Here is a 56,541-nt window from a genome sequence, read left to right on the forward strand (position 1 = left end):
TCTGCGCGGACAGCTCAACGATCCGTTGTTTATTCGTTCAGGGAAAGGGATTACGCCCACCACCGTCGGCGTCAATCTGCATCATCATCTGGAGCAAAACCTGAATCAGCTTGAGCAGACCATCAACATCATGCACAGCAGCGGATTAAAGAAGAACTTTGTCATTTATTCCCCGCAGTTTATGAGCACGAAAACAATGCTTGAACCGATGAAATTACTCATCAGCAAGTACAACTACTCCGTTGAGTTACATGATGTTTTTCTTGCACCTGATTCAGCGGAGGATCTCTTAGCCTACCGAAAAGCTGACCTGATATTTTCTTTTGCCTCCTCTAACAGTCGTTCAGTTGCCTGCAGTCTGTACTACCAACTTCCTTTTGTTCTTGTCTGTCGGGAAGGGCATCCGCGCATCGGCGCAAACCCGACGCGTGAAGAGATCCTTAATGAAAACTTTACCGCCTACCTGAGCGATGAGAACAGCGTCAGAGATTACCAGGAGAAGGCCGAAAGCATTTTAACCGAAAGAAATATTGTCTATCGCAGCGACTCTTTTATTTCGCTTTTGTCGATGATCAGTTCCTCCGATCTGATCGGATTAGCGCCCACACCGGCCTTTGAACAATATGGCCCAGCTCTTAATCTGCGCAAAATAGAAACAGATATTCAGTTCCCCAGCATTGATATTTACATGATGTATAATCGTTCCGCATTGAATAGCTCCGCCTTCGCGAGTTTCATCGAGGAAATAACCTTACCGTAAGATTCGAACGTGGTTCTCGCCAAAAATGCAGAGCCACGTAATTTCTGAAACATACACCATCGTTATAGAAACAACCGGAATAAACTTTATACATTTATTTATTGACTGATATAATCCTCACACTACTATTGACACCAACGTCTGGTATTTATTACTCAGGATGAGAATAAGCATGTCAATTTATAAGTACCCTCTTAATCAGGATGTTCTTACTGCGGCTCGGGAACGAATAAAATGGACTCTCGAGAATTTACCCAGGACCTGCGTCTCCTTTTCAGGCGGTAAAGATTCCACCGTCATGCTGCATCTTGTTGCCCTTCAGGCGCGGCAGATGAAAACCAAAATAGATGTGCTGTTTATCGACTGGGAAGCACAATTCACCTATACGATTTCCCACGTCGAACACATGCGTGAATTGTACAGCGATGTTATCAGTCATTTCTGGTGGGTCGCCCTTCCCCTCACAACGCAAAATTCACTGTCGCAATTTCAGCCGGAATGGCAATGCTGGGAGCCCGACGCCAGGTGGGTTCGCCAGCCACCTGAAGACGCGATAACCGATCCCTCCTTTTTTCCCTTCTACCAGCCAGGCATGACCTTTGAAGTTTTTGTTCGCAGTTTCTCCGACTGGTATTCAGGCCATCGCCCGGCGGCTATGCTGATTGGTATCCGCGCCGATGAATCCTACAACCGCTTTCTGGCTATCGCGTCGGCACGAAAGCAGCGGTTTGCGGATGATAAGCCCTGGACCACCGTCGCACCCGGGGGACATGCCTGGTATATCTACCCTGTCTACGACTGGAAAACCGCCGATATCTGGACCTGGTTCGCCAAATCGGGATGTTGCTATAACCGCCTTTATGACCTGATGTTTCAGGCTGGCGTACCGCCCCGCTATATGCGCATCTGCGAACCCTTCGGACCGGAGCAACGTCAGGGGTTATGGCTCTACCACGTTGTAGAGCCTGAGCGATGGGCGAATATGTGCGAACGCGTAAACGGTGTGCGCAGCGGTGGGATCTATGCCGGTCACGATAATCATTTTTATGGTCACCGTAAAATACTCAAACCCGAGCACCTTTGCTGGCGCGAATACGCCATGCTGCTGCTCGACAGCATGCCGCAAAATACGGCTGAACATTACCGCAATAAAATCGCCGTTTATCTGCACTGGTATCAGAAGAGAGGCATGGAGGATATTCCCGATACTCAGGAAGGCGATATCGGTGCCAAAGACGTTCCTTCATGGCGCCGTATTTGTAAGGTTTTACTGAATAACGACTACTGGTGCAGAGCACTGTCATTCAGCCCAAACAAACCTAAACATTATCAGCGCTACAGCGACAGAGTGAAGGCTAAGCGCAAGGAGTGGGGCATTTTATGCGACAAAGAATAATCAAAGACATCGAAACGTACCTTGAGTCACTTCCCGAAGAGGACAGAATTAGCGCCATTAACGCCTTTCGCCAGGCACTACATAAAAATAGCCCGTTTGCCGATCAGCCCATCGACTGCGTACTGTGGATCAAACAGGACGCGATCACCGCCAACGATTACAACCCCAACAATGTGGCCCCGCCGGAAAAACGGTTGCTCTGCAAGTCACTGGAACTTGATGGATTCACCCAACCTATTGTTGTGACAGAAAGCGAACCGCAGCATTATGAAATTGTGGATGGTTTTCACCGCCATGAAATTGGCACCAGTCGGGCGGCGCTGAAGCGAACGCTCAGAGGTTACCTGCCCGTCACCTGCCTGCGTCAGGACCGGCAGGATAAACATGACCGCATGGCCGCCACCATCCGACACAACCGGGCACGCGGGAGGCATCAAATCAATGCCATGTCAGATATCATTCGTGAACTTGCCCAGCTTGGCTGGAGCGATGAGAGAATCAGTAAAGAGCTTGGTATGGACAGCGATGAGGTGCTGCGCCTCAAGCAAATCAACGGCCTGCTGGAATTGTTCGCAGACCGTCGCTACTCGGAAGCCTGGACAGTGAAATAATCAGAGCGCGTTCAGACGCTCGGCCGCCGCCAGGAGCGTCTGCTCCTGCTTCGCAAAGCAAAGACGAATCAGCTTATGCGGGAAGGGATCGGCGCAGAATACCGACAGCGGAATAGCGGCCACGCCCGCCTCTTTCGTCAGCCACTGGCAGAAACGCACGTCGTCCAGATCGGAAATCGCGCTGTAGTCAGCGAGCAGGAAATAGGTTCCTTCAGAGGGCAAAATTTCCAGGCGGCTTTTACTCAGCGCATTCACAAACAGATCCCGACGCGCGCGATAAAATTCCGGCAGGTCGCGATAGTGCTGCGGCTCGGCGCGCAGCATGTCCGCCAGCGCCAGCTGGGCAGGCGTGTTCACGGCAAAGGTCAGGTACTGATGAACCTTGCGCAGCTCCGCGCTGATGGCAGCGGGCGCCACGCAGTACCCTACTTTCCAGCCGGTCATATGATAAGTCTTACCGAATGACGACACGGCAACCGCGCGCTCGCGCAGATGCGGATGGGCCAGCACGCTGGCGTGCCCTTCTTTTGCGAAACAGATGTGCTCATAGACTTCGTCGCTCAGTACGTAAATTTCACGTTCGGCAATCCCCTGCCACAGCGCGGCGAAATCGGCTTTTTGCCACACCGTTGCCGACGGGTTGTGCGGCGTATTCAGGATCACCAGGCGGGTTTTATCGCTCAGCAGCGCCGCGAACGCCTGCCAGTCCGGGCGGAAATAGGGAGGCTGGAGCGCCACGCGCTTCACCACGCCGCCGGACAGCTCAATCGCAGGCGCGTAGCTGTCGTAGCTTGGGTCAAAGCAGATCACCTCATCACCGGTACGCACCAGCGCGGTAATGGCCGCATACAGCGCTTCGGTCGCCCCTGCCGTCACCGTGATGTCGCTGTTCGCATCGGGCTTATAGCCGTACAGCTCCGCCGTTTTATCCGCTATCGCTTCCCGCAGGGCCTGCACGCCCGTCATCGGCGCGTACTGGTTTGCCCCCTGCGCCACGTGGTACGCCAGGCGCTCCTGCAAATAGCCCGGTCCGTCAAAATCCGGAAAACCCTGCGAGAGGTTAATGGCGTTGTGCTGCTGCGCCAGGGCGCTCATCTGCGTAAAGATGGTGGTACCGAGACTGGGGAGTTTACTCTGCGGAATCAATGCGTTATTGCTCATTGTCGTGTGCCTGCTTGTAATACTTATGTTGCTGCCACTATAACACGATGTTAGTCTTTGGCAATCAAGACGCTTAGACGTCTATACCCTAAATAATTCGAGTTGCAGGAAGGCGGCAAGGGAACGAATCCCCGGGAGCGTACATAAGTACGTGACTGGGGTGAGTGAGTGCAGCCAACGCACCTGCAACTTGAAGTATGACGGGTATAAACCATATGAATATTCCTGGCCGAGAGGGTAAAAGGAAATGACAGACAACCTGCAACTCACGCAACTGGTCGACGCCTGCCGCTGGATAGGAGCCAAAGGCTGGGCTCCGGCCACCGGCGGCAACATGTCGGTGCGTCAGGACGACCACCTGTGCTGGCTCAGCGAATCCGGCAAAGACAAAGGCAGCCTGACGACGGAAGATTTTCTGCAGGTTGAGATTGCCACCAACCGCGCGCCGTCCGGTCGTAAACCGTCGGCGGAAACCGGGCTGCACACGCTGATTTATCGACTGTTCCCGGAAGCCAACGCCGTTCTGCACGTTCACACGGTTAACGCCACGGTGCTGTCGCGTCTGGTCAAAGACGCCGAGCTCAACATCAGCGGCTTCGAGATGCAAAAATCCCTCACCGGGCAGACCTCGCATCGGGATACGGTCGCTATCCCGGTCTTTGATAACGACCAGGATATCGACGCCCTCGCCTCACGAATCGCCCATTACGCGCAGGATCGCCCGCTTAATTATGGTTTTCTTCTGCGCGGCCATGGCTTAACCTGCTGGGGACGCGACGTGGCCGAAGCCCGCCGTCATCTGGAAGGACTGGAATTCCTGTTTGAATGTGAAATGCGTTTACGCCAACTGGAGAGAGTATGATTCGCGCGATTGTGACGGATATTGAAGGGACCACCAGCGATATTCGTTTTGTCCATGATGTTTTGTTCCCGTACGCACGCGAGCGGCTGGCGGCCTTCGTGACCGCGCAGCAGTACGCCGAGCCGGTGAAATCCATTCTGGACAATCTGCGTGATGAAATCGGTAGCCCTCACGCCAGCGTCAGCGAGCTCACTGACGCCCTGTTTGCCTTTATGGATGAAGACCGCAAATCCACGGCGCTCAAAGCCCTGCAGGGGATCATCTGGCACGACGGCTACGTCAACGGCGACTTTACCGGCCACCTTTACCCTGACGTGCTGCCTGCGCTGGAAAAATGGAAAGCGCAAGGGATTGATCTCTATGTTTATTCCTCTGGCTCTGTCGCCGCGCAGAAACTGTTATTTGGCTACAGCGACGAAGGTGATATTACTCATCTGTTCAGCGGCTATTTTGATACCCACATCGGCGCCAAGCGCGAAGTGCAGTCTTATCAAAATATTGCGGTGCAAACGGGCATCGCGCCGTCGCAGATCCTGTTCCTGTCCGATATTCATCAGGAACTGGACGCGGCTGAACAGGCAGGTTTTCGCACCCTGCAGCTGATTCGCGGTGAAGATGACGGCGCAAGCCATCACCATCAGGTCCACCAGTTTGACGAGATAAATCCGGAGCAGATCCCTTCATGAGCGCATTGACCATTTATTCCGACAAAGACGCCAGCCAGCACCAGTGGCACAGCACCGACGCCGCCGAGATCGCCCAGCAGCTCAACGCTAAAGGCGTGCGCTTCGAACGCTGGGCTGCGGATCGCGATTTAGGGCAGGATCCCGCGCCCGAAGCCGTGATCGAAGCGTATCAGCATGCGATCGACAAGCTGGTCGCAGAGAAGGGTTACCAGAGCTGGGACGTCATTAGCCTGCGCGCCGACAACCCGCAGAAAGAGGCGCTGCGCGCGAAATTTCTGAACGAACACACCCACGGCGAAGACGAAGTGCGCTTTTTCGTGGAGGGCGCGGGATTGTTCTGCCTGCACGTTGGCGATGAGGTGTATCAGGTGCTGTGTGAGAAAAACGACCTGATCTCCGTGCCCGCAGGCACGCCCCACTGGTTTGATATGGGCTCAGAGCCGAACTTTACGGCGATTCGTATTTTCGATAACCCGGAGGGTTGGGTGGCGCAGTTTACGGGTGATGCGATTGCGGATGCGTATCCTCGCCTCGCATAATCTTTTCTCCCTCTCCCTGTGGGAGAGGGCCGGGGTGAGGACATCAGGCCGCTCGGGCTTCAACGTTTCAATCCCTTCACATACCCCACCAGCTGATCCAGCACAACGCCCCACCCTTCGTGGAAGCCCATCTGTTCATGCTGTTCGCGGATTTCCTTCGTCGGGTGGCGCGCAATTGCCGTGTAGCGGGTTTTGCCCTCCCCGACATCCTCCAGCAGCAGGAGCGCCGTCATAAACGGCTTCTCGGCAGGTTTCCAGCCTTCGGTATACCCATCGGTAAAGACCAGCTTTTTACTGGGATCGATTTCAAGAAACACGCCGCGGTTATCCATCCGCTGCCCGTCCACCTCAAACACGGTGTTGAACCGCCCGCCCACGCGCAGGTCAAGGTCGCATTCAGTCACCTTGTGGGGAGCAGGAATGAAGAAGTTTTTGATGTGCTCCGGCGTGGTCCAGCAGAGCCACAGCAGGTCGCGCGGTGCGTCCACCACGCGCTCCAGTTTTAAGTCTGTTTCAGGATCGAGCGTCACGATGTTGTCCTCTTAAGGGAACCCCTTAAAGGATAGTCGGACTCAGGCAAATTTCCCTTCCGCAACCTCCTGGGGCGTGACCACGCCCGAATCCAGCACCCAGCCGCTGATCAGCGAGGCAGGCGTGACGTCAAACGCCGGGTTATAGACCTGCGCGTCTTCCGGTGCCCACTGCACCGCGCCAAAACTTCCGGCGACGCCCGTCACCTCGCTGGCGGCGCGCTGCTCGATCGGGATCGCATCCCCGTTCGGGCAGTCCGGGTCAAGAGTCGTTTGCGGGGCGGCCACGTAGAACGGAATGCCGTGGAACTTCGCCAGCACCGCCAGGGAGTAGGTGCCGATTTTATTCGCCACGTCGCCGTTGGCGGCAATACGGTCTGCCCCCACCCACACGGCGTCCACCTGCCCTTTCGCCATCAGGCTGGCGGCCATAGAGTCGGTAATCAGCTGATACGGCACGCCCAACTCGCCCAGCTCCCACGCGGTCAGCCTGCCGCCCTGTAAGAGCGGACGGGTTTCATCCACCCAGACGCTGCTGACGTTACCGTCCTGATGCGCGCGGGCAATCACGCCCAGCGCGGTACCGACGCCCGCCGTTGCCAGCCCGCCGGTGTTGCAGTGGGTCAGCAGTCGGCTGCCGGGCTTCACCAGCGCGCTGCCCGCTTTCGCAATCGCGTCGCACAGCCGTTTGTCTTCATCAATCAGGCGCAGCGCTTCAGCCACCAGCGCCGGAACGAAATCTTCCTGCCAAAGCGCAATCTTCATGCGGTCGAGATTGTTCATCAGGTTCACCGCTGTCGGGCGGGAGGCGCGCAGGGTTTCCAGCGCTGCCGCCAGTTCGTCGCGGCTTTTGCCGTTTTCCGCCAGCAGCGCCAGGAGCAGGCTTGCAGAAAGACCAATCAGCGGCGCGCCGCGCACCCGCAGGGCGTGGATGTGCCCAACCAGCGCCTCCACCGTCGAGGCATCCAGCCAGCGTTTCTCCTGCGGAAGCGCCTGCTGGTCGAGAATAAAAAGCTGATTATCCGCCACCCGCAGGCTGGTCGTCTGTAATGTCTGCATGTCGTTAATTCCCTGTTGCGTTGTTGTAGCACATTGTGTCAGGATGAAATCCAGATGTATAGACGTCTACATGTCTTAATTAGCAAAACTGAGGAGCAGGCCATGTCGCAATACCGTACCTTTACCGCTCAGGACGCCGTGGAGTATGCCAGGCAGTTTGGCGGACTTGACGATCCTTCAACGCTGGTAGAGGCGCAGGAAATTGGCGACGGCAACCTCAATCTGGTCTTTAAAATTTTCGACCGCGCGGGCGTGAGCCGCATCATCGTTAAGCAGGCGCTGCCCTACGTACGCTGCGTTGGCGAGTCCTGGCCGCTGACGCTGGACCGCGCCCGTCTTGAAGCACAAACCCTGGTCGAGCATTACCAGCACAGCCCGCAGCACACCGTGAAAATCCACCACTACGACCCGGAACTGGCGGTGATGGTGATGGAAGATCTCTCCAGCCATCGCATCTGGCGCGGCGAGCTGATCAACAACATTTACTACCCACAGGCGACGCAGCAGCTGGGCGAATACCTCGCGCACGCGCTCTTCCACACCAGCGACTTCTACCTGCACCCGCACGCGAAAAAAGCGCAGGTGGCGAAATTCATCAACCCGGAGATGTGCGAGATCACCGAAGATCTGTTCTTCAACGATCCGTACCAGATCCACGAGCGCAACAGCTACCCGGCCGAGCTGGAAAATGACGTAGCGGCTCTGCGCGACGACGCCCAGCTAAAAATTGCCGTGGCCTCCCTGAAGCACCGCTTTTTCTCGCATGCCGAAGCGCTGCTGCACGGCGATATCCACAGCGGGTCGATTTTTGTGGCCGACGGCAGCCTGAAGGCCATCGACGCCGAGTTCGGCTATTTCGGGCCGATTGGCTTTGACGTCGGCACCGCCATCGGCAACCTGCTGCTGAACTTCTGCGGCCTGCCGGGGCATCTGGGCATTCGCGATGCCGCCGCCGCGCGCGAGCAGCGCCTGACCGATATTCAGGAGTTGTGGAACACCTTCGCGGAACGCTTCCAGGCGCTGGCAAACGAGAAAGCCCGCGACGCCGCCCTTAGCGCGCCGGGCTATGCCTCCGCGTTCCTGAAAAAGGTCTGGCATGACGCCATCGGCTTCTGCGGCACCGAGCTTATTCGCCGCAGCGTCGGGCTTTCCCACGTCGCGGATATCGACAGCATCCAGGACGAAGCCATGCGCCACGAATGCCTGCGCCACGCAATCGCGCTCGGCAAAGCGCTGATTGTCATTGCCGACCGCATCGACAGCGCGGAAGCGCTGGTAGCAAGGGTGCGGCAGTACAGTTGAGTGCCGTTTGTTTGCCCGGTGGCGCTGCGCTTACCGGGCCTACGGGTGCAAAATGTAGGCCGGGTAAGGCGCAGCCGCCACCCGGCAAAATCTCACCCCAGATACTCAATCACCGACAGCCCGCCGTTATAATCTGTGCTGTAAATAACCCCCTGCGCATCCACAAACACGTCGCATGACTGGATCACCTGCGGACGATTTGGCCGCGTGTCCATCATTCTTTCCGGCGCGGCGGGCACCAGCGCCCCCGTCTCCACCGGTCGATACGGATTGGAAATGTCATATGCGCGCACGCCCGCGTTCTGATACGTGGCAAAAATCAGCGTCGAGCTGACAAAACTCCCTGGCCGGTTCTCGTGCAGGTTATGCGGGCCGAAATGCGCCCCTTTCGCCACGTAGTCAGTTTCGTCCGGCTGCGGGAAGGTAGAAATACTTACCGGGTTCGACGGCTCGCGAATATCAAACAGCCAGATCAGCTTCTCGCCGTCCTCCTGGTTGTCCAGCACCGCTTCGTCCAGCACCACCAGCAGGGAGCGGTCCGGCAGCGGCAGCGCGGTGTGCGTCCCGCCGCCAAACGGTGGGCTCCAGTTGCGGTGGCTAATGAGCTTAGGCTGGGTACGATCCTTCACGTCCAGCAGCGTCAGGCCGCCGTCGCGCCAGCTGCCGTACGCGGTATCCCCCGCGATAATCGCGTGGTGCAGCGCGTAACGTTTCCCTTCCGGCCAGTTCGGCTTCTCCCCTTCTGCCTGGTTCATCCCCGGCAGCCACCAGCGCCCCGCCACCTCGGGCTTACGCGGGTCCGCCAGGTCGATGGTCAGGAATATGTAATCGGTAAAGCCGTCGATCAGCGCTGACACGTACGCCCAGCGCCCGCCGACGTACCAGATGCGATGAATGCCGATGCCGCTCAGCGACAGAAAGCCGATTTCGCGCGGCCTGTCCGGTGTGGAGATATCAAAAACGCGAAGCCCGGCGCTCCAGCCTTTGTTCTGCACGTCGCTGACGGTCTCCCCCACCTGGCGGGTGTAGTAGACCTTCTCGTCAGCAAAGCGCGCATCGGCAAACAGATCCCGGGCGTTAATCACCAGCAGCAGGTCGTCATGCGCCTGTAAATGGACGTTCCAGGTGCCGGGCGGCGCGGGCACGTAGCCTGCCGCTTTCGGGTTCTTCGGGTCGCGCACGTCCACAATCGAAAAGCCCTGCGACACCATATGTCCAATATACGCAAAGCCGCGGTGCACCATCAGCTGAACACCGTCCGGACGCCCGCCCTGGTCGCTATGGCCAATCAGCCGCATATTGCGGCTGTATTCTGGCGTAGGAAGCCTGCTCATTTATTTTTCGCTTCCAGCGTCGCAAACCACGGCGCGATGAAATCTTCCGTCTGACCCCAGCCCGGAATGATTTTCCCCAGAGACGCCACGTTCACCGGGCCCGGCTGGGCGGTCAGCAGCGCCTGCGGAATAGCCGCCGCTTTGAAATCGTAGGTTGCCGGCGTCGCTTCTCCGGCAATCTTATTGGCGATCAGACGCACGTTGGTCGCGCCAATCAGCTTCGGATCTACCGCCACGCTCACCTTCCACGGGCTACCCGGCTCGCGCATCAGCTGCAGATCCTGATTGGAAATGTCGATGCTGTAGAGCTTGATCTCGGTGCGGCCGTTCTCTTTCAGCGCCTTATACGCGCCCTGGCTGAAGGCGTCCCAGGTGCCCCAGATAGCGTCGATTTTGCCTTTCGGGTATTTCGCCAGGATCGCGCCTACCTTGTTGGCGGTATCGCCCTGCACGTCAGAGGAGACCGCGCCGATAGATTCCAGCTCTTTGATATCCGGGTACTGCTTTTGCAGCTCTTTATAGGCTGCCTGACGGCGCTCCATCGGCGGGAAGCCCGCCACCCACAGCTTGACGATATTGGCCTTGCCGTTAAAATCTTTCGCCAGCTGGCCGAAGGAGAGGTTCGTCAGGGAGGCATCGTCCTGCTGGGTCACGGTCACGCCCGGGATCTCGCCGTTCACGGCGGTATCAAACACGGCGACCTTGATCCCGGCATCCACCGCCTTCTTCACCAGCGCGGTGGAGTACGGGTCGCGTCCCTGAGAGAGAATAATCCCGTCGTATTTCTGGCTAATGGCCTGGTTAACAAAGTCCTGGAATTTGGCATCATCGCCGTTGCTCAAAAAGGTGCTGACCTTAAAGCCAAGCTTCTTCCCTTCCTGAATCGCCCCGGCAACAAACTGCGTGGTGTTGTCGTCCGAGCCCAGGTTACGGATCACCGCGATACGGATCGGACCGTCGTGGTTGGCAATGGCAGCAGGAACCGGCGCGGGCGTAGCCGCGAAGCCCGGCAGTGCCGTGAGTAACCCAAGAGCCACCAAAGAGAGCGCAATCTTTTTCATTTTTTATCCCGTTGTGTTGTCAGCGTTTTTGTATGTAGGTAATCGCCAGCGCCACCGCGAGCACCAGCCCTTTTATAATGTCCATGGCGTAATACGGCACGGAGAGCATCACCAGCCCGTTGGAGAGTACGCCGAGGATCACCGCCCCCACCAGCGTCCCCAGCGCGTTCGGCTTGCCGGAACCTGCCAGCGAGAAGCCAATCCACGCCGCCGCCACCGCATCCATCAGATACCCGCCGCCCGCGTTCACCTGCGACGACCCGATGCGCGAGGCCAGCAGGATCCCGCCCAGCCCCGCCAGCAGCGAGGCGATCACGTAAGCCGCCACCTTGTAGCGCGTGGTGCGAATGCCGGAGAGGCGCGCGGCTTCGGGGTTGCCGCCGATGGCGTACATCCGGCGTCCGTGCGTGGTCAGCGACAGCCCAAGCTGCGCCAGCAGGGTCACCGCCAGCATGATGATGACGATGGTCGGCACCTGCCCCAGCAGGCTGAACGCCGCCGGAATGGTGCCTTCCGCCATGTCGCCGCTCGGCAGCACCATGTTCTCGGTAATCGACCCGCCGTAGCTGTAGGTCATCGCCACGCCCTGAATTACAAACAGGCTGGCAAGCGTCGCGAGCATGTCCGGAATACGCAGGATGACGATCAGGAAAGCGTTGAACAGCCCCACCAGCGTGCAGAGCGCGAGGGTGATCAGAATCGACTCGGTGGTACCGAAGCCGTGCCAGACGAAAAGGGAAATCACCAGCGCGTTCGCCAGCGAGGCGGTAGATCCCACGGAGAGGTCGAACCCGCCGACGGTCAACGAAATCGACACGCCAACGGCAATCACCGTCACGATGGCAATTGAGCGCAGAATGTTGATGATGTTATTCGGGTCGAGGAAGCTGTCTGACGCCAGGCCAAAGACGGCCACCAGCGCGACGACGGTCAGCAGCATGCCCCACTTATAAAGAAAATCAAAAAGTTGCTGACGGCCAGACGCCGCCGCGGTCACTGAAAGGGCCTTGCTCACGACGCCGTTCCTCCGGTTGAATAATAAAGTAGTGTCTCTTCGCGGGCCTCGGCCCCGGCGATCTCCGCCACGATGCGCCCGTCCCACAGCACGCAGATGCGGTCACACAATCCCACCAGCTCGGCAAACTCGCCCGAGGCGTAAATCACCCCTTTGCCCTCGCGCGCCAGGCCGTCGATCAGCTGGAACAGGTCGGTTTTGGCCTTCACGTCCACGCCTTTGGTCGGCTCGTCGAATATCAGCACACTGGCGTCATTACGCAGCCATTTACCGATGGCGACCTTCTGCTGGTTGCCGCCAGATAAGCGGCGCAGCACCTGCCCCGGCCCACGCGCACGCACGCCGACGCGGGCAATCACCTCTTCCGCCCAGCGCCACGCCTGACGATGGCCGAACAGGCTCCAGCGCGAAAAGCTGTTATCGGCGGACACGGCCAGGTTCATGCTCACCGGCTCATCGATAAAGATGCCCTCTTTGCGCCGCTCTTCCGGCACCAGCGCCAGCCCGCGCAGCACGGAATCTGCCGGGTCACGCGGTTTCCAGTCCTGATGGTTCAGCTCGCCGCGCGCCACGCGGCTTTTGGTGGCGCCAAACAGCGCCTTGCAGAGTTCGGTTTTCCCCGCCCCCGCCAGCCCGGCAATGCCGAGGATTTCACCTTTGCGCAGGTGCAGGGAGATATCTTTCAGCAGCGCGTCGTCGTGCAGCCCCTCAACGCGCAGCAGCGTCTCGTCGCCGTGCGGCGGCCGCGCGGGCGGATAAATATCGCTCAGCACGTGGCCAAGCATCTTCTCAACGATCTCTTCGCCGCTCAGATCCGCCATCGGACCGGACTCAATCAGCTTGCCGTCGCGCAGCACCGTCAGGGTGTCGCAGATGGCCTTCAGCTCGTGAATGCGGTGGGAGATAAACACCACGCCGATCCCCTGCTGCTTTAAACGTCTCACTACCGCAAACAGGCGCTCGCTTTCGTGCGCGTCCAGCGGCGCGGTGGGCTCATCGAGAATTAAAAAACGGCAGTGGTGTGACAAGGCGCGTGCCAGCAAAATCTGCTGCTTTTCGGCCAGGGAACAGCTGTCGATGGCGCGGCGAACGTCAAGTGACACGTCGAGCTGCGCCAGCGCCTGCCTCGCCTGCTGGCGAACGGTGCGCCAGCGGTAGCGATGCCCCGGCTGCGCCAGCTGGTCGAGCATGATATTTTCGGCAATGCTTAGCCCCGGGATCAGCGCCACGTCCACTTCCTGCTGCACGAGGTGAATACCCAGCCGCTTAGCGTCCAGCGGCTCGCGGATGGTTACCGGATGGTTGTTGATGCTGATCTCGCCCTCATAGTGGTCGTGCGTCCCGCACAGCACCGCCATCAGCGTTGATTTCCCCGCGCCGTTGGCACCGGTCAGCGCGTGTACCGACCCGCCGTTCAGGGTGAAATCCACGCGCGACAGCGCCTGAAAGCCGGAAAAGGCCAGGCTGATACCGCGCATTTCAAGGCGACTGGAAACCATCCGCGTAAATCCTTCATTACTCTTCTGATTTATCGAATTTTTCACAGCTCCGGTTGACTGACAACGACGGAAAAGGCATAAGATAAAGCGAAATATTATTAGCCATCCGGATGTCCAGACATAACATCGGGTTAGCGCTTGCGAAAAAAGGACAACATCATGAGCAACACCGACATCCGCGTCGTGCCCGGCCCGGCGAACTACTTCTCTCATTCCGGCAGCCTTGCGCAGCTGGATAACTTCTTTACCCCGGAACAGCTTTCCCGCGCGGTGTGGATTTACGGCGAGCGCGCAATAGAGGGCGCGCGCCCGTTCCTGCCGGAGAGTTTTAACGCACCTGGAGCGAAGCACCTGCTGTTTAAAGGCCACTGCAGCGAGCGTGACGTCACCCATCTGGTGAATGAATCCGGCAGCGATGCCAGCGTGGTGATTGGCGTCGGCGGCGGCGCGGTGATGGATACCGTCAAGGCCGTGGCGCGCCGCCTGGGGGTGCCGTTCGTGGGCATCCCCACCATCGCAGCCACCTGTGCGGCGTGGACCCCGCTCTCCGTCTGGTACAACGATGCCGGCCAGGCGCTGCAGTTTGAGATCTTCGACGACGCCAACTTCCTGGTACTGGTGGAGCCGCAGATCGTCCTCAATGCTCCGGCGGAATACCTGCTGGCGGGCATCGGCGATACGCTGGCGAAGTGGTACGAGGCGGTGGTATTGGCACCTGAGCCGGAAAACCTGCCGCTGACCGTGCGGCTGGGCATCAACGGCGCGCTGGCGATCCGCGACGTGCTGCTGGAGCACAGCGAGGAAGCGCTGACTGACCAGCAGCGCGGCAAACAAACCCAGGCGTTCAGGGATGTGGTGGATGCCATTATTGCCGGCGGCGGGATGGTCGGCGGCCTGGGCGAACGCTATACCCGCGTGGCGGCGGCGCATGCGGTCCACAACGGCTTAACCGTACTGCCACAGACGGAAAAATACCTGCACGGCACCAAGGTGGCCTACGGCATTCTGGTGCAGAGCGCCCTGCTCGGCCAGGACGACGTGCTGGCGCAGCTGGTGACGGCGTACCGGCGCTTCAACCTGCCGACCACGCTTCGCGAGCTGGACGTTGATATCAATAACCGCGACGAGCTGGATAAGGTTATCGCCCACACCCTGCGCCCGGTGGAGTCGATTCACTATCTGCCGGTTGCGTTAAGCCCCGACGTTCTGAGCGCCGCGTTTGAGAAAGTGGAATCCTTCAGCCGTTAATCTCGCCGACAGGCTATACCTAATGATGATTCTCACCACTCTCCTAACGAGGTCATCATGCAGATCGATTTAACAGGTAAAAAGGCGCTGGTTACCGGCGCCAGCCGCGGGCTGGGTCGGGCTATCGCGCTGTCGCTGGCGCGCGCCGGTGCCGACGTGGTTATTACGTATGAAAAATCTGCCGACAAAGCCCAGGCGGTTGCCGATGAAATTAAAGCGCTTGGGCGGCACGGCGAGGCGATTCAAGCTGACAGCGCCAGCGCGCAGGCGATTCAGGACGCCGTCACCCATGCGGCGCGTTCTCTTGGCGGGCTGGACATTCTGGTCAACAACGCCGGGATTGCGCGCGGCGGCCCGCTGGAATCGATGACGCTGGCGGACATCGACGCCCTTATCAACGTCAACATTCGCGGCGTGGTGATCGCCATTCAGGAAGCGCTTGTGCACATGTCTGACGGCGGACGCATCATTAATATCGGCAGCTGTCTGGCAAACCGCGTGGCGCAGCCGGGCATCGCCGTTTACTCGATGACCAAATCTGCACTGAACTCCCTTACCCGCGGGCTGGCGCGCGACCTGGGACCACGCGGTATTACCGTTAACCTGGTGCACCCCGGACCGACCAACAGCGATATGAACCCGGAGGACGGGGAACAGGCTGACTCTCAGCGTCAGCTTATTGCCCTGGGCCATTACGGCCAGCCGGAAGACGTCGCGGCAGCGGTTACCTTTCTTGCCAGCCCGGCTGCCGGTCAGATCTCCGGTACCGGTCTGGACGTGGACGGCGGTTTGAACGCCTGATCGCAAATTTCTACAAGCCTCTGTCGCCCGGCAGAGGCCTTTCCGAGCAGCCTCGACGGTTTGCGTTTTGCCTCTTACCTGCGTTTTTTCTCCGCTCTACAGTACCCCATAAGAAATTCGGAATTTATCTAATAGTCTTATTATTTCCTTATATTTTGTGTGGGCGTACAGTGGAGGTACGGATGAAGATCGTCTGGTCAAAAACAGCAGAGAAGCAATTTTCTAAAATCGATACGCGATATCAGAACCGCATTAAATTCAGGCTGGAGAAGATGGATGATAAAACATCACCTGTCGCGGATATCAAGAAATTATCTTCTCCCGAAAACCACTACAGGCTGCGATTAGGTGATTACAGGGTCATTTACACCTTCGGAGACCCGCCGGGTGACACCTGCTACGTAGTGGCGGTAAAACGCCGGACAACCACCACCTACCTTCATGAGGAGCATACGGAATATGACTATTCAGTTCATCAAGGATGAAGAAGGCAAAAAACAGTATGTTGTCATTCCCTACGATGAATATTTTCGCATGCGTTTAGCCATGCTTGAGTACGATGACGATGATGAAAACGACTGGGAAGACATCCCTTACGAATCAGACATCTACGATAACGTAGGTTTACCGGGTGAAGTATGCGACATCATGCATAACGAGAATGTCAGCCTGCAGGCCGCGTGGCGTATCCTGCGCGGGCTATCCCAGCAGGAGGTGGCGGAGAAACTTGGCATCAGCCAGTCCGCCGTGTCACAGCTGGAAGCGCTGGACTCCCGACCGCAAAAGCGCACCCGCGAAAAGCTCGCGGCGATCTACGGCTGTAAGCAGGAGCAGATCAGCCTCTATTTACCAAAAGAGGGTTAACAGCACTTCGCCCCGCCCTTGCCGCCGTAGCGGGCGTCCTGGCGGTCGCGGAAAAATTCTTCGTAGGTCATGGGCGTCTGGTCCGGATGGTTGACGCGCATATGCTCGACGTAGTTATCGTAATCCGGCACGCCGATCATCATTTTAGCGGCCTGGCCCAGGTATTTACCTGCTTTGGAAAGGGTGTCGAACATAGTTCTGATCTCACAGGAAATGTAGGCCGGGTAAGGCGAAGCCGCCACCCGGCACACGGGTTAATGCGCCCCTTTCGCCTGGGTCACAATCTCTTCCAGGTTTTCAGGCATCGGCTCATACGGTGTCTCTTTCGCCGTTGGCTTGTCGACTTTCAGCGCAGCCAGCGCGGTCTTGAGAGAATACAACGCCAGCACCACAACCACCACCATAAAGAAGATGGTCAGCCCGGCGTCCAGACGGTTGTTAAACACCAGCTGCGACAGCTGCGACTCGGTGTACTGAGCCGGGATCTTGCCGCTGTCGATCATCGCCTGGAACTTGTTGGCGATCGCCAGGAAGCCCACCTTGTTGTCCGGGCTGAAGGCTTTCTGCCAGCCCGCCGTCAGGGTACAGATTAGCAGCCACGCGGTTGGCACCAGCGCCACCCACGCGTAACGCTGGCGCTTCATCTTGAACAGCACCACCGCACAGAGCATCAGCGCCATGCCCGCCAGCATCTGGTTGGCGATACCGAACAGCGGCCACAGGGTGTTAATCCCGCCAAGCGGATCGACCACGCCCTGATGCAGGAAATAGCCCCACGCCAGCACGCACAGCGCCGTCGCCAGCAGGTTAGCCGGGAGCGAGTCGGTACGCTTCAGGTTCGGGGAGATTACCCCCAGCAGATCCTGCAGCATAAAGCGCGCCGCACGGGTTCCCGCATCCACCGCCGTCAGGATAAACAGCGCCTCGAACAGGATCGCGAAGTGATACCAGAACGACACGTCCATCAGCCCGCCCAGCGCGCCGTGAAGGATGTAGGCCATGCCCACCGCAAGCGTAGGCGCCCCGCCCGCGCGGGAGATGATCGACTGCTCGCCCACCTCATTAGCGATATGCGTCAGCGTTTCCGGAGTAATGGCAAAGCCCCAGCCGCTCACCACCTGCGCGGCGGATGCCACCACGTCAGCGGTGCCCGCCGGGGCCAGTACCGCCATCGGGCTGTTCATCGCGAAGTAGACGCCCGGGTCGATAATACAGGCCGAGACCAGCGCCATGATGGCGACGAAAGACTCCATCAGCATGCCGCCGTAGCCGATCAGGCAGGCCTGATTTTCATTCGCCAGCATCTTCGGCGTGGTGCCGGAGGCAATCAGCGCGTGGAAGCCGGACACTGCCCCGCAGGCGATGGTGATAAACAGGAACGGGAACAGGTTGCCAGTCCAGACCGGGCCGGTGCCGTCAATAAACTTGGTCAGCGCAGGCATGGTCAGGGTTGGACGCATAATCAGAATGCCGATGGCCAGCCCGACGATGGTACCGATTTTCAGGAAGGTAGAGAGGTAGTCACGCGGGGCCAGCAGCAGCCACACCGGCAGCACCGCCGCCACGAAGCCGTAGCCCACCAGCATCCAGGTCAGCTGTACGCCGGTAAAGTCGAAGAACGGCGCCCACGTTGGGCTTTCCGCCACCCAGCCGCCGGAGATAATCGCGAACACCAGGAACACCAGGCCAATCACGGACACTTCACCAATGCGGCCCGGGCGCAGGTAGCGTATGTAGATCCCCATAAACAGCGCCAACGGAATGGTGAAGGCGACGGTATATGTCCCCCACGGGCTGTGGGTCAACGCTTTCACCACGATCATCGCCAGCACCGCGAGGATAATCACCATGATCATAAAGGTCGCCACCAGCGCAATCACCCCGGCGGTTGCCCCCATCTCCTCTTTCACCAGCTCGCCCAGAGAACGGCCGTCACGGCGGGTGGAGACAAACAGCACCATAAAGTCCTGCACCGCACCCGCCAGCACCACGCCCGCGAGGATCCAGATCATCCCCGGCAGGTAGCCCATCTGCGCCGCCAGCACCGGCCCCACCAGCGGGCCCGCCCCGGCAATCGCCGCAAAATGGTGACCGAACAGCACTTTTTTGTCGGTCGGCACGTAGTCCAGGCCATCGTTGTGGCGAACGGCAGGCGTCATGCGCGTTGCGTCAACGCCCAGTACGTTCTTCGCGATATAGCGGCCATAAAAACGGTACGCGATCAGATAAATGCAGACGGAGGCGACCACGATCCAGAGCGCATTGATCTGTTCCCCCCGGTTGAGGGCGATATAGCCCAGGGCAAAGGCTCCCACAACGGAGAGCCCTGCCCACATAAGGTATTTCCCTGAGTTGTTCATAGTTGTTGTCCGTTGTTGTGAAACAGTGAGATGTTACATTTTGTTTCTAGAACAACGGATAAAATTTAACAACTTTGAAACGCAATAATGCGTGGTCAAACCAGAGATTTACACCACAGTGTTAAGCCGATCACTTTCAGCTGAATGGCTTAGCCCAACACCATCGTACTCAACCGACACGTACAGCACCGCCGCCCCTGCTCGTCGAATACCACGATCTCCCAGCTCTGGCTCGAACGCCCCAGATGCAGCGGCTGACACACGCCGCGCACCTTACCGTGAGAGACCGCGCGATGGTGCGTGGCGTTCAGCTCCGTCCCCACCACGCTCTGCCCGTCGCGGGTCATCAGAAAACCGGCCATCGACCCCAGCGTCTCCGCCAGCGCCGCCGAGGCGCCGCCATGCAGCAGGCCAAACGGCTGATGGGTACGGGCATCCACCGGCATTTCGGCTTCCAGCGTGTCGTCCCCAAGGCGGGTATAAGCAATGCTCAGGTGCGCCACCAGAGTGTTCACGCTGGTGGCGTTCAGTTCTTCAAGCGATAAATGACGTTTCCAGATCATCACGCCCCCAGCGTGGAGCCGCCGTCCACCACGATATCCTGCAGGGTAATATGGCTGGCAGAATCGGATGCAAGAAACAGAACCGTGCTGGCAATCTCCTGCGGACGGGCAATTTTGCCGAGCGGAATACCGAGCTTAAACTGCTCGCCAAAGCCGCGAATGCGCTGCTGTTCTGCGTCGTCACTTTTCCACAGGGTGCGCTGCATGTCGGTGTCCGTTGAACCGGGCGAAACCAGGTTACAGCGCACGCCGCTGCCCGCAAGCTCCAGCCCGACGGTCAGCGCCAGGCTTTTCAGCGCCGCCTTCGATGCGCCATAGGCGCTCATGCCGATGCGCGGCGTGTGCGCCGCGTCGGACGCCACGGTGACGATCGCCCCGCCCTGCTGACGGCGGAACTGGCCCATCGTCTGCTGGAAGAGGTTAAACGCGCCGCCGACGTTAACCGCGAAGGTCTGCTGCCAGTCCTCCAGCGAGAGCTCGTCCGTCGCCCCCATGCGCAGAATGCCCGCCGCGTTAACCAGCACGTCAAGGCGTTCAAGCGACGCCAGCGCGCGCCCGCAGACCTCGCCCACCTGCGCGGCATCCGCCACGTCCAGCGTCTCGGTGGTAAACGGGTAATCATTCTGAGGAAAGGCCAGATCGAACCCGGTCACCTGCGCGCCCGCTTCTACAAACGCCAGCGCGCTCGCATAGCCAATCCCCTTCCCCGCACCCGTTACCCAGACGGTTTTGCCAGTAAAATCAAACCCCATCACTTCACCTCGCGGGAGAGCAGCGTCCACCAGGCGTCGATTGTTGGATTTTTTGCCAGCATCACGAAGTCGATATCGCCGTGCACTTTGCGCCAGCGGGCGGCCAGCGCCATCATGCGCACCGAGTCCAGGCCGTAGTCGATCAGGTTTTCGTCATCCATCGGCTCGTCGGACTCGTCCAGCAGCGGCAAAACAAGCTCGCGCAGCGCGGCTTTGGTCGCCGGAACGGACGGCAGCAATTCGTCGGTCATCACCACGCGACCCGAGCGTCCGGCCACGTAGTTGAGCGACATCAGGTGCTCGTCGCGGGTGAAATCCGCCAGCGCGTCGGCAATAAAGAACGGTTTAATGTCGCGCATAAAGGCATCGGTGGCGGTGGTCATGCAGCCGATGTGCGCGTACACGCCGGTAATCAGCAGCTGGTTGCGGCCGGTCTCTTTCAGCATCTGCTCCAGCGGCGAGCGGTGGAACGCGCTGTAGCGCCACTTCACCAGCACGGTGTCCGCTTCGTCCGGCGTCAGTTCAGCCACGATGCGCTGCTGCTCCGGCGAACGGGTCAGGCCCGGCCCCCACATATCGTTAAGCAGGGCGCGGTCTTCATCGCTCTGCTCTTTCGGCTGCGCGGTGTAGTACACGGGGATATTGTGCGCTTTGCAGTAATCACGCAGTCTGGCGATGTTCGCCACCACCTGCTGCATCATGTCGCTATTTTCGCCCCAGAAGTTCAGGAAATACTCCTGCATATCGTGGATCAACAGCGCGGCGCGCTCCGGCTCAAACGCCCAGTTCACCTTGTTGGTCGGCAATTCTGCGGCGGTCGGCAGCGCGTAAGCGGTTAATTTTGGAATGGCCATACTCTGTTCCTCAGCCCCGGGCGCGTTCAGCAAGCCACAGGCGCAACTGTTTCTTATCGACTTTGCCGACCGGCGTTAACGGGAGCGCATCCACGCTCTCCACGCGGTCCGGCAGCTTGAATTCGGCAACGCCCTGCTCGCGCAGGAAGCGGCGCACCTCGACCGCGCGCAGGGGCTGTTTCACCACCAGATACGCGCAGCTTTTTTCGCCCAGCAGGCTGTCCTCCATGCTCACCAGCGCGGCGTGGATCACCGCCTCGTGGCGCAGCAGCAGGTTTTCGATCTCTTCGGCGGCGATCTTCTCCCCGCCGCGGTTGATCTGATCCTTCTCGCGCCCCTGCACGGTGATGTAGCCCTGCTCGTCGATGGCGATCAGATCGCCGGAGCAGTAAAAACCGTTGGCATCGAAGGCGCTGGCGTTGTGTTCCGGGCTGTTGAAATAGCCGCGGAAGGTATACGGCCCGCGCGTCATCAGACGCCCGACTTCCCCGCGCGGCAGCGGGTTGCCGTGCTCGTCCGCCACCCACACCTCGTCATCAGGACACATCGGGCGGCCCTGAGTGTTGATGATGCGCTCCGGCGCGTCGTCGAGCGCGGTGTAGTTCACCAGCCCTTCCGCCATGCCGAAGACCTGCTGAAGCTGACAGCCGATTTCCGCCGGAATACGCGCCGCGAGCGTGGCGGAGAGGCGCGCGCCGCCCACCTGGAGCAGCCTGAGAGAATTAAGCTGCGCGTTGCCCGCGCCGTCCGCAATCGCCTGTAGCCAGAGGCTCACCGCCGGAGGGACCAGCGAGGTGACGTTGATCTGATGCTGCTCAATCAGCGGGAAGCAGAGCGTGGCGCTCGGATCGTTCGCCAGCACCACGCAGCCGCCCGCCGTGAAAACGCCCAACGATCCTGGCGAACTCATGGCGTAGTTGTGCGCCGCGGGAAGCGCGTTCAGGTAGCGGGTGTGCGCAGTGATGCCGCAGATTTCGTTGCTGCGGCGAATGCTGTAGTCGTAGTCGTTGTGCGTGCGCGGGATCAGCTTCGGCGTGCCGGTACTGCCGCCGGAGAGCTGGAAGAAGGCCACCTCGTCGGCGGGCGTCGGGTTCGGGATGAAATTGTCCGCCGGGCGGGCAAGCGCCGTTTCCAGGGCGTGTTCACCCTTATCGCCGCGCAGCAGCACGACGCGTACCGAGCGGTGCGCATCCACGAAGGTATTAAGAAAATCATCGCTCGCAAACAGCGCGTGGTCGCGATCGGCAATCAGCACGGCGGGTTTGATCTGCTCCGCGTAGGCGTTCAGCTCGCTGCGCTGATGGCTAAAGAGCGCATTCACCGGCGCGACGCCGATTTGCAGCAGCGCGAAGAAGGTGATGTAAAACTCGGCCACGTTGCCGAGCTGCACCAGCGCGGTCTCGCCGCGGTGCAGCCCCTGCGCCTGGAGGGCGGACGCGAGGTTATTCACCGCCTGATGAAACGCGCGGTAGGTGATGTGCCGCTCGCCGTCGATAATCGCCACCGTATCGCTGTCCGCACGATCCGTCAGAATGTGGGCCAGGGGCCGATCCTGCCAGTAGCCTTTCTCACGGTAGCGGCGGGCAAATTCCTCGGGCCAGCGGGTAAAGGGAATAGTCATGAGCGTTCCTTAATGCAGGCCAAACACGTTGAGCATGGTGGAGAGCTTCACGCCTGTTTCGCGCCACTCGCCCACCGGCGAGGAGGCAGGCACAATGCCCGCACCGGCAAACAGGCGAACGGTATTTTCGCGAAGACGCGCGCAGCGGATGGTCACCACCCACTCGCCGTTGCCTTCGCTGTCGCACCAGCCGACGATGCCGCCGAACAGCTCGCGGTCGAACGGCTCCAGCTCGGCAATCAGCTCTTTCGCCGCCTGATGCGGGAAGCCGCTCAGGGCTGGCGTCGGGTGCAGCAGGCAGGCCAGCGTCAGAGCGTTTTCGTTTTCGCGCGCGTCACCTTCAACCGGCGTCGCCAGGTGCCACAGCGTCGGCGTGGTGATGAGCTGCGGCGAAGACGGCATGCTCAGGTGATGGCTGCGCGGCGCCAGAATGGCCTTCATCGCCTGGGTTACCAGGTCGTGCTCGTGGCGGTCCTTTTCGGAGGCCAGCAGCTTGTTGCCCGCTTCGCGATCTAATACGTCGTCCGGCTGACGGCGCGCGGAGCCTGCCAGCGGCAGCGAGCTAAAGTGCCTGCCCTCTTTGCGCAGCAGCAGTTCCGGGCTGGCGCCGAGCAGCACGCCGCCGTCCTCCAGCGGCACGTGGAAGTTAAAGCTCGCCGGGTTCTGGGCGATCAGACGCTCCATCAGCGCGCCGCTGTCCATGTTTTTGTCGGTCGCGATATCAATCAGGCGCGACAGCACCACCTTGTTCACCTGCGGCGTGGCGGTGAGCGATGCGGCGCGAGCGACCATCTCTTCGAACACGGGCTGCGGCGGGATCTCGGTGCGTTGTTCAACCTTCAGCGCCTGCGAGCCGGAAAAATAGCGTGCGGACTGCTGACGCGCGGGACGGGAAAACGTCTCACAGCGTTGCGGAATAAACAGCGACGACGGCTTGCGGGTATCGAACGGGATGGCCCCGACCATGACGGGATGGGCGATGCCGCTGGCTTTCGCATCCCGGAAAGCCTGGGCTAATTTCTGCTGGAACTGCCCCGCCGGATCGTCGCCGCCAACGGCAGGTTCAGCGAAGCGGGCAAAACAGCCTGAGGTGGTAAAACTGCGGTAAGGCGACATAAAGAAAAAGCTGTCTGATTGCAGCGTGGTCGCGGTGTGCTGAACTTCCTCAGCCAGGGACGTGTCCATATCATCCTCCTCAAAATGATAAAAGAAGCAATAATGATTATCATTTATATTTTCGTCGGCTAACCTAATCCTACAGCGCCCCGCTGTCAACCGTCCGGCAATAACTTGTGTGACAAACGCTTGCATCCCTTCCCTGCAACCATGAAAATGAGAAGCATTATCTTCAACAAAAACAGGATGCTGCTTAGTGAAACTCCCTGCCGTTTGCCGCAATGCCCTTCTTTTAACAGGACTTTTTGTTTTAGGACTAACCTCAGCCGTCGCCGCCGACTGGCCGCGTGAGGTCACCGACAGCCGCGGCGTGCATACGCTTGAGAGCAAACCGACGCGCATTGTCTCCACCAGCGTGACCTTAACCGGCTCCCTGCTGGCGATTGACGCGCCGGTCATTGCCAGCGGCGCAACCACGCCCAACAACCGCGTGGCGGATGCGCAGGGTTTTCTGCGACAGTGGGGTGATATTGCAAAACAGCGCAAGGTTGCGCGGCTGTACATCGGCGAGCCGAGCGCCGAAGCGGTCGCCGCGCAAATGCCGGACCTGATTTTGATCAGCGCCACCGGTGGGGATTCCGCGCTGGCGCTGTACGACCAGCTCTCCGCCATCGCTCCGACGCTTATCATTAACTACGACGACAAGAGCTGGCAGGAACTGCTGACGCAGCTCGGTACTCTCACCGGGCACGAAAAACAGGCCGCTGAACGCATCGCAGCCTTCGATAAACAGCTCGCGCAGGTGAAACAGCAGATGAAGCTGCCGCCGCAGCCGGTGAACGCCATCGTCTACACCGCTGCCGCGCACAGCGCCAATCTGTGGACTGCGGAATCCGCGCAGGGCAAGCTGTTGCACCAGCTGGGCTTTACGCTGGCGGACCTGCCCGCCGGGCTGCACACCTCGCAAAGCCAGGGCAAGCGCCACGACATTATTCAGCTGGGCGGGGAAAACCTGGCGACGGGGCTGAACGGTGAAGGACTGTTTGTGTTTGCGGGCGACCAGAAAGACGTGGATGCGATTTACGCCAACCCGCTGCTGGCACATCTGCCGTCGGTGAAGAACAAACGCGTCTGGGCGCTGGGAACGGAGACGTTCCGCCTGGATTATTACAGCGCGATGTTGGTGTTGCAGCGTTTGAATTCAATTTTTAAATAAGAGGCACGTTTACCGTAGGCCCGGTAAGCGCAGCGCCACCGGGCGTTTTGTCGGGTGGCGGCTACGCCTTACCCGACCTACAGGTTCTGCCTGAACCGACGCAACTCCACCAAAACCGCCAATAAAATTACGCCAACAACGGCTAACACAAACCCGCTGCTGCTCGCCGACGCCACCGGGGTCATTATCGCCCCCAGCCCGCCGAGGATCGCCGCGCCGATCGCATCGCCCGTCACGTTCTGCGCGGTCCACAGACCATTAATGCGACCAAGCATCCCTTCCGGCGTCTGGGTCTGGATCAGCGTGTACTGCAAAAGCGAGCTGATGGCGCTCAGCCAGCCGAAAATCACCAGGCACAACACGCCCAGCGCCCACACCGGCATCAGGCTGAAGAAGCCGATGGCGATAAACGAGGCCAGCGTGGCTAGCAGCATAATCAGCCCCGGGCGCGCGCTCTGCGCCAGGTTGCCGCTGGTCAGCGCCCCGCACGCCGCGCCGAGCGGAATGGCCGCGTACAGCACGCCAATCTCCGAGGCGCTCATCTGCCACTCGCCCGCCAGCGCCGGGTAGAGCACGCGCACGGCGCTCGCCATGGTCAGCAGGCCGCCGAGCAGCGCAATGCCGCCAATCAGCGGGTTGCTGAACAGGAAACGAATCGCGGCCATCAGCGATTTCAGCGGATGCTCGCGCGGCTGCGGCGGAGGCGGCAGGAGCGGCAGGCGCAGCAGCGTCAGGGTGGTGATAAACGTCCCCGCCGCCGCCAGCCCGTAGTTCCACGCCACGTTGCCGGTCGCCAGAAGCAGCCCGCCCACCATCGGCGAAATCACCGACCCGAGGCGCACGGTGAGCATGGTGATCGCCCCCGCCTGCATCAGGTTCTCGCGCCCGACCAGCGCAGGCGTCGCCGCCAGCAGCGCCGTCACGCCCAGCGAGGCGAAGAAACCGTCCCACAGGCCAAGCGCGTAAATGGCAATCAGCGACGGCTCCGGCAGCAAGGCGTTCAGACACAGCCCGATAAAGCCCACGCCGCAGGTGCCGCGCGCCAGCAGGATCAGCGTCTTACGTTCGTAGCGGTCCGCCAGCACGCCGCCGACCATCAGGCCGATAAACATCGCCCCGCCGGTTAAGGTGACGGATAACCCGACCAGCCAGCTGGAGTGCGTCATGGTCTGGATCTGTACCGGCACGGCCACGCCGAGCAGGCCGAGGGACAAAATGGAGATAAAGCGAGCGATAAACACGGCGCGATACGCCGGGTGCGTTTTCAACAGGCTGAGGTTGAGCAGCCAGGATTTTTGATTCATGACAAAGCCTTGAGTCTATTTCTACCCATTCCATGGGCGCACATGCTAACATAGCCAAATAAGATAGATAACGATAATCACTATCATTATCAAATCATGGATGTTGCTATGTCGTTTTCCTCTTCTGCGGTGCGCGCCGTTGCCGTGCCCGCTTTATTGCTGCTTTTGAGCCTTGCGATTGCACTCAGCCTGCTGGTCGGCGCAAAGCCGCTGCCCGCGTCCGTTATTGTTGATGCGCTCTCCGGTACCTGTCAGAGCGCGGACTGCGTCATCGTGCTCGACGCCCGCCTGCCCCGCACCCTTGCCGGACTGCTGGCCGGTGGCGCACTTGGCCTTGCCGGAGCCCTGATGCAAACCCTCACCCGCAATCCGCTGGCGGACCCCGGCATTCTCGGCGTTAACTCCGGCGCCAGCTTTGCCATTGTGCTCGGCGCAGCGCTGTTCGGGTTGACGTCGCCCTCCGAACAGCTGGCGATGGCGTTCTGCGGCGCGCTGGCCGCCTCGCTGGTGGTGGCGTTTACCGGCAGCCAGGGCGGCGGCCAGCTAAGTCCGGTCCGCCTGACGCTGGCGGGCGTCGCGCTCGCGGCGGTGCTGGAGGGCTTGTCCAACGGCATCGCCCTGCTGAACCCGGACGTTTACGACCAGCTGCGCTTCTGGCAGGCCGGTTCGCTGGATATCCGCACCCTTGAAACCCTAAAAGTGGTGGCGATCCCGGTGATTCTCGCTGCCGCCGTGGCGCTGTTTTTAAGCCGGGCGCTCAACAGCCTGAGCCTCGGCAGCGACACCGCGACCGCCCTCGGCAACCGCGTGGCGCGCACGCAGTTGATTGGTCTGCTCGCTATCACCGTACTCTGCGGCAGCGCGACCGCCGTGGTTGGCCCGATCGCCTTTATTGGCCTGATGATGCCGCACATGGCGCGCTGGCTGGTGGGGGCGGATCACCGCTGGTCGCTGCCGGTGACGCTGCTGGCCACCCCTGCCCTGCTGCTGTTTGCCGACGTGCTGAGCCGCCTGCTGGTGCCCGGCGAGCTGCGCGTCTCGGTGGTCAGCGCCTTTATCGGCGCACCGGTGCTAATCTTCCTGGTACGACGCAGACGAGGAGGTGGCGCATGATGGCTCCGTCCCGTCGTTTACTCACCAGCGTCTCGCTGCTGCTTTTCGCCATTCTGCTGCTGGCAGTCTGGAGCCTGCGCAGCGGCGCGGTGACGCTCGATTTCACTCAGGTCTTTAACGCCCTGCTCGGCAGCGCGCCACGCAACATCACTATGGTGGTGACGGAGTGGCGACTGCCGCGCGTGGCGATGGCGATTCTGGTGGGCGCGGCGCTCGGCGTGAGCGGCGCGATATTTCAGTCGCTGATGCGCAACCCGCTCGGCAGCCCGGATGTGATGGGCCTCAACACCGGGGCCTGGAGCGGCGTGCTGGTGGCGATGGTCTTGTTCGGCCAGCACCTGACGGCTATCACCTTTACGGCGATGGCGGGCGGCATTCTCACCTCCCTGCTTATCTGGGCCCTGGCCTGGCGCAACGGCATCGACACCTTCCGCCTGATCATCATCGGGATTGGCATCCGCGCCATGCTGATGGCCTTTAACACCTGGCTTTTGCTGCAGGCCTCGCTGGAAACCGCGCTCTCCGCCGGACTGTGGTATGCAGGCTCTCTCAACGGCCTGACGTGGGGCAAAACCTGGCCCGCCGCGCCGCTGATTGTGCTGATGTTTATTGGCGCGCTGCTGCTGGTGCGGCGTATGCGCCTGCTGGAGATGGGCGATGACAGCGCCTGCGCGCTGGGCGTGGGCGTCGAGCGCTCGCGCCTGATGCTGATGCTGGTCGCGGTACTGCTGACCGCCGCCTCTACCGCCATCGCCGGGCCGATCTCGTTTATCGCCCTCGTGGCCCCGCACATCGCGCGGCGTCTTAGCGGGACGGAGCGCTGGGGATTAACTCAGGCGGCACTGTGCGGCGCGCTGCTGCTGCTGGCCGCCGATCTCTGCGCCCAGCAACTGTTTATGCCTTATCAACTGCCGGTGGGCGTGGTAACCGTCAGCCTTGGCGGGATTTACCTCATCGTCTTGCTCGTTCAGGAGTCACGCAAGAAATGACAGATTCAACCACCCGCTTGCACGGCGAAAACTTGACCCTCAGCTACGGCAAAAAAATCATTGCCCGTGACCTATCCGTTGCCATTCCGGACGGCCACTTCACGGCGATTATCGGGCCGAACGGCTGCGGTAAATCGACACTGCTGCGCACGCTGAGCCGCCTGATGACGCCAACTGAGGGCAGCGTATTCCTCGACGGGGAGCAGATCCAGCGCTTCGCCAGCAAAGAGGTGGCCAGGCGCATCGGTCTGCTCGCGCAGAATGCCACCACGCCGGGAGATATCACGGTGCAGGAGCTGGTCTCGCGCGGACGCTACCCGCACCAGCCGCTGTTTACCCGCTGGCGCAAAGAGGACGACGAAGCGGTGAACCGCGCGATGCAGGCGACCGGGATTACGGATCTCGCGCAGCAAAGCGTGGATACTCTCTCCGGCGGACAGCGCCAGCGGGCGTGGATCGCGATGGTGCTGGCGCAGGAAACCTCGATTATGCTGCTGGACGAGCCGACGACCTGGCTCGATATCAGCCATCAGATCGATCTGCTGGAGCTGCTGGGCGAGCTGAACCGCACGCAGGGTTACACCCTGGCGGCGGTGCTGCACGATTTAAACCAGGCGTGCCGCTACGCCACGCATCTGATTGCCTTGCGAGACGGCGAGATTGTGGCGCAGGGCGCGCCGAAGGAGATTGTGACGCCGGAGCTGATCGCGCGGATCTACGGCATGCGCAGCATGATTATTGACGATCCGGTGGCGGGCACGCCGCTGGTGGTGCCGTTGGGTCGGCAGTAATTGCCGGGTGGCGGCTACGCCTTACCCGGCCTACATTTCGCTCCCGTAGGCCCGGTAAGCGCAGCGCCACCGGGCATTTGCACTATCCAAAAATTTCCTTCAGTACCGGCCCAATCTTTTCAAACACCTGCGGTGAAATAATATCCACGTGGGCGCAGTCCTGGCTGTACACCTCCAGCTCATCCACCCACGGCGCCCACGCGGCCTGCGGATCCAGGGTTCGCGTTCGCTCGGCGACAAACAGCGTCGCTTTACCGTCAAACCGCGCGCTGTGTGCCGTGGTGAGCAGCCGCACCGCGTCGGCGTAGTTGCCTTCGATAGCGTTAAACAGCTCGCTGGAGCCCTGCCCCTGCTGGGCGGCGATAAACGCCTCGCGCTCGCGCGCGATCTCCGCCAGCACCTCCGGGTCGAGGCCGTTGGCCTCTTTCTCCGACCAGTTCTGGGTTTCCGGCGGCCAGGTATCCAGCAGGCCGAGGAACGCCACCGCTTCACCCTGCTCGCGCAGACGCGCCGCAATACCCTGCGCCAGCGTGCCGCCGAGGGAATAACCGAACAGATAATACGGCCCCTGCGGCTGCTGCGCGCGCAGCGTTGCAAGGTGATGCTCGATCACCCCATCCAGATCCGCGCACTGCTGCATCGGGCCGTCCGGACGCGGCGACTGAATGCCGGTAATCGACCAGCGCGGGCTGAGGTAGCGCGCCAGCACGCTGAACTGCCAGGCAAAGCCGGACGCCGGATGGAAGCAGAACAGCGTCGGCCCGCTGCTTTCGCGCAGCGGCAGGAGGGTTTCATACCCCAGACGCTGCGCCTGCTCGTCGCTCAGTTGCGAGTCCAGCAGCGCGCTGAGCTTGCTCACCGTCGAGGCAACCATAATCTGCCCCGGCGTGACCCTGCGGGCGAAGGCCCGGCTGAGCTGTGCCGCCAGACGCATTGCCAGCAGCGAGTGTCCGCCGAGGGCAAAGAAGTCGGCTTCGATATTGTTCACCTCGCAGCCCAGAAGCGCGGCAAACGCCTGCGCCACGGCGACTTCGGTTTCCGTCCCCGGTGCGCGGCCGGAGGTTTTACTGGTCAGCTCCGGCAGCGGCAGCGCCTTGCGGTCGAGCTTGCCGTTGGCGCTGAGCGGCAGCGCGCTGATTTGCAGCAGCACCACCGGCACCATATGCGGCGGCAGCTGCGCTTTGAGCGATTCCAGCAGCGCGTCGCGGTTCAGCGGTAAGCCGGATTCAGAGACCACGTATCCCACCAGCTGGCGGGCATCGCCGCCCGTTGCCGCCGCCTGGTTGAACACGCAGGCATGCGCCACGGCCTGGGCCACGTCCGGCAGCGACAGCATCGCCCTGTCGATTTCGCCCAGCTCAATGCGCTGGCCGCGAATTTTCAGTTGGTCATCGCTGCGTCCCAGATACTCCACCGCGCCGTTGTCCAGCCACCGGGCTACGTCGCCGGTGCGATACATGCGTTCGCCGGGGGCAAACGGGTCGGCGATAAAGCGGCTGGCGGTGAGATCCGGACGGCCCAGATATCCCTGCGCCAGCTGGATGCCGGTGAGGTACAGATCCCCCGCCACGCCAAACGGCACCGGGCGCATCATCGCGTCAAGGATGCGCAGCCCCGTGTTCCACACCGGGAAGCCAATCGGCACGCTGTTGCCTTCCACCGCCGTCAGCTCCGGGCCAAACGCCGGATACCAGCTGACGTCCACCGCCGCTTCCGTTGGGCCATAGAGATTGTGCAGCGGCGCACGGGTAAGCTGTTCCCACTCGCGGCACAGTTCAGCCGGCAGCGCTTCGCCGCTGCAGAACACTTGCTTAAGCGTTTTGCAGCACGCCACGTTTTCCGGCGTCAGCGAGGCGACAAAGGCCGCCAGCATCGACGGCACGAAGTGGGTGGTGGTCACGCCGTAGCGTGCGAAGAAGCTCTGCATCGCCTGCGGATCGCGGTGCGCGTCCGGCTCGGCCATCACCAGCTTCGCCCCGGCGATAAACGGCCACCAGAACTCCCACACCGACACGTCAAAGCTGCACGGCGTTTTCTGCGCCACTACGTCATGCGCCGCCAGTGGATAATGATCCTGCATCCACTTCAGGCGGTTAACGATGGCAGTATGCCCGACCATGACCCCTTTCGGACGTCCCGTCGAACCGGAGGTGAAGATGATGTACGCGGTCTGCTCCGGCTTCGCCAGCCGCAGTGGTTCCGCATTCGCAGCCGGTAACAGTGTGTTGTAACTAAACGCGGTTATGGGCAGATCGCTAAAGCGCGAACGCTGTTCGTCGGTGGTAATGAGCAACGAAGGTTTAGCATCTTCCAGCATCATCCGCAGACGGTCGTCAGGGTAGCCGGTGTCGAGCGGCAGCCACGCGGCACCGGCCTCGACGATGCCGTGCAGCGCTAAAGTCAGGAACACCGAGCGCGGGAGTGCCACCGCCACACTGTCGCCCGGCTTCACGCCGCGTTCGCGCAGCAGGTTTGCCAGCGCGACGACCTGCTCACGCATCTGGCGATAGTTCAGTTCAATATGCGCGTCCGCCAGCGCGGGGGCATCCGGCGTTTTGCATGCCTGCTCCGCCACCAGATCCGCCAGCGTGGTGGACGGCAGCGCCAGCCCGGTATCGTTGATGCGCGCCAGCTGCTGATATTCCTGCTCTGAAACGGTTTCCACGTCGCCACAGCGCAGGTCCGGATTAGCGGCAAACTGCGTCAGCATCGCGTTCAGGCGCGCCGCGTGGCGCTTGAGCGTCGCTTCATCGTAACGCTGCGTGTTGGCGAGGATCTCAATGCTCAACCCGCCCTGTTCGTCCGGGAACAGCGCCAGCTCCAGATCGTTCACCGGGCCGGTTGCCAGCGTATGGGTGATGGCCTCCACGCCGTCGATATCCAGCTGATAATCAAACACCTTAACGTTCAGCACCGGGCCAAATAGCGCTTCATCGCCTGCGGCACGCCCGCTGTCGCGCACGATCTGCTCGGCGTCATAGCGCTGATGGCGGCGCATTTTTTTCAGCTGGTTCGCCAGGCGCAGCGCCAGCATCGGCAGGCTTTCATGGGGGTCAATATTGACCGCCAGCGGCAGAACGTTGAGCACCGGCCCGGTCGCGGTCAGCGCGGCGGAGCCCATGCGGCGCATAAAGATAAACCCGGCGGCGTAGTCCAGCCGCCCCGTCAGGCGGCCCAGCCACAGCGCCACCAGCGCAAGGGCCAGATCGGTGCGCTGCGCCTGCCCTGCCGCCTGCGCAAGCTGGCTAAAGGCGCGACCGTCCATTGCAATTTTCAGGCGCAGGATGTCGGTAGTGGCAGCGCGTCCCGGCAGCGGTGCGGAAGAGAGCGAGACAGGAGAAGGCAATTGTTTGCGCTGTTCGGCCCAGAAAGCACCGTCGCGCTGATACGCCTCGCTGTCGCGATAGCGCTGATACTCTTCCACCACCCCGGCAAACGGCGTAAACGGGGATTCAGGCGTGGGTTCGCCCTTTTTCCAGGCGGCGTAAATCGCGGTGATCTGGCGGGTAATGGCCGGAAAACTGAAGCCATCCACCACCAGATGGTGATAGCGCTGATACCAGTACCAGTGGTTTTCACCGACCTGAATCAGCCGGTGAAACGCCAGCGGCTGACCGCCGTCAACGCGCAGGTTTTGATTGAGATCGGATTCCATCAGCGCCACGGCGGCGTCGTGAGAATCAACGCGAACGATGGACGGCTCCGGCAGAATGACGGTGTCATCCACCCACTGCCACACCTCGCCGTTATCTTCGGCAAAACGCATCCGCAGGGTATCGGCCTGCATCATGCCTTCCGTAATCGCTTTTGCCAGCAATGGCGCATCGATAGCGCCTTTCAGCTCGGTGTAGTGCGCGACGGTCCAGGCGTTTGGCAGGGAGGAAAGTTGCTCCGCCATCCAGATCCCCGGCTGGGCGGCGACAAGAGGGAGACGGTTCATGCGCGCTCCCCCGCAAAACATGACGGCTCAAGCGTCTGCCAGTGTTCCGCCAGCCACTGCTGGCACGCCTCCTGAGATTGCGGTTCGCAGACCACGCGCCAGCCCGCGGGCAACTCGCACTGCAGCGGCCACAGGCTGTACTGCCCCCGGTCATTTTGCAAAATGGCGAACTGTCCCTGCGGATTATCGAAAGGATTGCTGAATTCCATACAGACTCCGTTAGTGAATAAGCGGCTGCCAGAGGGTCATCAGCCCCTGCGTCAGACCACCGCGCCAGCAAAGCGCATCGTGTCCGCCGTCAACCTGACGCCAGAAAACCGGTTGCTGAGTGTGTAGTTCGGCGAGGATCGCCTGGTTTGCGCGGAAGATAAGCGGCTCGTTGCGCCCGGCCTCAAGGACGATGCGCAGCCCGCGAGCGGTTTTCTCGCCTGCTTTAAGCTGCCCGATCAGCAGCCCGTCCTGCTGCCCGCCGCGGTGTGGCCACCAGAACGAGCCGGACTGGCTCAGCACGCAGCCAAAGCGCTGCGGCCAGTTGAGGCCAGCGTATAACGAAGAGAGTCCGCCGAAGCTCTGGCCCGCCACCACGGTTCGGTCGGCGCGGTCGCTGAACGGGGCAATGCTTTTCACCTGCGGGAGGAGTTCTTCCTGCACCGCCAGCCAGAAATCAGGGTTGCACGGCAGCTCGCGGCTGCGGTGTTCGGTATCAATCACGTCGATCAGCACGTAAACCGCAGGTGGCAGTTTACCGTCGCGGGTGAGCGACGCCAGCGCAGGCCAGACGGGCATGCTTTCGGCCCAGAACTGGCCGTCGAGCAATACCGCCAGCGGGCGCTCGGGGCTGTCGTCCCCGGTGGTAAAAATCCAGACGCGGCGACGACTGCGCAGCCGCGCGCTGTTCCATTCGATGCAGACAGGCTTTTTATATGGCGTATCGGAAGGGTTCCAGCCAGGCTGCTCCGGGGCGTCCGGCATCTCCAGCGCCGAGACGGCATGACCGCGCCCGCCTCGCCAGCTCTGCGGATTCAGCGGGTCGGACACCGCGTGCGGCAGCAGCTTACGCCAGCCTTCGCGCAGCGCCATCCGGTCCGGCTGCTGGCCTTCAAACACTGCGCTGGCAAAATCGTTTTCATTCTCAGAAGGGATAAAACAGTAGCTGCCGCGCCACTCGGGGCTGAACTCGCCCTGCCACTGCCAGACGTCGGTATCCGGGATGCGTTCAAGAGACTGGGGGCGGGCATTCTGATGGTGATCGGTCACGCCGGTAATGTAGAGCCAGACGCGTTTAACTGCTGACGTTTTCTGCGTGCCTGCCGGATCCCGCCACCAGAAGGTGACGCGATAGCTCGCCTTCTGACGTTGCCGTTCCGGCCCATTTTTCGACTGCCACCACGCTTCACTTCCGGTTGTTAACGCCGTCACCCTTATAACCCCATGTTTCACAGTCTTTTTTGTTTCAGAGCAAATTTTATTGATAATATTATTGATAACTATTTGCATTTGCAATAGCGTAATGCCCGCGCTGTGGGAAGCGCGCTCATTAAATAACCATAAAAGCGGGACGTACAATGAATAAGAAGATTCACTCTCTGGCCTTGCTGGTCAATTTAGGGATTTATGGTGTCGCGCTGCCCGTCATGGCAGACGACAACACCGCCTCCGCGCAGCATGAAGACACCATGGTGATCACCGCCGCCGAGCAGAATTTGCAGGCGCCGGGCGTGTCGACCATCACCGCCGACGAGATCCGCAAAAACCCGCCCGCGCGCGACGTGGCGGAAATCATCCGCACCATGCCGGGCGTTAACCTGACCGGCAACTCCACCAGCGGCCAGCGCGGGAATAACCGTCAGATTGACATTCGCGGCATGGGTCCGGAAAACACCCTGATCCTGATCGACGGCAAGCCGGTCACCAGCCGCAACTCCATCCGTCTGGGCTGGCGCGGCGAGCGCGATACGCGTGGTGATACCGGCTGGGTGCCGCCAGAGATGATCGAACGTATTGAAGTGATCCGCGGTCCGGCAGCCGCGCGCTACGGCAACGGTGCGGCAGGCGGCGTGGTGAACATTATCACCAAAAAATTCGACGACCAGTGGCATGGCTCCTGGAACACCTACCTGAACGCGCCTGAACATAAAGATGAAGGTTCCACCAAGCGCACCAACTTCAGCCTGAGCGGCCCGCTGGGCGGCGACTTCAGCTTCCGCATGTTCGGTAACCTGGATAAGACCCAGCCCGACGCGTGGGACATTAACCAGGGCCACCAGTCTGAGCGTACGGGAGCCTACGCCAACACCCTGCCCGCGGGCCGTGAGGGCGTGGAAAACAAAGACATCAACGGCGTGGTGCGCTGGGACTTCGCGCCCATGCAGTCCCTGGAGTTTGAGGCGGGCTACAGCCGCCAGAACAACCTCTATGCGGGCGACACGCAGAACACCAACAACGACAATGCGCTGGTGAAGAAGAACTACGGCAAAGAGACGAACCGTATTTATCGTCAGAACTTCGCGGTGACCTGGAACGGCGGCTGGGATAACGGCATCACCACCAGCAACTGGGCGCAGTACGAACACACCCGCAACTCCCGCCTGGGCGAAGGGCTGGCGGGCGGTCTGGAAGGCCTGTTCAACAGCAATAAATTCACCGATACCGATCTGGCCGACGTGATGCTGCACAGTGAAATCAACCTGCCGATTGATTTCCTCGTCAACCAGAACCTGACGCTCGGCACCGAGTGGAACCAGCAGCGCATGAAGGACTCCACTTCCTTTACCCAGACTCAACAGGGCGGCACCATTCCGGGCATGAGCGACGACCGCAGCCCGTATACGTCAGCGGAGATCTTCTCCCTGTTCGCCGAGAACAACATGGAGCTGACCGACAGCACCATGCTGACCCCTGCCCTGCGCTTCGATCATCACACTATCGTGGGCAATAACTGGAGCCCGTCGCTCAACCTGTCGCAGGGTCTGGGGGACGACTTCACCCTGAAGATGGGGATCGCGCGTGCCTACAAAGCGCCGAGCCTGTATCAGACTAACCCGAACTATCTGCTGTACAGCAAAGGCCAGGGCTGCTACGCCAGTTCCGACGGCGTGGGCTGCTACATGATGGGTAACGACGACCTGAAAGCCGAAACCAGCATCAACAAAGAGATCGGTCTGGAGTGGAAACGCGACGGCTGGCTGGCGGGCGTGACCTGGTTCCGCAACGACTACCGCAACAAGATTGAAGCAGGCTACGCGCCGATCGGTCACACCTCGTCCGGTAAAGTGCAGACGGACATCTACCAGTGGGAAAACGTGCCGAAGGCGGTGGTGGAAGGGCTGGAAGGCTCCCTGAACGTGCCGGTCAGCGACACCATCAACTGGACCAACAACATCACCTGGATGCTGCAGAGCAAGAACAAGGAGACCGGCGACCGTCTGTCGATCATCCCGGAGTACACGCTGAACTCAACCCTGAGCTGGCAGGTGCATCAGGACGTATCGCTCCAGTCGACCTTCACCTGGTACGGCAAGCAGCAGCCGAAGAAGTACAACTACAAAGGTCAGCCGGTCACCGGGTCTGAGAAAGACGAAGTCAGCCCGTACAGCATCGTTGGCCTGAGCGCGACCTGGGACATGACCAAAAACGTCAGCCTGACCGGCGGCGTGGATAACGTCTTCGACAAGCGCCAGTGGCGCGCGGGTAATGCCCAGACCACAGGTAATACCACGACGGGCGCGTATATGTACGGTGCGGGTGCCTACACGTATAATGAACCGGGTCGCACCTGGTATATGAGCGTGAATACGCGTTTTTAAGGCACTGAAGTCAATCCTTCCCTCTCCCTTACGTGGAGAGGGTCAGGGTGAGGGGAAACCATGCACACAACCCACAGCACATTTTCTCTCGCCGGCCACACCCTTCATCGCGTCACCTTCGACCCCACCACCTTCACCGACGCCGATCTCCTCTGGCTCCCCCACCACGCACAGCTCGCTGACGCCGGACGCAAACGCAAGGCCGACCACCTGGCAGGCCGCATCGCCGCCATGCATGCGCTAAACGAGCGCACCATTCCCGCCATCGGCCCCAGCGGGGAACCGCTCTGGCCGGAGGGTGTTTCCGGCAGCATCACCCACAGCGGCACGCAGGCGATGGCCGTCGTCACGCAACACCCAGCGCTTATCGGCATCGACTGCGAAGCGATCCTGCCTGAAAATGAAGCCAGAGAAATCAAAGATGGCATTCTTGATGAGCAGGAAGAGCGCGTGCTTTGCCGCGCGGGATACCCGTTCGCCCTCGCCCTGACGCTGGCGTTCAGCGCCAAAGAGAGCCTGTTCAAGGCCCTCTTTCCGCAGGTGCAGGCATATATGGGTTTTGACTGCGCCCGCGTCACCCTGCTCGACGATAAGACGCTTACGCTGACGTTGGCCCGTCAACTGGCAGGCTTTCAGGAAGGCACCGCCTTCACCCTGCACTGGCAGCAGCACGGCGAGCAGGCGATCACCCTGCTGTCACACGCTCCTGCCGACGGGCCTTCACGCTGGTGATCGCAAACGTCACGATAAACACCGCCGCGAACAGCACCACAATGGTTGGCGCGGGCGCGCTGTCGAGATAAAACGAGACATAGACGCCGCTAACCGACACGAGGGCTGAAACGGCGACCGCCACCAGCAGGGCCGTATGGAAGCGTCGGGTGATCAGCACCGCCACCGCGCCGGGGGCAATCAGCAGCGAAATCGACAGAATAATCCCCACCGCCTTCAGCGTCGCCACGATGGTCAGCGAAACCATGCACAGCAGGCCGTAGTGCAGCCAGCGGGTACGCAGCCCGCTCGCCTGCGCCTGCTGATAGTCAAAGCAGAACAGCAGAAAGTCCCGCCACTTCAGGCCAATCACCAGCGCGATCAGCCCCGCCACGATGCCGCTTTGCAGAATGTCCATGCCGTTTATGCCCAGCATATCGCCGAACAGAATGTGGTCGAGATGCACCTCGGGCTTGACGGCGATATAAAGGATCAGGCCCGCGCCAAACATGCCGGAAAAGACGATCCCCATGACCGTATCCTGCTTGATGCGGCTGTTATCCTTCAGGTATCCGGTGGCGACCGCGCAGAACAGACCGGCCACGAACGCGCCCAGCGCCAGCGGCAGACCCATCATCCACGCCAGCACGACGCCGGGAAATACCGCATGACTCATGGCGTCGCCCATCAGCGCCCAGCCTTTGAGCACCAGAAAAACCGACAGCAGCGCGCAGGGTACCGCCACCAGGAATGAAATCAGCAGCGCGTTGTTCATAAACGCAAACTGGAAGGGTTCAAGGAGCAGCGCCATCATGGGTGTGCCTCCCGCGCGCGACGGCGGCTGGCGAGCAGACCGTGCTTCGGCGCAAAGACGAACGCCAGCAGGAACAGCAGCGTCTGGGCGACTACGATAATGCCGCCGGTCGCGCCGTCCAGATAATAGCTGGCCCACGCGCCGAGGAAGCTGGTGATGCTGCCAATGGCGACGGCAATCATCAACAGGCGTGTGAAGCGGTCCGTCAGCAGCCACGCGGTTGCGCCGGGCGTGACCACAAGGCAGATCACCAGAAACGCGCCAACGGTTTGCAGCGCCGCCACGGTGGAGACCGCCAGCAGGGTAAAGAAGAGAATCTTCAGGCGTTCAGGACGCAGGCCGATGGCGCGGGCGTGGTTTTCATCAAAAAAGGTCACCATCAGATCTTTCCATTTGAGCAGCAGGATAACCGTCGACACCGCGCCGATAATCGCCAGCTGGACGATATCCTCCGGGGCGATAGCCAGAATATTGCCGAGGACGATGGTCTGAATGTTCACCGAGGTCGGGTTGAGCGAGACCATAAACAGCCCCAGCCCGAAAAAGGAGGAGAAGATCAGCCCGATGATGGCATCCTCCTTCAGGCGGCTGCGCTGGTTGAGAAACAGCATGCTGCCCGCCGCCAGCCCGCCCGACAGAAACGCCCCCAGAGAAAACGGCAGTCCGAGCATGTAGGCCCCCGCCACGCCGGGCACGATGGAGTGCGACAGCGCATCGCCGATCAGCGACCAGCCTTTAAGCATCAAGTAGCACGAGAGAAATGCGCACAGCCCGCCCACCATCGCCGAGACCCACATCGCGTTGAGCATATACTCGTAGCCGAAGGGTTCGAGAAGCGCGTTCATTTGGCCTCCTGACGGTGCGTGACGAAGGGGCGCTCGTCGTCGGTAATAATGCGGTCTTCCGAGCCGCTGAGCACCACGTGGCGCAGCACGCCGCTGAAGGCGCGCTCAAGATTTTCGGCGGTGAAGGTGGTGTCCGTCGGGCCGCTCGCCAGCACGGTGCCTTTGACCATCACCGTGTAATCGCAAAACTCCGAGACCGAGCCTAAATTGTGCGTCGAAACCAGCATGGTTTTACCTTCGTCGCGCAGCTCCCGCAGCAGGCTGATGATCCTGGCTTCAGTTTTGACGTCCACGCCGGTAAACGGCTCGTCGAGCAGGATCACCTCGCCCTGCTGGGCAATCGCCCGCGCCAGAAACACGCGCTTCTTCTGCCCGCCGGAGAGCTCGCCGATCTGCCGGTGGCGCAGCCCGAGCATATCCACGCGCTGCAGGGCGTCGGTCACGATCTGCTTATCGCGATCTTTGGGCCGACGCAGAAACCCCATATGCCCGTAGCGACCCATCATCACCACGTCTTCCACCAGCACCGGAAACGACCAGTCAACCTCTTCCGACTGCGGCACGTAGGCGACCAGGTTCTGACGCAGCGCCCGGCCAGGCGGCAGCCCCTGAATGGTGATGGTGCCGCTCGCCGCTCTAACAAAACCCATCACCGCCTTAAACAGCGTGGACTTGCCGGAACCGTTCACCCCCACCAGGGCGGCAATCGATCCGCCCGGCACGCTGAACGACGCGTCGCGCAGCGCCGTATGGCCGTTGCGGTAGGTCACGGTTACGTCAGTGACGACAATCCCCTTCTGCATGGTCACTCCTTCATGCCGTCACGGATGCCCTGCACCAGCGTGCGGGTGGTGACGTTCAGCAGATCGATATAGGTCGGCACCGGGCCGTTTTCCGCGCTCAGGGAGTCAACGTACAGCACGCCGCCGTAGTGGGTATCGGTTTCTCGCGCCACCTGACGGGCGGGCTTATCCGAGACGGTGCTTTCGCTGAACACCGCCGGGATGCGATGTTTTTTCACCAGATCGATAACCTTGCGCACCTGCTGGGGCGTGCCCTGCCGATCGGCGTTGATCGGCCACAGGTAAAGCTCTTTCATCCCCAGATCCCGCGCCAGATAGGAGAAGGCGCCCTCGCTGGTCACCATCCAGCGTTTGTCTTCCGGGATGGCCGCTACCTGCTTGCGCAGCGGTTCGAGGGTCGCGACGATCTTCTGCTTGTAGGCTTCCGCGTTGCGCTGATAGGTCTGTGCATTCGCCGGATCGTACTTCACCAGCGCGTCACGGATATTGTCGACGTAGATCAGGGCATTATCCGGCGACATCCACGCGTGCGGGTTGGGCTTGCCGTCGTACGGCCCCTCGCTGATGCCCATCGGCGTAATGCCTTTGGTGACAATCACTTCCGGTACGCCATTCAGGTGCTGATAAAAACGCTGGAACCACAGTTCCAGATTCATGCCGTTCGCCAGGATCAGCTGCGCCTTCTGCGCGCGTTTGATATCCCCCGGCGTGGGCTGGTATTCGTGGATTTCCGCACCCGGCTTAGTGATAGAGGTCACGTCTGCGGCGTCACCCGCCACGTTTTTCGCCATATCGGCGATGACGGTAAAGGTGGTGATAACCTGAAACTTTTCAGCCGCCAGCGCGCCGGTCGTGGTGGCGGTGAGTAACAGCACGCTAAGTAACAGACGCTTCAATCCTTGCCATGGATGCATCGCTGAAGTCTCCTGAGGTGATTAAATTCAAAGCGAAATTAGCCCGTGCTATAAGGTATAGCACAGGCTATATTTAAATGAAAATGGTTATCATTAAAGTTGTGTCAATGAGCGCTGCCAGCCGGGAGTTTTAGGAAAAGTGCGTTCTTTTTTCTCTGCCGCTCAGGCGTATGATTTATGGTCAATATCCATATTAAATAAAGGGAATTGACATGCCCGTTAACGAAAGGATTAATCCCACATCGGGTACCCCGATTAATCCGGGAGGGGTCCGACAGCTCACGATTGGTGAAATCGCCCTCGCGAAGACGCTTTACGGTTACAGCATCCGTTATCATCTGGTGTGGGTACACAGAGAAAGCTATCTTCCTTTTAATCTGCAACCAGTTGATTTGGCGATGAGTCCCAATGGGGAGATGTGGTACAGAGAGGAAACGTATTCGCCGGATTTTTCGCTAGAAGATGACATTGTTAAAAAACATCGATTCATGCATGAGATGATGCATGTCTGGCAAACTCAAAAAGGAATGTTTGTCAGAACTAGAGGATTATTTTCCGGTATTGCTGACTATACTTATAGCTTAGATAAAGTAGATTTATTGCATTATGGGTTAGAGCAGCAAGCATCAATTGTAAGCGATTACTGGTTATTGAAATACTTTGGTTTGGAGAGGAATGAAGAATTATTACAATACAGAGACTTAAAACTTAGGGAAAGCTTGTATTTCCTTCTGCAGAAATACAAAAATGTCTTAAAGGGATTTCCAGGATGAAAAACATATTTATCATCTTTATCCTCTGCATTTTAATAACTGGATGTCCAGGAGGTAATCGCGCCCCCAAAAACAGATTTACGTTTATTAATGGCAACCACTTATGTTTTAGCATCGATAAAAATGATGTCCTGAACTTTTACACCATTTATTCAAGCAAAGATCATAAAATTACTATCGTAACAGGGTCGGAATATAAAAATTTAAACATCTCCTACCCGGACACATGTTTAAATATAAAATGGGAGAATGGACGTACTTACGTTATTCATTACGGATTAAACAATAAAAAATATGTACACCAATTTGATGTCGATAATAACGGAAAACAAATCAACTTAGGAGAATTATAATGTCATTACCCGCTTACTTATTTCTCTTCGATGAGAACGGAATGCAGGTTCAGGGCGACTGTATGATGCCAGGCCGGGAAGGTGCTATTGAAATCATGAACAGCAGTTATGGCATTAAGCAGGCAGTGGACAGCCATACCGGGAATATGACCGGAACACGGCAGCATAGTCCGGTTACCGTACATAAGCAATTAGATAAAGTGAGCCCTTATCTTGCCGTTGCCGCCTGCGAGGGCAGACGGCTGCAAAAAGCCATTATCAAATATTATGAAATTGTTGAAGCGGGAGCAGAAAGAGAGATCTACACCATTACGCTTGATAGCGTGGTGATCTCATCTCTGGATTTCACGCATGTTTATTACCCGGGCAGCTCAGCCCCGAATATGCATGAAGTTGTGGGACTTCGATTCCGGGGCATTCAGTGGAATTATGTGAAAGGCAATATTCTTTATGCCGATGCATGGATGAAACCAGCTCAGAAAGAGAAGAGCAACGCATAATTTACCTGGCTCATAAAGATCAATGCATGCTGCTGCTCAGAAACGGCGATCCTGGCATTCCCTGGATCGCCTGGTTAATCTTAAGCGCTACCCTTTTCCACTTTCGTTCACGGGCAAATCCCCCGTATCAATTAACGCTCCCGGAAACGTCTCCAGCCACTTCATCATCTTCAGTTTGTTGGTATACGTTGCACTGACGCCTTCCAGACAGCCCCACAGCTCACGGGAATTTTGCGGCGTAATCACAATACAATCCGGCATCACGCGGATCTTCACGGCTATTCCTGCTTTAAACCCTGCGCGGGTTAACCACGCGCCGGTTAACGGCAGATAGTTGCGCTCCATTCGAGTATAAAGTTCCACACAGGCGGAATCCGCCTCTCCTCTTTCATGAATATACGCAGAGTGAACCGGCTCGTCATGCAACGCCCGGGTGCGTTTTTTGCGTAGCTTCTCGCGATTTTCTTGCTGAATCTCTAGATCTGCATTTTCTGTTTGGGCAATAGCCCGCTCTGGCATAGAATTCTTCGCAGCCATAATCAACTCCGTCCTGTTTAGTTGTTTGTGGTTAGCGGTATGAAGGTGGTCGCACACCTTTGTACCGCGATTCCTTTCCTTACCTTTTTACATATTCTTCATAACTCGATTGCTGGGTTAACTACCGCTATTATACTATCATGGGTAAATGTACAGGTGTGTTATGTAGTGAAATGTTTGAAAAATGCGAGGCAACTCGAGGAACATATAAAATAATGAATAAAACCTTAAAATACAAACTTTGATAAAAACATTATAACGGATATTGGGTTACAATCTCATTGATACTTACGCTGCCGATAGAAGAAAATCTTCAAATTACATTGTAAAAGAATAAAAAATCACTTCCAAAAAAAAATTTTTCTTTTATACTTAGAATGTTTTATATAATTGAGACTATGTGTAATTCACAGAGGTATTAGAAAAATGAGCATTAAGAATCTAAAAGATATGATAACTCAACAAAAGCAAGAGGAAGAAAAAGATCAGGGAGATGTATTCATCCCTGAGCAACAAATTAAAGAATATATTGAGCTAGTTGAACGTCTTTACAAACTCACTACAGACTCTATCGCTGAATTAATTAATGAAGGTTTGATTCAAGTCCAAAGAGAAAAAACTAGAATTTATGAAGAGTCTGTCGGGGAATATGAAATTGATTCATTATTTCTTTCTATTAACTCTAAAAAAATAAAATTTATTCCTGCAGGAACTATGTTGATCGGTTCAAAAGGGCGTGTTGATGTATTTGGTCCATTTGGATCAGAAAAATTTATGCTTATAAGAAAAGGTGTTAAAAATCCAAGAGATCTCATCAATGTAACTGTAAGCATCGGAAGTAGTAAGGAAAATAAAGAGGAAAAAGAACGTCCTCAAAGATTAACCGTTGATGATTGGGAATGGAAAACATTACCTAGTGATAACCGTTGGGTTAAATTTGATGATGTTACTTCTGATACAATAACAGATCTTATCATGAGAATGATAAATGGCTAGAGTGCATTCAATTAAAAAATCTGGAAAGCATTTAGATATTGATTATGTTTGTTATAAAAAGGCAAACTTAGACCATTCTATAAATCTTTTTTATTCAGCTAAGAACCCAAACTATAATGCAGATTTTGTGGGGATGAATCCAGATGAAATCAATAACACTAAAGAAGATATGCTAAGGGAAAATGATATAACACATTCCTTGCTTATTTTAACAACAATTGAAGCTCTTATCAGGCTCGATGCAGATAAAAAATACTGTGATAAAAAGAAAAATGGTTTTTCAAGACAAATAAAAGAAATTTACGATAAAACTAAAGGGGAAAGGATACGGCTTGAAGAAGATTTAATTAATACTCGCATGAATGAGGATAGCGTAAGTCTTCGACGTTCATATAATGAATTAAAAAAGTGTTTTAAATATAGACACTGGCTTGCTCATGGCAGATATTGGGATCCAAAAAGAATTACTGAAGTCGATTTTGATTCAATAAAAATATTAATCAGTTCAATATTAACCGCAACGGCAATTGCATTTGAAATTGATTGAAGTTATGGGAGATATCAGCTTACTGATATCTCCCATAATATAAAAATAGCACTACCACATCATAAAATACCTAAACATCATTCATATCTGTTAATTATTAGCAACTACCAGAATCTTCAAACTAATTAAATTTTTATATAACCCCGTCACCATCGCCATAGTATGACGACGGTCCTTCACTTATTCCCACGACTCAAACATCCGGGAACATCACGCTATTCCCCGGCGCTTCCCTGTGCAGATGGATAAAGTTCAGGTGCCGCTCATACTGGTCCAGAATGTCCGTAATTACCTGCTCCTTGCTGTAATCCATCAAATCATTTCCCTGGCTGCCTTCAAGCAGGAAGGTTTCCAGCCGGTAGTAGGTCGACTTCCCGCTGCGCGCCCGGTAGGTAAAACCGGGAACCGAGTACTGCTGCGGCCAGATCTGATAGACAAAGTTCTGCTCGTCGCCCATATGCACCAACAGATCCAGGTGCCCCAGCGTTTCGCCCTCTTCCGGCGGCAGTTTTTTCAGCTCCACGTACGCGCCGCGCAGCTTCAGCTCCTGCGCCACTTCTTCCATTGCCGGGAAGCAGACGGTTTCCATCATCTGTTTGGTGTAACGCGTGCCCGGGTAGTTCATCAGGCGCGAGAGGCGTTTCTTCCAGCTCAGCCTGTCCTGCGCGCCCAGCGGACGCGGCGCGGTGTCGCGGCTGGCGCTGACGCGGCGGTAGTCTTCCACCTTGAGCGATTTATACAGCCCAGCCATCACGAAGAAGATCACGAAGCTGAACGGCAGTCCCATGATCACCGTGGTGTTCTGCAGCGCCGAGATGCCGTTGGTCATCAGCATCCCGAGCGTCAACAGGCCGATGGCGACGGACCAGAAGATGCGCAGCCAGTTCGGCGCGTCGCTGTTGATGTCCTTGAGCTTCGAGGTGAAGTTCCCCAGCACCAGCGCGCCGGAGTCCGCCGAGGTGACGTAGAACAGCAGGCCGGTAATGGTCGCCACGGAGGCGCTAAAGGTGAACGCCGGGTACTGCGCCAGCAGGCTGTAGAAGCCGCGCTCCGGGTGCGCCATGGCTTCCTGCGCGAAGGTTGCATTGCCGTGGATGATCTCGTGCAGCGCGCTGTTGCCGAAAATCGACAGCCACAGCAGGGTGAAGGTGAACGGGATAATCAGCGTGCCCATCACGAACTGGCGGATGGTGCGCCCGCGCGAAATGCGCGCCAGGAACAGGCCGACAAACGGCGACCACGCCACCCACCACGCCCAGAAGAACAGCGTCCAGTTGTTCATCCACTCCACCGGGCGGTCGAAGGCGAAGCTGTTCAGCGTCATGCCCATAAAGCGGTTCACGTAGTCGCCCACGTTGAGCACTAAGGCATTGAGCAGGAACGAGGTGTCACCCATAAACAGCACGAACAGGATCAGGCCCAGTGCCAGCGCCACGTTCAGCTCAGAGAGCACGCGGATGCCCTTATCCACGCCGGAGGTCACCGAAATGGTGGCGATAATCACCGACAGCGCAATCAGCGCCGCTTTGGCCGCCATCGAATCCGGGATGTCAAACAGCACGCTCAGCCCGTAGTTGAGCTGTACCACGCCAATCCCGAGCGTTGTCGCAATACCGAAGATGGTGCCGATCACCGCCGCAATGTCGACGCTGTGGCCAATCGGGCCGTTGATCTTTTTACCGAAGATCGGATACAGCGCGGAGCGGATGGTGAGGGGCAAATTATAACGATAGCTAAAGTATCCGAGCGCCATCCCCATCAGGGCGTACATCGACCAGCCCGTCAGGCCATAGTGGAACAGCGTCCAGACCATCGCCTGGCGCGCGGCCTCCATCGTCTGCCCTGCTCCTTCCGGCGGCTGCATATACTGCGTAACCGGTTCCGCCACGGAGAAGAACATCAGGTCGATGCCGATGCCCGCGGCAAACAGCATCGCGGCCCAGCTCAGCAGGCTGAACTCGGGTTTAGACTGCTCCGGCCCGAGCTTCACCGAACCAAAGCGCGAGCAGGCAATGCAGACCACGAAGACAATATAAAGCGTCGCCGCCAGCAGGTAGTACCAGCCGAAGGTCTTCGACACCCAGTTCAGGGTGCGCCCAATCCACTCGGCAGAAAAATCACGAAAGAAGATCGTCGTCAGGGAAAACAACAAAATCAGCCCGGCGGATGTATAAAAAACGACCGGGTTGATTTTGTCTTTTTCTCTGTCATGTGAAAGGTCTGTCATCCAGTATCCCCACTGTTTTTGTAACTATTAAAATCCAAATCCGCAACAATTAAGACACATTTTATATTGAACGTCCAATCAAAAACCGCTTTAATGTATTACCAACGCTGATGAATGGAGTGGCAAAAATGCCCAAAGTGGGGATGCAGCCGATCCGGCGCAGGCAGCTTATTGACGCCACGCTGGAAGCAATAAATGAAGTGGGCATGCATGACGCGACGATCGCGCAGATCGCCCGTCGGGCGGGCGTTTCCACGGGGATCATCAGTCACTACTTCAAAGACAAAAACGGTCTGCTGGAAGCGACCATGCGCGACATCACCGGCCAGCTACGCGATGCGGTATTAAGCCGTCTGCACGCCCTGCCGGACGGCAGCGCGGAGCAGCGTTTGCAGGCGATTGTCGGCGGCAACTTCGATGAAACCCAGGTAAGCGGCGCGGCGATGAAGGCCTGGCTGGCCTTCTGGGCAAGCAGCATGCACCAGCCGATGCTCTACCGCCTGCAGCAGGTAAGCAGCCGCCGATTGCTGTCGAACCTGGTCTACGAGTTTCGCCGCGAACTGCCGCGCGAGCAGGCCCAGGAGGCGGGCTACGGGCTGGCGGCGCTGATCGACGGGCTGTGGCTGCGCGCCGCGCTGAGCGGCAAGCCGCTGGATAAGACCCTGGCGCAGTCGCTCACCAGCCACTTTATCAGCCAGCATTTACCGACCGAATAACCGAGGAGAATTTATGTCCCGAATGGCAGAACAGCAGCTTTATATCAATGGTGGTTATACATCCGCCACCAGCGGTCGCACCTTCGAGACCATCAACCCGGCCAACGGTGAAGTTCTGGCGAGCGTACAGGCCGCCGGGCGTGAAGACGTCGACCGCGCCGTGGAAAGCGCAACACGCGGGCAAAAAATCTGGGCGGCGATGACCGCCATGGAGCGCTCGCGCATCCTGCGTCGCGCCGTCGATATCCTGCGCGAGCGCAACGACGAGCTGGCAACGCTGGAAACCCTCGACACCGGTAAAGCGTATTCCGAAACCTCAACCGTGGATATCGTCACCGGCGCGGACGTGCTGGAGTACTACGCGGGGCTGATCCCGGCGCTGGAAGGCAGCCAGATCCCGCTGCGCGAGACCTCATTCGTCTACACCCGTCGCGAGCCGCTGGGCGTGGTGGCGGGCATCGGCGCGTGGAACTACCCGATCCAGATCGCCCTGTGGAAATCCGCCCCGGCGCTGGCGGCGGGCAACGCGATGGTCTTCAAGCCGAGCGAGGTTACTCCGCTCACCGCCCTCAAGCTTGCCGAGATCTACACCGAGGCGGGCGTGCCGGACGGCGTGTTTAACGTCCTGCCGGGCGTGGGCGCGGAGACCGGCCAGTACCTGACCGAACATCCGGGCATCGCCAAAGTCTCGTTCACCGGCGGCGTCGCCAGCGGCAAAAAGGTGATGGCCAACTCGGCGTCCTCGTCCCTGAAAGAGGTGACGATGGAGTTGGGCGGCAAATCCCCGCTGATTATTTTTGACGATGCGGATCTGGATCTCGCGGCGGACATCGCCATGATGGCGAACTTCTTCAGCTCCGGCCAGGTGTGCACCAACGGCACCCGCGTGTTCGTCCCCGCGAAATTCAAGGCCGGGTTTGAGCAGAAAATCGTTGAGCGCGTGGGCCGCATCCGCGCGGGCGATCTGTTCGATGAAAACACCAACTTTGGCCCGATGGTCAGCTTCCCGCATCGCGACAGCGTGCTGCGCTACATCGCCAAAGGCAAAGAGGAAGGCGCGCGCGTGCTGTGCGGCGGCGACGTGCTGAAGGGTGAAGGCTTCGATAACGGCGCGTGGGTCGCCCCGACCGTGTTCACCGACTGCACCGACGAGATGACCATCGTGCGCGAAGAGATCTTCGGCCCGGTGATGTCCATCCTCACCTACGAATCCGATGAAGAAGCGATCCGCCGCGCCAACGATACCGACTACGGTCTGGCGGCGGGCATCGTCACCGCCGACCTGAACCGCGCGCATGGCGCGATTCATCAGCTCGAAGCGGGCATCTGCTGGATCAACACCTGGGGTGAATCCGCCGCGGAGATGCCGGTCGGCGGCTACAAGCACTCCGGCATTGGCCGCGAAAACGGCGTGATGACGCTGCAGAGCTATACCCAGGTGAAGTCCATCCAGGTTGAGATGGGTAAATTCCAGTCCATATTTTAACCGGGAGGTTTATTTGCACTTTGACTACATCATTATCGGGGCCGGCTCTGCCGGCAACGTACTGGCTACACGACTGACTGAAGATCCGAACACCACCGTCCTGCTGCTTGAGGCGGGCGGGCCGGATTACCGCTTTGACTTCCGCACCCAGATGCCCGCCGCGCTGGCGTTTCCGCTGCAGGGCAAGCGCTACAACTGGGCGTATGAAACCGAGCCAGAGCCGCACATGAACAACCGCCGTATGGAGTGCGGACGCGGTAAAGGGCTGGGCGGCTCGTCGCTGATCAACGGCATGTGCTACGTGCGCGGCAACGCGATGGATCTGGACAACTGGGCGAAAGAACCGGGTCTGGAGCACTGGAGCTACCTCAACTGCCTGCCCTACTACCGCAAGGCTGAGACGCGCGACGTGGGGCCAAACGACTACCACGGCGGCGACGGTCCGGTGAGCGTCACCACCTCCAAACCGGGCGTTAACCCGCTGTTTGAAGCGATGGTGGAAGCGGGCGTGCAGGCGGGCTACCCGCGCACCGAGGATCTCAACGGCTACCAGCAGGAAGGTTTCGGCCCGATGGACCGCACGGTCACGCCGCAGGGCCGACGCGCCAGCACCGCGCGCGGCTATCTGGACCAGGCGAAACCGCGCCCGAACCTGACCATCCGCACCCACGCCATGACCGATCGCATTATCTTTAACGGCAAGCGCGCGGCGGGCGTCGAGTGGCTGGAGGGCGAAAGCACCATTCCGTCCAAAGCGACGGCGAACAAAGAGGTGCTGCTGTGCGCCGGGGCCATTGCCTCTCCGCAGATCCTCCAGCGCTCCGGCGTGGGTAGCGCGGAACTGCTGAAGCAGTTTGATATTCCGCTGGTGCACAACCTGCCCGGCGTGGGGGAAAACCTGCAGGATCACCTGGAGATGTACCTCCAGTATGAATGTAAGGAGCCGGTTTCCCTCTACCCTGCCCTGCAGTGGTGGAACCAGCCGAAGATTGGCGCTGAGTGGCTATTTGGCGGCACCGGCGTGGGCGCGAGCAACCATTTCGAAGCGGGCGGGTTTATCCGCAGCCGCGAAGAGTTCGAGTGGCCGAACATTCAGTACCATTTCCTGCCGGTGGCGATTAACTATAACGGCTCCAACGCGGTTAAAGAGCACGGCTTCCAGTGCCACGTGGGCTCCATGCGCTCCCCGAGCCGCGGGCACGTGCGTATCAAATCACGCGATCCGCACCAGCATCCGGCGATCCTGTTCAACTATATGTCCCACGAGCAGGACTGGCAGGAGTTCCGCGACGCGATCCGCATCACCCGCGAGATCATGCACCAGCCGGCGCTGGACAAGTACCGTGGCCGGGAAATCAGCCCGGGCGTCGAATGCCAGACCGACGAGCAACTGGACGAGTTCGTGCGTAACCACGCCGAAACCGCGTTCCACCCGTGCGGCACCTGCAAGATGGGCTACGACGAGATGGCGGTGGTCGACGGTGAAGGCCGCGTTCACGGGCTGGAAGGGCTGCGCGTGGTGGATGCGTCGATCATGCCGCAGATTATTACCGGCAACCTGAACGCTACCACCATTATGATCGGTGAGAAAATTGCCGATGCCATTCGCGGCAGCGAGCCGCTGGCGAAGAGCACGGCGGCGTATTATGTGGCGAACGGGGCGCCGGTTCGCCGCTGAGTGCGAACGGCTCCCCTCACCCTAACCCTCTCCTCTTTGGGGAGAGGGCTGGGGTTAGGGGAAAGCTTTTAACCTCGAAATTCCTCAAGCTTTTTAATCTGCCGCCCTTCCCCGTCGAAATTCTCCGCCGCCAGCCAGGCGCGCAGCTCCGCATCCCTTTGCGGCCATTCGCCGTCAATAATCGAGAGCATATCGCTGTCGCGGGTGCGCCCTTTACGCACCAGCTTCTGGCGCATTCGCCCTTCCCAGACAAAGCCCAGCCGCTCGGCCGCGTTGCGAGAAGCGGTGTTCATCGAATCGCACTTCCACTCCAGCCGCCGGTAGCCGTGTTCAAACGCATTTTTCAGCAACAGCCACACCGTTTCGGTGCCCATCCGGGTACCTTTCATCTTCCGCGACCAGGTCACGTGGCCGATCTCCACCGATCCCAGCAGCCGCTCGTTAGCCATATAGCTCACCAGCCCCACCGCTTTTTCAGTGCGTAAATCGATCACCGCATAAGGGACCAGATCGTCATCCATCACCTTGCCGAGCACCCAGTGCGCGGTGGCTTCCACGCTTTCAGGCTGCGTGCTGGCAAGCCACGTCCAGTCGCTGTCGTCGCCCAACGCGTAGGCTTCATAGAGATCGGCCGCGTGGCGATCGGCATCCAGCGGCTCCAGACGGCAGTACTGGCCGAACAGCGGCGTGCGGGTTAACGCCCGCGCGCCTTTCCAGCCTGGAACGATATCGTTAACGGTTTGACCATGTTGATTGATTTCGGGCACGGCGATGACTCCCTGAAAGGTAAGGAGTTTGTTATAGCAGGTTAAAAAGCGGGCGAAAAGAGAGGATTTACAGGCCGGGTAACGTGGAACCGCCACCCGGCATAGAATTACTTCAGCAGCTTGACCGTCGCGTCGATGTCGATTTCATCTTCGGTAAAGATCATCGTCGTGTTCTGGAAGGTAGTGATCGCCAGCTTCTTCACCGTACGCATTTCGCCCGGCTTCTTGTCGGATTTTGGTTTGATGCTGTTCATCAGCAGCCCCACCGACAGCACCGCGTTCTCTTTGTCGATTTTGGTATCAACGGGCTCTTCTTCGCTGAATACCACGAAGGATTTGATCGAGGTGAGCTTCACGCGCTCGCCCGCAATATAGAGGTGCTTACTTTCGGGGATCACCTTCACCGCATAGGCGGAGAGGCCTTTAGTATTGGTGGTTGGCTCGAAGGTCACCGCAGCGTCTTTCTTAATCAGATCGGGGTTCGCGACCTTAATCACATGAAAATAGCGGTTGTCGCCGTTTTCATCTTTGATAAATCCAAAGCCTTTATCTTTAAACCACGTTGTGATTGTACCGTTCATCGCTGTTACCGCCTGTCAGATCGTAATGACTAAAGTTTTGCAGCGCGCAGTGTAATGCACAATGGCGGAGGAGACAAAAAAAAGCCCCTGCACGGAGGCAGGGGAAAACTCATGTCAGAGCTTTTTAGTATTGTGTATTTAGTTGAACACCATCCCACCATCAATTAAGAGCGACTGGCCGGTCATGTAGTCGGAATCCGGCCCGGCGAGGTATGAGACGCAGGCGGCGACATCTTCCGGCTCGGACAAACGGCCAAGCGTAATGCGTTTGGCAAAGGTTTCTGTCCCGTAGCCGAGCGGTTTACCCGCCGCCTCGGAGACCTGGCGGTCGATTTCCGCCCACATCGGCGTTTTGACGATGCCCGGGCAGTAGGCGTTAACGGTGATCCCCAGCGGCGCAAGGTCCCGTGCGGCCGTCTGGGTTAAGCCGCGTACCGCGAACTTGCTGGAACTGTAGACCGCCAGCTCAGGGTTGCCGGTGTGGCCCGCCTGGGAGCAGGCGTTGATGATTTTGCCGCCGTGCCCCTCTTTGCGAAACGCGTCGATGGCAGCCTGAATGCCCCAAATCACTCCTTTCACGTTGATGTTGTAGACCTTGTCGACAATCTCCGGCGTGATGGATTCGATGGGCGTAGACGGCGCAATCCCGGCGTTATTGACGATAACGTTGAAGCCACCCAGCGCGGTACGGGCTTTCTCCACCGCGGCAAATACCTGCTCGCGGTCAGAAACATCGACCTTCACGGCGACGGCGTTGCCGCCGTTTCGGATGATCTCATCGGCGACGGCCCTTGCCGTCTCATCGTTATAGTCGGCGATGGCGACGGCAAAGCCATCTTTCACCAGACGAAGCGCAATCGCTTTACCAATCCCCTGGCCTGAGCCTGTTACGAGAGCCACTTTTTGCATTTCTCTGTCCTTATATTGATTCATAAAATCTGGCTGAGATGGAGCTGGCCCATCAGCAGCGGGTTATCGCTGTAGTCGACGGGAATGGCCACCACGGCCGGGCCATCGACATCCATCGCCGCACGCAGCGTGGGTTCCAGCGCCTCGGCGCTCTCCACGGCGAAGCCTTTCGCGCCGAACGCGTCGGCATAGACTTTGAAATCGACCGGGCCGAACTCCACGCCGGAAAGACGCTGGTATTTTTTCTCTTCCTGAATCGCCACCATGTTGTAGGCGTTATCCACCCAGATGATGTGCAGCACGTTGGCGTTGAGGCGCACGGCGGTTTCCAGCTCCATGCTCGACTGCAAAAAGCCGCCGTCACCGGAGACCGACACCACCTTGCGCCCCGGGTTGACCAGCCACGCGCCAATCGCCCACGGCAGCGCGACGCCCATGGTCTGCTGACCGTTGGAGATCATCACCTGACGCGCGCGGAAGCTGTAGAGGTAGCGGGCGATCCAGATGTGGAAGCTGCCCATATCGACGGTGAGCGTCACGTCGCTGTTCACGATGTCCTGCATGGCACGCACGATGCGCAGCGGGTGCAGGGCAAACTGGTTGAGCGAGGCGCCGCGACGGTCGAGGAGATCGCGCTGATGCTGGCGATCGACCAGAATTTCTGACGCACGCTGGCTCAGCTCCAGCTTGTGCTCAATCCGGTTAGCGAGCAGGTTCAGCGTTTCAGCGATGTCCCCCACCAGTTCAAGATCGGGAACATACTTGCGCTCCTCGTAGGCGGGCAGCACATCAATGTGCACCAGCGTCGCGTCGCCGCTGTTCCACATGGACGGCTCGTATTCCACCGGGCTGTAGCCGATGCAGATAATCAGATCCGCCAGATGCAGCAGCCGGTCGCCCGCCTGGTTGTTGAACAGGCCGACGCGTCCGGCAAAGCGGGTGAAGTGCTCCTGGTTCACCGCCCCGGCGGCCTGGTAGGTGCTGGTAACCGGAATGCGGCTTTTCTCCAGCAGCTTGCGCAGCGCGGCGCTGTTCGCGGGCTGGCTGGCCATCAGGCCGAGTAAGATGACCGGGTTTTTGGCCTTTTCGATAAGCTTCGCCACATCGTTAATGGCGGATTCCGGTGCCGGCCCCATCAGCGTGGGACCGCTGGCGGGCAAAATCGCCCCCGTGGTGGGCTGGTCGACAATATCCTGCGGCAGGCTAACGAACGCGCCCCCCGGCCTGCCGTGCTCGGCAGCGCGAAACGCGTTAGACACCACCTCGGCAATCGCGTCCGGGGAGTTCACTTCCACGGCGTATTTCGTCACCGGGCTGAACATCGCGACGGTATCCATGCTCTGATGCACCAGCTTGGCTTTATCCGCCCGCTTCACCGCCCCGCCCAGCGCTACCACCGGGTCGCCTTCGCTGTTGGCGGTGGCGATGCCGGTGATCAGGTTCGAACAGCCCGGCCCGGAGGTGACCAGCGCCACCCCGGCTTTGCCGGTCAACCGCCCTACTGCCGCCGCCATAAACGCGGCGTTGGCCTCGTGGCGCACCGGGATGATCTCGATGGAGGAGTCCAGCAGGGAATCAAACACCTTGTCGATTTTCGCCCCCGGTATGCCGAACACCTGCTTCACGCCCTGCGCTTCCAGCTGGCCGACAACCATATCGGCGCCGTGCGCCCACTGACGTGACTGTTTCTCACTGTTCACGGTAGTACTCCTGTTAATTTTCGACGGCGCGGATAGCCGCATCAAGGTTGCTGGGGTGCAGGTTGGCCTGTAAAAACGCGCTGTCGGCGGGCAGGTCAATCATCAGCTTGTGAATTTCACCGAAGGTGAGCACGCCGCTCTCCAGCTGGTAGTCGAGCAGGTGGCCACCGCCCTGACGATCGTCGGTGATGAAATGCTCGTGATAGCCCGCCACGTTGATGCCCTGCATATGCTGCGGCGTGCGGAACCCGACCAGCACCCCTTCGCGCTGGTTAAATCGGAACACCGGCTGGTCGTCCAGCACGTCGGTCATCGCCCGGTACGGCGGCGTCTGGCGCGGCACCGTGCGGGTGTGGGCGTGGCGGAAGTTGCCGTCGATGCGCAGCGCGCAGAACAGGTTATCGGAGGGGATCTGCTGGTCGATGACGTCGTGGATCTGCTGGCGGCTGACCGGCCCGTCGAAGGTTTTGCGGTACTGGGGCTGGAACCAGGTCATCACCGCGAACGGCGTTTTCTGCTCCGGCTTCGCAGCCCGGGCGCTGCCGTCGGCGCGCAGCTGGTATACCTGGCTGCTGAAGGCAATCATTTCGCCGTCCAGCTCGTTAAAGGTGCCGAGGCCAAAATCACCGTGTGCCAGCAGGTCGGCGATGGTGGTCTCCCCTTCGTAGACGCCGCTTAGCAGGGCGCTCATTAGCGATGTCTGATAGATCACGCTGTCAGGATGCTGAGCCGAGAACCCGCGCAGGGTCTCGCACAAGCTCGCCTCACAGTCGCAGGCAGATGAATGCATCATCATGCTGGTCCTCTTCAACTTTATTTAGAAAGGTTAAATAAATGTTGACCCGATTCAGCAGAGAGTTCCAATATAGAAACCATGCTGGTTTGAGACGTTTTAGATATGGAACTTCGTTATCTGCGGTATTTTGTCGCCGTTGCACGCGAGCGACACTTCACCAAAGCGGCCAAAGCGCTGGGTATTTCACAGCCTCCTCTGAGTCAGCAGATCAAACGGCTCGAAGAGGAAGTGGGTACGCCGCTGTTCAGGCGCCTGACGCGTGGCGTGGAGCTGACCGAGGCGGGAGAGGCCTTCTATGAGGACGCCTGTAAGCTCCTGGCGCTGAGCGACGCCGCGCTGGAGAAAGCCCGGGGCATCGCGCGCGGGCTGAACGGCAGCCTGTCGATTGGGATCACCAGCTCTGACGCTTTTCATCCCAAAATTTTTGCGCTGATTCGCCAGTTTCAGGTGCAGAACATGGCGGTGCAGGTTCACCAGGTGGAAGCCAATATGTCGTCGCTGACGACGATGCTGGCGGAGGGTGAGCTGGATATCGCCTTTGTGCGCCTGCCGTGCGAGAGCAGTAAGGTGTTCGAATTAAAAATCCTTGACCGGGAGCCGATGGTGGTGGCGCTGCATCGCGACCATCCGCTGGCGGCGTGCGATTCGCTGACGTTAGAGCAGCTTCGGGATACGCCGGTGGTGTTGTTCCCGCAGGAAGTCGCGCCGGGCCTGTATGACCGGGTTTACGGCTGC

The 56,541-nt window shown here is 59.0% G+C and carries 55 protein-coding genes (2 of these 55 only partly in view); 26 read left to right on the plus strand and 29 right to left on the minus strand.

Annotation, left to right across the window (positions count from 1 at the left end; genetic code table 11):
- From citR to D5066_RS04025, 3 genes are all read left to right on the plus strand, one after another.
- Positions 1 to 760 carry the 3' portion of a DNA-binding transcriptional repressor CitR gene (citR, locus tag D5066_RS04015; RefSeq protein ID WP_119915116.1) on the plus strand. Its footprint begins 140 nt before the window's first position, so the window shows 760 of its 900 coding nt (coding positions 141–900); its start codon lies off the left edge, out of view; its stop codon occupies positions 758 to 760.
- Positions 761 to 932: 172 nt separating this feature from the next.
- Complete coding sequence (locus tag D5066_RS04020) at positions 933 to 2,156, plus strand: phosphoadenosine phosphosulfate reductase (protein WP_119915117.1); 1,224 nt, start codon at positions 933 to 935, stop codon at positions 2,154 to 2,156.
- Complete coding sequence (locus D5066_RS04025; RefSeq protein ID WP_119915118.1) at positions 2,141 to 2,767, plus strand: IbrB-like domain-containing protein; 627 nt, start codon at positions 2,141 to 2,143, stop codon at positions 2,765 to 2,767. The genes D5066_RS04020 and D5066_RS04025 overlap by 16 nt, the downstream gene beginning before the upstream one ends.
- Here D5066_RS04025 and D5066_RS04030 read toward each other — a convergent pair whose 3' ends face one another.
- Complete coding sequence (locus D5066_RS04030) at positions 2,768 to 3,928, minus strand: pyridoxal phosphate-dependent aminotransferase (RefSeq protein WP_119915119.1); 1,161 nt, start codon at positions 3,926 to 3,928, stop codon at positions 2,768 to 2,770.
- 247 nt (positions 3,929 to 4,175) lie between these two features.
- Between D5066_RS04030 and D5066_RS04035 the strand changes: the two genes are divergently transcribed.
- The 3 genes from D5066_RS04035 to D5066_RS04045 are packed head-to-tail and all read left to right on the plus strand — an operon-like array spanning position 4,176 to position 6,015.
- Positions 4,176 to 4,790 (plus strand): methylthioribulose 1-phosphate dehydratase, encoded by a 615-nt coding sequence (locus D5066_RS04035; protein WP_119915120.1) that lies wholly within the window; start codon positions 4,176 to 4,178, stop codon positions 4,788 to 4,790.
- Positions 4,787 to 5,476, plus strand: a complete 690-nt coding sequence (gene mtnC, locus D5066_RS04040; protein WP_080327925.1) for an acireductone synthase — start codon at positions 4,787 to 4,789, stop codon at positions 5,474 to 5,476. Before D5066_RS04035 ends, mtnC begins: the two co-directional genes overlap by 4 nt.
- Complete coding sequence (locus D5066_RS04045) at positions 5,473 to 6,015, plus strand: 1,2-dihydroxy-3-keto-5-methylthiopentene dioxygenase (protein WP_119915121.1); 543 nt, start codon at positions 5,473 to 5,475, stop codon at positions 6,013 to 6,015. The genes mtnC and D5066_RS04045 overlap by 4 nt, the downstream gene beginning before the upstream one ends.
- Positions 6,016 to 6,074: 59 nt before the next feature.
- Here D5066_RS04045 and D5066_RS04050 read toward each other — a convergent pair whose 3' ends face one another.
- The gene (locus D5066_RS04050; RefSeq protein ID WP_119915122.1) at positions 6,075 to 6,545 is read right to left on the minus strand and encodes an SRPBCC family protein; all 471 of its coding nucleotides are present in this window, start codon (positions 6,543 to 6,545) and stop codon (positions 6,075 to 6,077) included.
- A 42-nt stretch (positions 6,546 to 6,587) separates the two neighbouring features.
- The gene (mtnA, locus tag D5066_RS04055) at positions 6,588 to 7,604 is read right to left on the minus strand and encodes an S-methyl-5-thioribose-1-phosphate isomerase (protein WP_119915123.1); all 1,017 of its coding nucleotides are present in this window, start codon (positions 7,602 to 7,604) and stop codon (positions 6,588 to 6,590) included.
- A gap of 102 nt (positions 7,605 to 7,706) precedes the next feature.
- On the opposite strand from mtnA, the gene mtnK reads away from it, so the two are divergent.
- The gene (mtnK, locus tag D5066_RS04060; RefSeq protein ID WP_119915124.1) at positions 7,707 to 8,906 is read left to right on the plus strand and encodes an S-methyl-5-thioribose kinase; all 1,200 of its coding nucleotides are present in this window, start codon (positions 7,707 to 7,709) and stop codon (positions 8,904 to 8,906) included.
- A 92-nt stretch (positions 8,907 to 8,998) separates the two neighbouring features.
- Here mtnK and D5066_RS04070 read toward each other — a convergent pair whose 3' ends face one another.
- Genes D5066_RS04070 through D5066_RS04085 form a run of 4 tightly spaced genes read right to left on the minus strand, consistent with a single transcriptional unit; the run spans position 8,999 to position 13,815 of the window.
- Positions 8,999 to 10,240, minus strand: coding sequence for an LVIVD repeat-containing protein (locus D5066_RS04070; RefSeq protein ID WP_080327929.1), 1,242 nt, complete (start codon positions 10,238 to 10,240; stop codon positions 8,999 to 9,001).
- Positions 10,237 to 11,301, minus strand: a complete 1,065-nt coding sequence (locus D5066_RS04075; RefSeq protein WP_119915126.1) for a sugar ABC transporter substrate-binding protein — start codon at positions 11,299 to 11,301, stop codon at positions 10,237 to 10,239. The genes D5066_RS04070 and D5066_RS04075 overlap by 4 nt, the downstream gene beginning before the upstream one ends.
- A gap of 19 nt (positions 11,302 to 11,320) precedes the next feature.
- Entirely contained in the window at positions 11,321 to 12,316 is a 996-nt protein-coding gene (locus tag D5066_RS04080; RefSeq protein ID WP_119915127.1) for an ABC transporter permease, read from the minus strand.
- Entirely contained in the window at positions 12,313 to 13,815 is a 1,503-nt protein-coding gene (locus D5066_RS04085) for a sugar ABC transporter ATP-binding protein (RefSeq protein ID WP_119915128.1), read from the minus strand. The genes D5066_RS04080 and D5066_RS04085 overlap by 4 nt, the downstream gene beginning before the upstream one ends.
- Before the next feature lie 159 nt (positions 13,816 to 13,974).
- Between D5066_RS04085 and D5066_RS04090 the strand changes: the two genes are divergently transcribed.
- The 4 genes from D5066_RS04090 to D5066_RS04105 all read left to right on the plus strand — a co-directional run bounded on the left by D5066_RS04090 (position 13,975) and on the right by D5066_RS04105 (position 16,728).
- A complete protein-coding gene (locus D5066_RS04090; RefSeq protein ID WP_119915129.1) occupies positions 13,975 to 15,063 on the plus strand; it encodes an oxidoreductase in 1,089 nt (362 codons plus the stop codon).
- 57 nt (positions 15,064 to 15,120) lie between these two features.
- The gene (locus D5066_RS04095; protein WP_028012303.1) at positions 15,121 to 15,864 is read left to right on the plus strand and encodes an SDR family NAD(P)-dependent oxidoreductase; all 744 of its coding nucleotides are present in this window, start codon (positions 15,121 to 15,123) and stop codon (positions 15,862 to 15,864) included.
- Between the two features lie 182 nt (positions 15,865 to 16,046).
- A complete protein-coding gene (locus D5066_RS04100) occupies positions 16,047 to 16,349 on the plus strand; it encodes a type II toxin-antitoxin system RelE family toxin (RefSeq protein WP_017899060.1) in 303 nt (100 codons plus the stop codon).
- Positions 16,324 to 16,728 carry a helix-turn-helix domain-containing protein gene (locus D5066_RS04105; protein WP_080327934.1) on the plus strand — a complete coding sequence of 135 codons (405 nt, stop codon included), beginning with the start codon at positions 16,324 to 16,326 and terminating at the stop codon, positions 16,726 to 16,728. The genes D5066_RS04100 and D5066_RS04105 overlap by 26 nt, the downstream gene beginning before the upstream one ends.
- Here the strand turns inward: D5066_RS04105 and D5066_RS04110 are convergent.
- The 7 genes from D5066_RS04110 to entC form a co-directional block, all read right to left on the minus strand.
- Complete coding sequence (locus D5066_RS04110; RefSeq protein WP_006809671.1) at positions 16,725 to 16,922, minus strand: YbdD/YjiX family protein; 198 nt, start codon at positions 16,920 to 16,922, stop codon at positions 16,725 to 16,727. The genes D5066_RS04105 and D5066_RS04110 overlap by 4 nt on opposite strands.
- A 60-nt stretch (positions 16,923 to 16,982) precedes the next feature.
- Positions 16,983 to 19,088, minus strand: a complete 2,106-nt coding sequence (gene cstA, locus D5066_RS04115; protein ID WP_119915130.1) for a pyruvate/proton symporter CstA — start codon at positions 19,086 to 19,088, stop codon at positions 16,983 to 16,985.
- Positions 19,089 to 19,237: 149 nt separating this feature from the next.
- Entirely contained in the window at positions 19,238 to 19,651 is a 414-nt protein-coding gene (gene entH / locus D5066_RS04120; RefSeq protein WP_119915131.1) for a proofreading thioesterase EntH, read from the minus strand.
- Positions 19,651 to 20,403 (minus strand): 2,3-dihydro-2,3-dihydroxybenzoate dehydrogenase EntA, encoded by a 753-nt coding sequence (gene entA / locus D5066_RS04125; RefSeq protein WP_419179106.1) that lies wholly within the window; start codon positions 20,401 to 20,403, stop codon positions 19,651 to 19,653. Before entA ends, entH begins: the two co-directional genes overlap by 1 nt.
- On the minus strand, positions 20,403 to 21,257 hold the full coding sequence (locus tag D5066_RS04130) for an isochorismatase (RefSeq protein ID WP_119915133.1): 855 nt from the start codon (positions 21,255 to 21,257) through the stop codon (positions 20,403 to 20,405). Before D5066_RS04130 ends, entA begins: the two co-directional genes overlap by 1 nt.
- A 10-nt stretch (positions 21,258 to 21,267) precedes the next feature.
- Positions 21,268 to 22,878 (minus strand): (2,3-dihydroxybenzoyl)adenylate synthase EntE, encoded by a 1,611-nt coding sequence (gene entE / locus D5066_RS04135; RefSeq protein WP_119915134.1) that lies wholly within the window; start codon positions 22,876 to 22,878, stop codon positions 21,268 to 21,270.
- Positions 22,879 to 22,887: 9 nt separating this feature from the next.
- On the minus strand, positions 22,888 to 24,063 hold the full coding sequence (gene entC / locus D5066_RS04140; protein ID WP_119915135.1) for an isochorismate synthase EntC: 1,176 nt from the start codon (positions 24,061 to 24,063) through the stop codon (positions 22,888 to 22,890).
- 187 nt (positions 24,064 to 24,250) lie between these two features.
- Between entC and fepB the strand changes: the two genes are divergently transcribed.
- Positions 24,251 to 25,210 (plus strand): Fe2+-enterobactin ABC transporter substrate-binding protein, encoded by a 960-nt coding sequence (fepB, locus tag D5066_RS04145; protein ID WP_119915136.1) that lies wholly within the window; start codon positions 24,251 to 24,253, stop codon positions 25,208 to 25,210.
- 77 nt (positions 25,211 to 25,287) lie between these two features.
- Here the strand turns inward: fepB and entS are convergent, their stop codons facing one another.
- Entirely contained in the window at positions 25,288 to 26,514 is a 1,227-nt protein-coding gene (gene entS, locus D5066_RS04150; RefSeq protein ID WP_119915137.1) for an enterobactin transporter EntS, read from the minus strand.
- 108 nt (positions 26,515 to 26,622) lie between these two features.
- On the opposite strand from entS, the gene fepD reads away from it, so the two are divergent.
- The 3 genes from fepD to fepC are packed head-to-tail and all read left to right on the plus strand — an operon-like array spanning position 26,623 to position 29,407.
- Positions 26,623 to 27,627 carry a Fe(3+)-siderophore ABC transporter permease gene (gene fepD, locus D5066_RS04155; protein ID WP_119915138.1) on the plus strand — a complete coding sequence of 335 codons (1,005 nt, stop codon included), beginning with the start codon at positions 26,623 to 26,625 and terminating at the stop codon, positions 27,625 to 27,627.
- Positions 27,624 to 28,616 (plus strand): iron-enterobactin ABC transporter permease, encoded by a 993-nt coding sequence (fepG, locus tag D5066_RS04160; protein ID WP_119915139.1) that lies wholly within the window; start codon positions 27,624 to 27,626, stop codon positions 28,614 to 28,616. Before fepD ends, fepG begins: the two co-directional genes overlap by 4 nt.
- Entirely contained in the window at positions 28,613 to 29,407 is a 795-nt protein-coding gene (gene fepC, locus D5066_RS04165; RefSeq protein WP_119915140.1) for an iron-enterobactin ABC transporter ATP-binding protein, read from the plus strand. The genes fepG and fepC overlap by 4 nt, the downstream gene beginning before the upstream one ends.
- Before the next feature lie 82 nt (positions 29,408 to 29,489).
- Here fepC and entF read toward each other — a convergent pair whose 3' ends face one another.
- Genes entF through fes form a run of 3 tightly spaced genes read right to left on the minus strand, consistent with a single transcriptional unit; the run spans position 29,490 to position 34,766 of the window.
- Entirely contained in the window at positions 29,490 to 33,347 is a 3,858-nt protein-coding gene (gene entF, locus D5066_RS04170; RefSeq protein ID WP_119915141.1) for an enterobactin non-ribosomal peptide synthetase EntF, read from the minus strand.
- Positions 33,344 to 33,556 carry an MbtH family protein gene (locus D5066_RS04175; protein ID WP_119915142.1) on the minus strand — a complete coding sequence of 71 codons (213 nt, stop codon included), beginning with the start codon at positions 33,554 to 33,556 and terminating at the stop codon, positions 33,344 to 33,346. Before D5066_RS04175 ends, entF begins: the two co-directional genes overlap by 4 nt.
- 10 nt (positions 33,557 to 33,566) lie before the next feature.
- Positions 33,567 to 34,766, minus strand: a complete 1,200-nt coding sequence (gene fes / locus D5066_RS04180; protein WP_119915143.1) for an enterochelin esterase — start codon at positions 34,764 to 34,766, stop codon at positions 33,567 to 33,569.
- Between the two features lie 146 nt (positions 34,767 to 34,912).
- Between fes and D5066_RS04185 the strand changes: the two genes are divergently transcribed.
- Both D5066_RS04185 and entD read left to right on the plus strand, forming a co-directional pair.
- The gene (locus D5066_RS04185; RefSeq protein WP_119915144.1) at positions 34,913 to 37,153 is read left to right on the plus strand and encodes a TonB-dependent siderophore receptor; all 2,241 of its coding nucleotides are present in this window, start codon (positions 34,913 to 34,915) and stop codon (positions 37,151 to 37,153) included.
- A 60-nt stretch (positions 37,154 to 37,213) separates the two neighbouring features.
- Entirely contained in the window at positions 37,214 to 37,885 is a 672-nt protein-coding gene (gene entD, locus D5066_RS04190; protein WP_119915145.1) for an enterobactin synthase subunit EntD, read from the plus strand.
- Here the strand turns inward: entD and D5066_RS04195 are convergent.
- The 4 genes from D5066_RS04195 to D5066_RS04210 are packed head-to-tail and all read right to left on the minus strand — an operon-like array spanning position 37,839 to position 41,240.
- A complete protein-coding gene (locus D5066_RS04195) occupies positions 37,839 to 38,678 on the minus strand; it encodes a metal ABC transporter permease (RefSeq protein WP_119915146.1) in 840 nt (279 codons plus the stop codon). The two genes, entD and D5066_RS04195, sit on opposite strands and share 47 nt — an antisense overlap.
- Complete coding sequence (sitC, locus tag D5066_RS04200; RefSeq protein WP_119915147.1) at positions 38,675 to 39,523, minus strand: iron/manganese ABC transporter permease subunit SitC; 849 nt, start codon at positions 39,521 to 39,523, stop codon at positions 38,675 to 38,677. The genes D5066_RS04195 and sitC overlap by 4 nt, the downstream gene beginning before the upstream one ends.
- Entirely contained in the window at positions 39,520 to 40,326 is an 807-nt protein-coding gene (gene sitB / locus D5066_RS04205) for an iron/manganese ABC transporter ATP-binding protein SitB (RefSeq protein WP_119915148.1), read from the minus strand. The genes sitC and sitB overlap by 4 nt, the downstream gene beginning before the upstream one ends.
- A 2-nt stretch (positions 40,327 to 40,328) precedes the next feature.
- Positions 40,329 to 41,240 (minus strand): metal ABC transporter substrate-binding protein, encoded by a 912-nt coding sequence (locus D5066_RS04210; protein WP_119915149.1) that lies wholly within the window; start codon positions 41,238 to 41,240, stop codon positions 40,329 to 40,331.
- Positions 41,241 to 41,452: 212 nt separating this feature from the next.
- On the opposite strand from D5066_RS04210, the gene D5066_RS04215 reads away from it, so the two are divergent.
- Genes D5066_RS04215 through D5066_RS04225 form a run of 3 tightly spaced genes read left to right on the plus strand, consistent with a single transcriptional unit; the run spans position 41,453 to position 42,866 of the window.
- Positions 41,453 to 42,013 (plus strand): type IV secretion protein Rhs, encoded by a 561-nt coding sequence (locus tag D5066_RS04215; RefSeq protein WP_119915150.1) that lies wholly within the window; start codon positions 41,453 to 41,455, stop codon positions 42,011 to 42,013.
- On the plus strand, positions 42,010 to 42,366 hold the full coding sequence (locus D5066_RS23240) for a putative T6SS immunity periplasmic lipoprotein (RefSeq protein ID WP_119915151.1): 357 nt from the start codon (positions 42,010 to 42,012) through the stop codon (positions 42,364 to 42,366). Before D5066_RS04215 ends, D5066_RS23240 begins: the two co-directional genes overlap by 4 nt.
- Entirely contained in the window at positions 42,366 to 42,866 is a 501-nt protein-coding gene (locus D5066_RS04225) for an Hcp family type VI secretion system effector (protein WP_086524315.1), read from the plus strand. The genes D5066_RS23240 and D5066_RS04225 overlap by 1 nt, the downstream gene beginning before the upstream one ends.
- Before the next feature lie 87 nt (positions 42,867 to 42,953).
- Here D5066_RS04225 and D5066_RS04230 read toward each other — a convergent pair whose 3' ends face one another.
- Positions 42,954 to 43,403, minus strand: a complete 450-nt coding sequence (locus D5066_RS04230; RefSeq protein WP_119915152.1) for a SymE family type I addiction module toxin — start codon at positions 43,401 to 43,403, stop codon at positions 42,954 to 42,956.
- A 426-nt stretch (positions 43,404 to 43,829) separates the two neighbouring features.
- Here D5066_RS04230 and D5066_RS04235 point away from each other — a divergent pair, with 426 nt between their 5' ends.
- Together D5066_RS04235 and D5066_RS04240 are read left to right on the plus strand one after the other, a co-directional pair.
- A complete protein-coding gene (locus tag D5066_RS04235) occupies positions 43,830 to 44,399 on the plus strand; it encodes a hypothetical protein (protein WP_119915153.1) in 570 nt (189 codons plus the stop codon).
- Positions 44,392 to 44,946 (plus strand): hypothetical protein, encoded by a 555-nt coding sequence (locus D5066_RS04240; RefSeq protein ID WP_119915154.1) that lies wholly within the window; start codon positions 44,392 to 44,394, stop codon positions 44,944 to 44,946. The genes D5066_RS04235 and D5066_RS04240 overlap by 8 nt, the downstream gene beginning before the upstream one ends.
- Positions 44,947 to 45,139: 193 nt before the next feature.
- Here the strand turns inward: D5066_RS04240 and betT are convergent, their stop codons facing one another.
- Positions 45,140 to 47,173, minus strand: a complete 2,034-nt coding sequence (betT, locus tag D5066_RS04245) for a choline BCCT transporter BetT (protein WP_119915155.1) — start codon at positions 47,171 to 47,173, stop codon at positions 45,140 to 45,142.
- 128 nt (positions 47,174 to 47,301) lie between these two features.
- Between betT and betI the strand changes: the two genes are divergently transcribed.
- Genes betI through betA form a run of 3 tightly spaced genes read left to right on the plus strand, consistent with a single transcriptional unit; the run spans position 47,302 to position 51,053 of the window.
- Positions 47,302 to 47,889 (plus strand): transcriptional regulator BetI, encoded by a 588-nt coding sequence (gene betI / locus D5066_RS04250; protein ID WP_119915156.1) that lies wholly within the window; start codon positions 47,302 to 47,304, stop codon positions 47,887 to 47,889.
- Between the two features lie 13 nt (positions 47,890 to 47,902).
- Positions 47,903 to 49,375 (plus strand): betaine-aldehyde dehydrogenase, encoded by a 1,473-nt coding sequence (gene betB, locus D5066_RS04255; RefSeq protein ID WP_119915157.1) that lies wholly within the window; start codon positions 47,903 to 47,905, stop codon positions 49,373 to 49,375.
- Between the two features lie 13 nt (positions 49,376 to 49,388).
- A complete protein-coding gene (betA, locus tag D5066_RS04260; protein ID WP_119915158.1) occupies positions 49,389 to 51,053 on the plus strand; it encodes a choline dehydrogenase in 1,665 nt (554 codons plus the stop codon).
- Positions 51,054 to 51,121: 68 nt separating this feature from the next.
- Here the strand turns inward: betA and D5066_RS04265 are convergent, their stop codons facing one another.
- The 5 genes from D5066_RS04265 to budA all read right to left on the minus strand — a co-directional run bounded on the left by D5066_RS04265 (position 51,122) and on the right by budA (position 55,803).
- Positions 51,122 to 51,820, minus strand: coding sequence for a GNAT family N-acetyltransferase (locus tag D5066_RS04265; RefSeq protein ID WP_119915159.1), 699 nt, complete (start codon positions 51,818 to 51,820; stop codon positions 51,122 to 51,124).
- 107 nt (positions 51,821 to 51,927) lie between these two features.
- On the minus strand, positions 51,928 to 52,401 hold the full coding sequence (locus D5066_RS04270) for a cold-shock protein (RefSeq protein ID WP_119915160.1): 474 nt from the start codon (positions 52,399 to 52,401) through the stop codon (positions 51,928 to 51,930).
- A gap of 138 nt (positions 52,402 to 52,539) precedes the next feature.
- Entirely contained in the window at positions 52,540 to 53,310 is a 771-nt protein-coding gene (locus tag D5066_RS04275) for a (S)-acetoin forming diacetyl reductase (protein WP_080327965.1), read from the minus strand.
- 20 nt (positions 53,311 to 53,330) lie between these two features.
- Complete coding sequence (gene alsS, locus D5066_RS04280; protein WP_119915161.1) at positions 53,331 to 55,010, minus strand: acetolactate synthase AlsS; 1,680 nt, start codon at positions 55,008 to 55,010, stop codon at positions 53,331 to 53,333.
- Between the two features lie 13 nt (positions 55,011 to 55,023).
- Positions 55,024 to 55,803, minus strand: coding sequence for an acetolactate decarboxylase (gene budA / locus D5066_RS04285; RefSeq protein WP_028012263.1), 780 nt, complete (start codon positions 55,801 to 55,803; stop codon positions 55,024 to 55,026).
- A 105-nt stretch (positions 55,804 to 55,908) separates the two neighbouring features.
- On the opposite strand from budA, the gene D5066_RS04290 reads away from it, so the two are divergent.
- Positions 55,909 to 56,541 carry the 5' portion of a LysR substrate-binding domain-containing protein gene (locus D5066_RS04290; RefSeq protein ID WP_119915162.1) on the plus strand. 249 nt of this gene lie beyond the right edge of the window, so 633 of the gene's 882 nt are visible here — the first part of the coding sequence; the start codon lies at positions 55,909 to 55,911; the stop codon falls past the right edge of the window.

This window comes from Enterobacter chuandaensis (assembly GCF_003594915.1).
GTDB lineage: Bacteria > Pseudomonadota > Gammaproteobacteria > Enterobacterales > Enterobacteriaceae > Enterobacter > Enterobacter chuandaensis.

Excerpts from the sequence above, each read along its gene's own strand:
- D5066_RS04020 (WP_119915117.1), top strand. The coding sequence starts at position 933 with ATGTCAATTTATAAGTACCCTCTTAATCAGGATGTTCTTACTGCGGCT.
- D5066_RS04025 (WP_119915118.1), top strand. The coding sequence starts at position 2,141 with ATGCGACAAAGAATAATCAAAGACATCGAAACGTACCTTGAGTCACTT.
- D5066_RS04030 (WP_119915119.1), bottom strand. The coding sequence starts at position 3,928 with ATGAGCAATAACGCATTGATTCCGCAGAGTAAACTCCCCAGTCTCGGT.
- D5066_RS04035 (WP_119915120.1), top strand. The coding sequence starts at position 4,176 with ATGACAGACAACCTGCAACTCACGCAACTGGTCGACGCCTGCCGCTGG.
- mtnC (WP_080327925.1), top strand. The coding sequence starts at position 4,787 with ATGATTCGCGCGATTGTGACGGATATTGAAGGGACCACCAGCGATATT.
- D5066_RS04045 (WP_119915121.1), top strand. The coding sequence starts at position 5,473 with ATGAGCGCATTGACCATTTATTCCGACAAAGACGCCAGCCAGCACCAG.
- mtnA (WP_119915123.1), bottom strand. The coding sequence starts at position 7,604 with ATGCAGACATTACAGACGACCAGCCTGCGGGTGGCGGATAATCAGCTT.
- mtnK (WP_119915124.1), top strand. The coding sequence starts at position 7,707 with ATGTCGCAATACCGTACCTTTACCGCTCAGGACGCCGTGGAGTATGCC.
- D5066_RS04070 (WP_080327929.1), bottom strand. The coding sequence starts at position 10,240 with ATGAGCAGGCTTCCTACGCCAGAATACAGCCGCAATATGCGGCTGATT.
- D5066_RS04075 (WP_119915126.1), bottom strand. The coding sequence starts at position 11,301 with ATGAAAAAGATTGCGCTCTCTTTGGTGGCTCTTGGGTTACTCACGGCA.
- D5066_RS04085 (WP_119915128.1), bottom strand. The coding sequence starts at position 13,815 with ATGGTTTCCAGTCGCCTTGAAATGCGCGGTATCAGCCTGGCCTTTTCC.
- D5066_RS04090 (WP_119915129.1), top strand. The coding sequence starts at position 13,975 with ATGAGCAACACCGACATCCGCGTCGTGCCCGGCCCGGCGAACTACTTC.
- D5066_RS04095 (WP_028012303.1), top strand. The coding sequence starts at position 15,121 with ATGCAGATCGATTTAACAGGTAAAAAGGCGCTGGTTACCGGCGCCAGC.
- D5066_RS04100 (WP_017899060.1), top strand. The coding sequence starts at position 16,047 with ATGAAGATCGTCTGGTCAAAAACAGCAGAGAAGCAATTTTCTAAAATC.
- D5066_RS04105 (WP_080327934.1), top strand. The coding sequence starts at position 16,324 with ATGACTATTCAGTTCATCAAGGATGAAGAAGGCAAAAAACAGTATGTT.
- D5066_RS04110 (WP_006809671.1), bottom strand. The coding sequence starts at position 16,922 with ATGTTCGACACCCTTTCCAAAGCAGGTAAATACCTGGGCCAGGCCGCT.
- cstA (WP_119915130.1), bottom strand. The coding sequence starts at position 19,088 with ATGAACAACTCAGGGAAATACCTTATGTGGGCAGGGCTCTCCGTTGTG.
- entH (WP_119915131.1), bottom strand. The coding sequence starts at position 19,651 with ATGATCTGGAAACGTCATTTATCGCTTGAAGAACTGAACGCCACCAGC.
- entA (WP_419179106.1), bottom strand. The coding sequence starts at position 20,403 with ATGGGGTTTGATTTTACTGGCAAAACCGTCTGGGTAACGGGTGCGGGG.
- D5066_RS04130 (WP_119915133.1), bottom strand. The coding sequence starts at position 21,257 with ATGGCCATTCCAAAATTAACCGCTTACGCGCTGCCGACCGCCGCAGAA.
- entE (WP_119915134.1), bottom strand. The coding sequence starts at position 22,878 with ATGACTATTCCCTTTACCCGCTGGCCCGAGGAATTTGCCCGCCGCTAC.
- entC (WP_119915135.1), bottom strand. The coding sequence starts at position 24,063 with ATGGACACGTCCCTGGCTGAGGAAGTTCAGCACACCGCGACCACGCTG.
- entS (WP_119915137.1), bottom strand. The coding sequence starts at position 26,514 with ATGAATCAAAAATCCTGGCTGCTCAACCTCAGCCTGTTGAAAACGCAC.
- fepD (WP_119915138.1), top strand. The coding sequence starts at position 26,623 with ATGTCGTTTTCCTCTTCTGCGGTGCGCGCCGTTGCCGTGCCCGCTTTA.
- fepG (WP_119915139.1), top strand. The coding sequence starts at position 27,624 with ATGATGGCTCCGTCCCGTCGTTTACTCACCAGCGTCTCGCTGCTGCTT.
- fepC (WP_119915140.1), top strand. The coding sequence starts at position 28,613 with ATGACAGATTCAACCACCCGCTTGCACGGCGAAAACTTGACCCTCAGC.
- entF (WP_119915141.1), bottom strand. The coding sequence starts at position 33,347 with ATGAACCGTCTCCCTCTTGTCGCCGCCCAGCCGGGGATCTGGATGGCG.
- D5066_RS04175 (WP_119915142.1), bottom strand. The coding sequence starts at position 33,556 with ATGGAATTCAGCAATCCTTTCGATAATCCGCAGGGACAGTTCGCCATT.
- D5066_RS04185 (WP_119915144.1), top strand. The coding sequence starts at position 34,913 with ATGAATAAGAAGATTCACTCTCTGGCCTTGCTGGTCAATTTAGGGATT.
- entD (WP_119915145.1), top strand. The coding sequence starts at position 37,214 with ATGCACACAACCCACAGCACATTTTCTCTCGCCGGCCACACCCTTCAT.
- D5066_RS04195 (WP_119915146.1), bottom strand. The coding sequence starts at position 38,678 with ATGATGGCGCTGCTCCTTGAACCCTTCCAGTTTGCGTTTATGAACAAC.
- sitC (WP_119915147.1), bottom strand. The coding sequence starts at position 39,523 with ATGAACGCGCTTCTCGAACCCTTCGGCTACGAGTATATGCTCAACGCG.
- sitB (WP_119915148.1), bottom strand. The coding sequence starts at position 40,326 with ATGCAGAAGGGGATTGTCGTCACTGACGTAACCGTGACCTACCGCAAC.
- D5066_RS04210 (WP_119915149.1), bottom strand. The coding sequence starts at position 41,240 with ATGCATCCATGGCAAGGATTGAAGCGTCTGTTACTTAGCGTGCTGTTA.
- D5066_RS04215 (WP_119915150.1), top strand. The coding sequence starts at position 41,453 with ATGCCCGTTAACGAAAGGATTAATCCCACATCGGGTACCCCGATTAAT.
- D5066_RS23240 (WP_119915151.1), top strand. The coding sequence starts at position 42,010 with ATGAAAAACATATTTATCATCTTTATCCTCTGCATTTTAATAACTGGA.
- D5066_RS04225 (WP_086524315.1), top strand. The coding sequence starts at position 42,366 with ATGTCATTACCCGCTTACTTATTTCTCTTCGATGAGAACGGAATGCAG.
- D5066_RS04230 (WP_119915152.1), bottom strand. The coding sequence starts at position 43,403 with ATGGCTGCGAAGAATTCTATGCCAGAGCGGGCTATTGCCCAAACAGAA.
- D5066_RS04235 (WP_119915153.1), top strand. The coding sequence starts at position 43,830 with ATGAGCATTAAGAATCTAAAAGATATGATAACTCAACAAAAGCAAGAG.
- D5066_RS04240 (WP_119915154.1), top strand. The coding sequence starts at position 44,392 with ATGGCTAGAGTGCATTCAATTAAAAAATCTGGAAAGCATTTAGATATT.
- betT (WP_119915155.1), bottom strand. The coding sequence starts at position 47,173 with ATGACAGACCTTTCACATGACAGAGAAAAAGACAAAATCAACCCGGTC.
- betI (WP_119915156.1), top strand. The coding sequence starts at position 47,302 with ATGCCCAAAGTGGGGATGCAGCCGATCCGGCGCAGGCAGCTTATTGAC.
- betB (WP_119915157.1), top strand. The coding sequence starts at position 47,903 with ATGTCCCGAATGGCAGAACAGCAGCTTTATATCAATGGTGGTTATACA.
- D5066_RS04270 (WP_119915160.1), bottom strand. The coding sequence starts at position 52,401 with ATGAACGGTACAATCACAACGTGGTTTAAAGATAAAGGCTTTGGATTT.
- D5066_RS04275 (WP_080327965.1), bottom strand. The coding sequence starts at position 53,310 with ATGCAAAAAGTGGCTCTCGTAACAGGCTCAGGCCAGGGGATTGGTAAA.
- budA (WP_028012263.1), bottom strand. The coding sequence starts at position 55,803 with ATGATGCATTCATCTGCCTGCGACTGTGAGGCGAGCTTGTGCGAGACC.